Annotated in this window: 45 protein-coding genes, 1 tRNA gene and 2 riboswitches (1 of these 48 running past the window's edge); of the genes, 28 read left to right on the top strand and 18 right to left on the bottom strand. The window is 72.9% G+C overall.

The genetic code is table 11. From position 1 onward, the window contains the following. Both IEX22_RS07860 and IEX22_RS07855 read right to left on the bottom strand, forming a co-directional pair. Positions 1 to 1,657 carry the 5' portion of a helicase-associated domain-containing protein gene (locus IEX22_RS07860; RefSeq protein ID WP_188667788.1) on the bottom strand. 671 nt of this gene lie to the left of the window's left edge, so 1,657 of the gene's 2,328 nt are visible here — the first part of the coding sequence; its start codon is at positions 1,655 to 1,657; the stop codon falls past the left edge of the window. Further along, positions 1,654 to 1,944: a hypothetical protein gene (locus IEX22_RS07855; protein WP_188667787.1), complete on the bottom strand. Its 291-nt coding sequence runs from the start codon at positions 1,942 to 1,944 to the stop codon at positions 1,654 to 1,656. Before IEX22_RS07855 ends, IEX22_RS07860 begins: the two co-directional genes overlap by 4 nt. 241 nt (positions 1,945 to 2,185) lie before the next feature. Between IEX22_RS07855 and IEX22_RS07850 the strand changes: the two genes are divergently transcribed. The 3 genes from IEX22_RS07850 to IEX22_RS07840 are packed head-to-tail and all read left to right on the top strand — an operon-like array spanning position 2,186 to position 4,672. Further along, positions 2,186 to 2,569, top strand: a complete 384-nt coding sequence (locus IEX22_RS07850) for a cold-shock protein (protein ID WP_188667786.1) — start codon at positions 2,186 to 2,188, stop codon at positions 2,567 to 2,569. Beyond that, positions 2,562 to 3,422 carry a DUF3027 domain-containing protein gene (locus IEX22_RS07845; protein WP_188667785.1) on the top strand — a complete coding sequence of 287 codons (861 nt, stop codon included), beginning with the start codon at positions 2,562 to 2,564 and terminating at the stop codon, positions 3,420 to 3,422. The genes IEX22_RS07850 and IEX22_RS07845 overlap by 8 nt, the downstream gene beginning before the upstream one ends. Then, positions 3,419 to 4,672 carry an MFS transporter gene (locus IEX22_RS07840; RefSeq protein ID WP_188667784.1) on the top strand — a complete coding sequence of 418 codons (1,254 nt, stop codon included), beginning with the start codon at positions 3,419 to 3,421 and terminating at the stop codon, positions 4,670 to 4,672. The genes IEX22_RS07845 and IEX22_RS07840 overlap by 4 nt, the downstream gene beginning before the upstream one ends. Before the next feature lie 48 nt (positions 4,673 to 4,720). Here IEX22_RS07840 and serC read toward each other — a convergent pair whose 3' ends face one another. After that, positions 4,721 to 5,845, bottom strand: coding sequence for a phosphoserine transaminase (serC, locus tag IEX22_RS07835; protein ID WP_188667783.1), 1,125 nt, complete (start codon positions 5,843 to 5,845; stop codon positions 4,721 to 4,723). Between the two features lie 305 nt (positions 5,846 to 6,150). Here serC and IEX22_RS07830 point away from each other — a divergent pair, with 305 nt between their 5' ends. From IEX22_RS07830 to rraA, 8 genes are all read left to right on the top strand, one after another. Next, positions 6,151 to 6,885, top strand: coding sequence for an iron-dependent transcriptional repressor DtxR (locus IEX22_RS07830; RefSeq protein ID WP_188667782.1), 735 nt, complete (start codon positions 6,151 to 6,153; stop codon positions 6,883 to 6,885). Between the two features lie 529 nt (positions 6,886 to 7,414). Further along, entirely contained in the window at positions 7,415 to 8,260 is an 846-nt protein-coding gene (locus IEX22_RS07825) for a M23 family metallopeptidase (protein ID WP_188667781.1), read from the top strand. A gap of 106 nt (positions 8,261 to 8,366) precedes the next feature. Then, positions 8,367 to 8,508: riboswitch (cyclic di-AMP (ydaO/yuaA leader) on the top strand. Positions 8,509 to 8,546: 38 nt separating this feature from the next. Beyond that, positions 8,547 to 9,311, top strand: a complete 765-nt coding sequence (locus IEX22_RS07820; protein WP_188667780.1) for a C40 family peptidase — start codon at positions 8,547 to 8,549, stop codon at positions 9,309 to 9,311. A 124-nt stretch (positions 9,312 to 9,435) separates the two neighbouring features. Continuing rightward, positions 9,436 to 10,464, top strand: coding sequence for an NlpC/P60 family protein (locus tag IEX22_RS07815; RefSeq protein WP_229659860.1), 1,029 nt, complete (start codon positions 9,436 to 9,438; stop codon positions 10,462 to 10,464). A gap of 160 nt (positions 10,465 to 10,624) precedes the next feature. Next, entirely contained in the window at positions 10,625 to 11,887 is a 1,263-nt protein-coding gene (locus IEX22_RS07810) for a molybdopterin-binding protein (RefSeq protein ID WP_188667779.1), read from the top strand. A gap of 42 nt (positions 11,888 to 11,929) precedes the next feature. Next, positions 11,930 to 15,076, top strand: coding sequence for an alpha-mannosidase (locus tag IEX22_RS15820; protein WP_229659859.1), 3,147 nt, complete (start codon positions 11,930 to 11,932; stop codon positions 15,074 to 15,076). A gap of 120 nt (positions 15,077 to 15,196) precedes the next feature. Further along, positions 15,197 to 17,134 carry an ABC transporter ATP-binding protein gene (locus IEX22_RS07795; protein ID WP_188667778.1) on the top strand — a complete coding sequence of 646 codons (1,938 nt, stop codon included), beginning with the start codon at positions 15,197 to 15,199 and terminating at the stop codon, positions 17,132 to 17,134. Between the two features lie 26 nt (positions 17,135 to 17,160). After that, a complete protein-coding gene (gene rraA / locus IEX22_RS07790; RefSeq protein WP_188667777.1) occupies positions 17,161 to 17,676 on the top strand; it encodes a ribonuclease E activity regulator RraA in 516 nt (171 codons plus the stop codon). 84 nt (positions 17,677 to 17,760) lie between these two features. Here rraA and IEX22_RS07785 read toward each other — a convergent pair whose 3' ends face one another. Further along, positions 17,761 to 17,988, bottom strand: coding sequence for a hypothetical protein (locus IEX22_RS07785; RefSeq protein ID WP_188667776.1), 228 nt, complete (start codon positions 17,986 to 17,988; stop codon positions 17,761 to 17,763). 161 nt (positions 17,989 to 18,149) lie between these two features. Here IEX22_RS07785 and IEX22_RS07780 point away from each other — a divergent pair. From IEX22_RS07780 to IEX22_RS07755, 6 genes are all read left to right on the top strand, one after another. Further along, positions 18,150 to 18,226 (top strand) — tRNA-Arg (locus IEX22_RS07780). 96 nt (positions 18,227 to 18,322) lie between these two features. Then, positions 18,323 to 20,866 carry a DNA helicase PcrA gene (pcrA, locus tag IEX22_RS07775; RefSeq protein WP_188667775.1) on the top strand — a complete coding sequence of 848 codons (2,544 nt, stop codon included), beginning with the start codon at positions 18,323 to 18,325 and terminating at the stop codon, positions 20,864 to 20,866. A 214-nt stretch (positions 20,867 to 21,080) separates the two neighbouring features. Further along, complete coding sequence (gene sucC, locus IEX22_RS07770) at positions 21,081 to 22,244, top strand: ADP-forming succinate--CoA ligase subunit beta (RefSeq protein WP_188667774.1); 1,164 nt, start codon at positions 21,081 to 21,083, stop codon at positions 22,242 to 22,244. An 18-nt stretch (positions 22,245 to 22,262) separates the two neighbouring features. Then, on the top strand, positions 22,263 to 23,177 hold the full coding sequence (gene sucD, locus IEX22_RS07765; RefSeq protein WP_188667773.1) for a succinate--CoA ligase subunit alpha: 915 nt from the start codon (positions 22,263 to 22,265) through the stop codon (positions 23,175 to 23,177). A gap of 159 nt (positions 23,178 to 23,336) precedes the next feature. Further along, a riboswitch (SAM riboswitch) is annotated at positions 23,337 to 23,453 on the top strand. Positions 23,454 to 23,488: 35 nt separating this feature from the next. Continuing rightward, the gene (locus IEX22_RS07760) at positions 23,489 to 24,865 is read left to right on the top strand and encodes an MFS transporter (RefSeq protein ID WP_188667772.1); all 1,377 of its coding nucleotides are present in this window, start codon (positions 23,489 to 23,491) and stop codon (positions 24,863 to 24,865) included. Positions 24,866 to 24,911: 46 nt separating this feature from the next. Then, a complete protein-coding gene (locus IEX22_RS07755; RefSeq protein ID WP_188667844.1) occupies positions 24,912 to 26,246 on the top strand; it encodes an LLM class flavin-dependent oxidoreductase in 1,335 nt (444 codons plus the stop codon). 102 nt (positions 26,247 to 26,348) lie between these two features. Here IEX22_RS07755 and IEX22_RS07750 read toward each other — a convergent pair whose 3' ends face one another. Next, on the bottom strand, positions 26,349 to 28,262 hold the full coding sequence (locus tag IEX22_RS07750) for a BCCT family transporter (protein ID WP_188667771.1): 1,914 nt from the start codon (positions 28,260 to 28,262) through the stop codon (positions 26,349 to 26,351). 92 nt (positions 28,263 to 28,354) lie between these two features. Next, positions 28,355 to 28,693: a bifunctional 3-phenylpropionate/cinnamic acid dioxygenase ferredoxin subunit gene (locus IEX22_RS07745; protein ID WP_229659857.1), complete on the bottom strand. Its 339-nt coding sequence runs from the start codon at positions 28,691 to 28,693 to the stop codon at positions 28,355 to 28,357. Between the two features lie 254 nt (positions 28,694 to 28,947). Here IEX22_RS07745 and IEX22_RS07740 point away from each other — a divergent pair, with 254 nt between their 5' ends. The 3 genes from IEX22_RS07740 to IEX22_RS07730 all read left to right on the top strand — a co-directional run bounded on the left by IEX22_RS07740 (position 28,948) and on the right by IEX22_RS07730 (position 34,002). Then, positions 28,948 to 30,243 (top strand): NAD(P)/FAD-dependent oxidoreductase, encoded by a 1,296-nt coding sequence (locus IEX22_RS07740; RefSeq protein WP_188667770.1) that lies wholly within the window; start codon positions 28,948 to 28,950, stop codon positions 30,241 to 30,243. A 100-nt stretch (positions 30,244 to 30,343) separates the two neighbouring features. Then, positions 30,344 to 31,492 carry an aromatic ring-hydroxylating oxygenase subunit alpha gene (locus tag IEX22_RS07735; protein WP_188667842.1) on the top strand — a complete coding sequence of 383 codons (1,149 nt, stop codon included), beginning with the start codon at positions 30,344 to 30,346 and terminating at the stop codon, positions 31,490 to 31,492. Next, on the top strand, positions 31,489 to 34,002 hold the full coding sequence (locus IEX22_RS07730; RefSeq protein WP_188667769.1) for a GcvT family protein: 2,514 nt from the start codon (positions 31,489 to 31,491) through the stop codon (positions 34,000 to 34,002). Before IEX22_RS07735 ends, IEX22_RS07730 begins: the two co-directional genes overlap by 4 nt. 12 nt (positions 34,003 to 34,014) lie before the next feature. Here the strand turns inward: IEX22_RS07730 and IEX22_RS07725 are convergent, their stop codons facing one another. After that, complete coding sequence (locus tag IEX22_RS07725) at positions 34,015 to 34,659, bottom strand: GntR family transcriptional regulator (protein WP_188667768.1); 645 nt, start codon at positions 34,657 to 34,659, stop codon at positions 34,015 to 34,017. A 334-nt stretch (positions 34,660 to 34,993) separates the two neighbouring features. Beyond that, positions 34,994 to 36,130 carry a VIT1/CCC1 transporter family protein gene (locus IEX22_RS07720; RefSeq protein ID WP_188667767.1) on the bottom strand — a complete coding sequence of 379 codons (1,137 nt, stop codon included), beginning with the start codon at positions 36,128 to 36,130 and terminating at the stop codon, positions 34,994 to 34,996. A gap of 161 nt (positions 36,131 to 36,291) precedes the next feature. Between IEX22_RS07720 and IEX22_RS07715 the strand changes: the two genes are divergently transcribed. After that, positions 36,292 to 36,864, top strand: a complete 573-nt coding sequence (locus IEX22_RS07715) for a helix-turn-helix domain-containing protein (RefSeq protein ID WP_188667766.1) — start codon at positions 36,292 to 36,294, stop codon at positions 36,862 to 36,864. Between the two features lie 103 nt (positions 36,865 to 36,967). Here IEX22_RS07715 and IEX22_RS07710 read toward each other — a convergent pair whose 3' ends face one another. Further along, positions 36,968 to 38,542 (bottom strand): sodium:solute symporter family protein, encoded by a 1,575-nt coding sequence (locus IEX22_RS07710; RefSeq protein ID WP_188667765.1) that lies wholly within the window; start codon positions 38,540 to 38,542, stop codon positions 36,968 to 36,970. A 251-nt stretch (positions 38,543 to 38,793) separates the two neighbouring features. Between IEX22_RS07710 and speB the strand changes: the two genes are divergently transcribed. Both speB and IEX22_RS07700 read left to right on the top strand, forming a co-directional pair. After that, positions 38,794 to 39,822 carry an agmatinase gene (gene speB, locus IEX22_RS07705; protein ID WP_188667764.1) on the top strand — a complete coding sequence of 343 codons (1,029 nt, stop codon included), beginning with the start codon at positions 38,794 to 38,796 and terminating at the stop codon, positions 39,820 to 39,822. Then, positions 39,812 to 41,476, top strand: a complete 1,665-nt coding sequence (locus IEX22_RS07700) for a thiamine pyrophosphate-binding protein (protein WP_188667763.1) — start codon at positions 39,812 to 39,814, stop codon at positions 41,474 to 41,476. The genes speB and IEX22_RS07700 overlap by 11 nt, the downstream gene beginning before the upstream one ends. A 13-nt stretch (positions 41,477 to 41,489) precedes the next feature. Here the strand turns inward: IEX22_RS07700 and IEX22_RS07695 are convergent, their stop codons facing one another. Continuing rightward, a complete protein-coding gene (locus IEX22_RS07695) occupies positions 41,490 to 42,200 on the bottom strand; it encodes an ABC transporter ATP-binding protein (RefSeq protein ID WP_188667762.1) in 711 nt (236 codons plus the stop codon). Then, on the bottom strand, positions 42,197 to 43,258 hold the full coding sequence (locus IEX22_RS07690; RefSeq protein WP_188667761.1) for an ABC transporter permease: 1,062 nt from the start codon (positions 43,256 to 43,258) through the stop codon (positions 42,197 to 42,199). The genes IEX22_RS07695 and IEX22_RS07690 overlap by 4 nt, the downstream gene beginning before the upstream one ends. Positions 43,259 to 43,452: 194 nt before the next feature. On the opposite strand from IEX22_RS07690, the gene IEX22_RS07685 reads away from it, so the two are divergent. The 3 genes from IEX22_RS07685 to IEX22_RS07675 are packed head-to-tail and all read left to right on the top strand — an operon-like array spanning position 43,453 to position 46,181. Further along, entirely contained in the window at positions 43,453 to 44,784 is a 1,332-nt protein-coding gene (locus tag IEX22_RS07685; protein ID WP_188667760.1) for a sensor histidine kinase, read from the top strand. After that, positions 44,781 to 45,410 (top strand): response regulator, encoded by a 630-nt coding sequence (locus IEX22_RS07680; protein WP_188667759.1) that lies wholly within the window; start codon positions 44,781 to 44,783, stop codon positions 45,408 to 45,410. The genes IEX22_RS07685 and IEX22_RS07680 overlap by 4 nt, the downstream gene beginning before the upstream one ends. Positions 45,411 to 45,470: 60 nt before the next feature. Beyond that, a complete protein-coding gene (locus IEX22_RS07675) occupies positions 45,471 to 46,181 on the top strand; it encodes a hypothetical protein (RefSeq protein ID WP_188667758.1) in 711 nt (236 codons plus the stop codon). A gap of 310 nt (positions 46,182 to 46,491) precedes the next feature. On the opposite strand, the gene IEX22_RS07670 is transcribed toward IEX22_RS07675, so the two are convergent. After that, positions 46,492 to 47,286: an IclR family transcriptional regulator gene (locus tag IEX22_RS07670; RefSeq protein ID WP_188667757.1), complete on the bottom strand. Its 795-nt coding sequence runs from the start codon at positions 47,284 to 47,286 to the stop codon at positions 46,492 to 46,494. A gap of 61 nt (positions 47,287 to 47,347) precedes the next feature. Between IEX22_RS07670 and IEX22_RS07665 the strand changes: the two genes are divergently transcribed. Then, positions 47,348 to 48,955, top strand: a complete 1,608-nt coding sequence (locus IEX22_RS07665) for a phospholipase D family protein (RefSeq protein ID WP_188667756.1) — start codon at positions 47,348 to 47,350, stop codon at positions 48,953 to 48,955. Between the two features lie 27 nt (positions 48,956 to 48,982). Here the strand turns inward: IEX22_RS07665 and gdhA are convergent, their stop codons facing one another. From gdhA to IEX22_RS07635, 6 genes are all read right to left on the bottom strand, one after another. Beyond that, complete coding sequence (gene gdhA / locus IEX22_RS07660; RefSeq protein WP_188667755.1) at positions 48,983 to 50,323, bottom strand: NADP-specific glutamate dehydrogenase; 1,341 nt, start codon at positions 50,321 to 50,323, stop codon at positions 48,983 to 48,985. Positions 50,324 to 50,436: 113 nt separating this feature from the next. Beyond that, positions 50,437 to 51,702 (bottom strand): aminopeptidase P family protein, encoded by a 1,266-nt coding sequence (locus IEX22_RS07655; RefSeq protein WP_188667754.1) that lies wholly within the window; start codon positions 51,700 to 51,702, stop codon positions 50,437 to 50,439. Next, positions 51,699 to 52,682, bottom strand: a complete 984-nt coding sequence (locus IEX22_RS07650) for a polysaccharide deacetylase family protein (protein WP_188667753.1) — start codon at positions 52,680 to 52,682, stop codon at positions 51,699 to 51,701. Before IEX22_RS07650 ends, IEX22_RS07655 begins: the two co-directional genes overlap by 4 nt. Continuing rightward, positions 52,663 to 54,255, bottom strand: a complete 1,593-nt coding sequence (locus tag IEX22_RS07645) for a purine-cytosine permease family protein (RefSeq protein ID WP_188667752.1) — start codon at positions 54,253 to 54,255, stop codon at positions 52,663 to 52,665. Before IEX22_RS07645 ends, IEX22_RS07650 begins: the two co-directional genes overlap by 20 nt. Before the next feature lie 69 nt (positions 54,256 to 54,324). Further along, complete coding sequence (locus IEX22_RS07640) at positions 54,325 to 55,605, bottom strand: MFS transporter (protein WP_229659869.1); 1,281 nt, start codon at positions 55,603 to 55,605, stop codon at positions 54,325 to 54,327. A gap of 208 nt (positions 55,606 to 55,813) precedes the next feature. Beyond that, on the bottom strand, positions 55,814 to 56,179 hold the full coding sequence (locus IEX22_RS07635; RefSeq protein ID WP_188667750.1) for a hypothetical protein: 366 nt from the start codon (positions 56,177 to 56,179) through the stop codon (positions 55,814 to 55,816). Positions 56,180 to 56,567: 388 nt separating this feature from the next. Here IEX22_RS07635 and IEX22_RS07630 point away from each other — a divergent pair. Then, the coding region (locus IEX22_RS07630; protein ID WP_188667749.1) for a DUF222 domain-containing protein at positions 56,568 to 57,671 on the top strand (1,104 nt) is incomplete at its 3' end.

The raw sequence follows: 57,671 nt of genomic DNA, 5'->3' as shown, positions 1-57,671 counted from the left end.
GTGCGGGCGCGTCCTGCCCGCCGTCGAGCGCCCGTTGCACCGACGCGGCGGAGAACCGGTACTGCTCGGCGGGGCCGCGGCCTTCGCGGTCCGCCATGCTCGCCAGCGTCCGCGCGGCCTCCCGGCTCAACGGTCCCGGCGCGACGGCGGTCAGGTCCGCCTGGAGCAGGACCGTCTCGACCGGTGGCGGCAGGACGGCCCCGAGCCGGGCGGTCGCCCCGGCGTCGTCACCGACGGCAATCCGTTCCCCGGCGCCGGTCAACGCGGACGCGCCCGTCAGACCCAGCATCCGCGCCTCGGTCAGGACGGCAGGCACCAGGGGCAGCAGGCGGGCGGAGGACCGCGGCCACCGCCACGCCACGCGCTCCCGGAGGACGTCGTCGGTGAGTGCCGCCCCGGGCCGCTCCGTGGCGAGGTCGGCCAGGGTGGTCAGCAGCCGCTCACGCGCCGCGGCCGCGTCCGGTCGACCCGCCTCGGCGGACAGCGGGGCGACGGTGGCGCCGTCCGGGCGGGTGGTGCCGGCGAGGGCGGGCACCCGGCGCGACGCGCGCCAGGCCGCGGCCAGCAGGGTCCACTGCTCGGCCCGGGGCGCGTCCAGCCAGGCCGGGGCGGTCACGGCGCGGTGCTCGGGGTGGCTCTCGTCCGGCACGAGCAGGCCGATGACGGCGGCGAGCTCGATCAGCACGCCGGCCGCGGCCTCGTCGACACCGAGTGTCCGCGCGACCCGCCGCAGCTCGCGCACCCCGACACCGCCGGCACGCAGCGTGGCCAGGGGCCGTCGGTCGGTCTCCTCGTGCAGGACGGTGAGCAGACGCAGGCACTCGCCGATCGCGGCGAGGGCGGCGTTGTCGCGCACGGCGTCCGGCACCCGGGCACCGTCGGCGGACGGAGGGTCCAGGGGCAGCCGCGGATGGACCGCACCGTGGCGCGCCGCCAGTCCGGCCTCCCGGGGCAGCTCGACGTGGTCCCCGCCGATCGGCACGAGGATCCCGTGATGCAGCAGCCAGGCGACCGGGTCGCTCGGGTCGGTGTCGGCCGGCCCGGGCGGTCGGGTGGCGTTCCGCAGTTCGGCCACCGGGGTGGACCGGAAGCGGTCGAGCAGCTCGGCGGTGCCGGCGGGGGCGGTGGCGAGCAGGGCACGCAGGTCGGCGACGGCGGTGGGGCCGCCGGCGACGCGGGCGGCCGGGACCCGCTGCCGGATGGCGGTGGCCGCGGGGGAGCCGGCGACGAGGCGAGCGAGGCTGCGGCCGAGGCCCGCCGGGTGCAGGCCGAGGGCGTCGGTGAGGGCGCTCGCGGGGCGGACCGCGGCGGAGCCGGCACCGGTGGTGCTCAGCAGGCGGAGGGCGGAGAGGTCGGCGATCAGGGCGGTGAGGACGGCGGTGGGCACGCCGGGCAGTGCCGCGGCGAGGGTCTCGCTGGTGACGGGGGCGCCGTCGCCCAGCTCCGCGAGCACGACGGTGGCCTCGAGTACGCCCAGGTGCGGCCGGTCGAGCGTCTCGAGGGCGCGCTGCAGCGAGAGCCGGGACAGGGCGCGTGCGGCCAGGGCCGCGATGTCCGACGCGCCGGCCAGCAGATCGGGCCTGGCCTCGAGCAGCCGGATCAGGTCCGGGTCGGAGGACGCCGCGAGGTCGGCGGCGAGGTCGGTGACCTCGCTCACGGGCGGCCGCGCCTCCCGGCGGTGCTGCGACGGCCGCGGATCGCGTCGATCACGAGGCCCACGGCGGCCAGGAAGGCGAGCGGCATGCCGATCATCGCGATCCCCACCAGGCCGGCCCACGGGCGGGCGCCGACCATGGTGGTGAGCAGAACGGCGAGCAGGGCCGCGACGGAGACGAGCGCGATGACGGCCGCGGCGATCGCCAGGCCGTGGCGGGCTCGTCGGGGCGGTGCCGCCGTGGCGGTCGGGGTCGGCGTCGTCCCGCGCGCCGGGGTACGCGAGGACATGCCCGTAACGCTACCAGCGGACGGCTGCGGCGCTGTCGGCGGCAGCGGCTAACCTAGGGGGAACAGACTTTCCGGCGGGCCGTCCGCCGGCGGGCCGGCTCGGGGACGCATCCCCGGCCGGCCGCGGACCATGACCGGTTCGCGGACCCGCCGCCTCGCGGCCGCCCGGGTCGGGGCGCGCGGCGTCCCGGTGGTGACGATCGGGCGTGCGGGGGACGCGCGCCGAAGGAGTGAGGTAGACGTGCCGTTCGGCAAGGTGAAGTGGTTCGATGCGGACCGCGGTTTCGGGTTCCTGTCCACCGATGACGGGCGGGAGGTGTTCCTGCACGCCTCGGCCCTGCCGGCGGACCACAAGGAGGTCAAGCCGGGCACCCGGATGGAGTTCGGCATCGCCGACGGCAAGCGCGGGGCGCAGGCCCTGTCGGTCCGGGTCGTGGACGCCCCGCCGTCGGTGGCCCGGGCCGCACGCAAGCCGGCCGAGGACATGGCCGCGATCACCGAGGACCTGATCAAGGTGCTGGACCAGGTGTCCAACGGGCTGCGCCGCGGCCGGTACCCCGAGAAGGGGTCCGCCACCAAGGTCGCTTCCCTCCTGCGCCGCGTCGCTGACGATCTCGATGCCTGAGTCCTCGACGACCGAGCCCACCGAGCCGGAGACGGCCGGGGCCGCGACCACCGAGTCCACCGAACCCGTCGAGCCGGAGACGACCCTGCCGGAGGATGCCCCGGTGGAGGATGCCCCGGTGGACGGTGCCGGCACGGACGTGCCCGCCGCACGACCGGTGCGACGCCGTGCCGCGCGTCCCGACGCCGTCCTGATCGCAGCGCGGGACGTCGCCCGCGCCGCGCTGGCGGACATCGCCCGGGACGAGCAGCTCGGCGAACACGCCGGGACGACCGTCGACGGTGAACGCCTCGTCACCCACTCCTTCGCCTCCGTGCTGCCCGGCTACCAGGGCTGGAACTGGTTCGTCGTGCTCGCCCGTGTCCCGCGTTCCCGCGCCGTGACGGTGTGCGAGATCGGGCTCGCGCCGGGGCAGGGAGCCCTGCTGGCGCCCCCGTGGATCCCGTGGGCGGACCGGTTGCGCCCCGAGGACCACGAGGTCGAGGGGCAGCAGCCCGACGACACCGATGCCACGGCGGCCCAGCAGCCCGACGACGCCGCGGCCAGCGACGCCGCCGCCGACACCTCCGCCGCGCAGCCCCCGGTCGAGGAGGGCCCGTCCGAGGAGACCCGGTCCGAAGGCACCCCGACGCCGGACGGGGAGGCGGACGCCGCGATCGCCGCGGACGACGCCGAGATCGTCGACGACGACGCCACCCTGCTCTCCCGGCCCGAGGCGGACGGCCGGGAGCTGCCGGGCGAGGAGGACGACGAGCCGGAACCGGACTTGTCCGCCGAGGCCGAGGGCGTCCGCACCGAGGAGGACACCGAGGACGCCGTCGCCGACGGGGCCGAGGAGGCCACCGAAGCGTGAGGTCCACGTTCCGATCGCTCCAGTTCCTCAACTTCCGGCTCTGGTGCATCGGCGCGCTCGTCTCCAACATCGGCACCTGGATGCAGCGGACCGCCCAGGACTGGCTGGTCTACAACGAGCTGACCCACCAGGACGCCACCGCCATGGGCATCGTGATGGCGCTGCAGTTCGGCCCGCAGCTGCTGCTCGCCCCCGTCTCGGGCGTGCTCGCGGATCGGATGAACCGCCGCCACCTGCTGATCGGCACGCAGGCGGCCATGGCCGTGCTCGCCGTCGGTCTGGGAACCATGGTCATCACCGGCACGGCCGACCTCTGGCACGTATACGCCTTCGCGCTCGGCCTCGGCATCGTCGCCACGCTGGACGGGCCCGCCCGGCAGACGGTCGTCTCCGAACTGGTCCGTGACGAGTTCGTGCCGAACGCCGTCGCGCTGAACAGCATGTCTTTCAACGTCGCGCGGATGATCGGGCCCGCCGTCGCCGGCCTGCTGGTCGCCGCCATCGGTTCCGGCTGGGTGTTCCTGCTCAACGCCATCAGCTTCGCCGTCATGATCGGCGCGATCCTGGCGCTGCGGACGGACCAGCTGCGGGTGCTGCCACGGGCGAAGGCCGGGCGCGGCCTGATCCGGGAAGGCTTCCGCTACGTGCGGGGCCGCGGCGACATCATCGCCGTCCTGACCGCCATCTTCCTCATCGGCACGTTCGGGCTGAACTTCGCCGTCTTCATCGCCGGCATGGCGCGCACCCAGTTCGGGCTGCAGGCCGACGGGTTCGGCGTCCTCTCCTCCGTGATGGCGATCGGCTCGGTGGTGGGCACGCTCGCCTCCGCCCGGCGCGAACGACCGCGCCTGCGCTTCATCTTCGGTGCCGGCGGCCTGTTCGGGGTGGCGTGCGTGCTGGCCGCGCTCGCGCCGAACCCGGTGCTGTTCGGCGGCGCCCTCATCCTCTGCGGGTTGACGGCCCTGACGGTGATGACGTCGGCCAACGCCTACGTGCAGACGACCACCGAACCGGCCCTGCGCGGCCGGGTGATGGCCCTCTACTTCGCCATCTTCATGGGCGGCACCCCGCTGGGGGCGCCGGTCGTCGGGTGGATCTCCGACAGCTTCGGGCCCCCGTGGGCCCTGGTCGCCGGTGCCGCCTCCGGGGTCGGCGCCGCCGTCGTGGGGCTGGTCTGGTACTGGCGCAGCCAGCACCTGCGGCTCGCGTTCGACCGCACGTCCCGGTTCCACGTGACCATCCACGGCTGACCCGCCCCCGGAAGACCTGGCGCAGGGGGAGTGGGGGTGACGGGGCGGTCAGTCGGCCAGGTGGCCGAGCACCCAGTCGATGCAGCGGATCAGCGCGGAGACGTCCTCGGGGTCGATGGCGACGAAGGTGGCCACGCGCAACTGGTTGCGCCCGAGCTTGCGATAGGGCTCCACGTCGACGACCCCGTTGGCGCGCAGGACGGCGGCGATCCGCGCCGCGTCCACCGACTCGTCGATGTCGATGGTGACGATGACGGTGGACCGGTCCTCCGGGCGCTGGACGTACGGCTGCGCGACGTCGCTCGCCTCGGCCCAGCGGTAGAGCCGCGACGCGGAGTCCGCCGTCCGCTCGGCCGCCCAGGCCAGCCCGCCCTGGCCGAGCATCCACTGCACCTGGGCGTCCATGCTGACCAGCGTCATCAGGGCCGGGGTGTTGTACGTCTGGTTCTTCCGGGAGTTGTCGATCGCCGTCGGCAGCGAGAAGAAGTCGGGGATCCAGCGGTCCGACGCCGCGATCCGCTCGGCCCGCTCCAGCGCGGCGGGGGAGAAGAGGCCGAACCACAGGCCGCCGTCGGACGCGAAGTTCTTCTGCGGGGAGAAGTAGTAGACGTCGCTCTGCGCGACGTCGACGGCGAGCCCGCCCGCCGCCGACGTGCCGTCGATGAGCACGAGCGACCCCGGGTCCGCTCCCGCCACGCGCTGCACGGGCGCGGCGACGCCGGTGGAGGTCTCGTTGTGGGCCCACGCGTAGACGTCGACGCCGGCCTCGGCGGTCGGCTCCGGGCGGGTCCCGGTGGGCGCGGTGACGATGGAGGACGCGGCCAGGAACGGGGCCCGGTCCGTCGCGGCGGCGAACTTGGCGCTGAACTCGCCGAAGCTGAGGTGTTGCGCGCGGGAGTCGACGAGGCCGAACGCCGCGATGTCCCAGAACGCCGTGGCGCCGCCCAGGCCGAGCACCACCTCGTAGCCCTCCGGCAGCGAGAAGAGATCGGCCAGCCCCTCGCGCAGCCGCCCCACGAGGTCCTTGACCGGGGCCTGGCGGTGGGACGTGCCGAGCACGCGGGGCGAGGCCGCGGCGACCGCCGCGAGCTGCTCGGGCCGGACCTTGGACGGGCCGGCGCCGAAGCGTCCGTCGGCGGGCAGGAGGTCGGCGGGGATGGTCGGCTCAGTCACGGGGCAGGCTCATTTCGCGTCGGGGAACGGACGGGACGGCGTGCGCCCATTGTTCCCCAGGGGAGGGGCCGCGCCCCAGCCGGGCGCCGTCACACACCGCCCCGCAGCCGTCGCGGCCACGGCCGGGCAGACCCCGCCGCCGGTCCCGCTCGCCCGGTCCGGCGCCGGCCGCTGTGTCTAGAATGGCAAGCGTCCTTCCGGAGGCCCCGGGCCCGTGCCGTGCCTGGCGCATGGCCGCGCGGCCACCTCGCACCGAGAGGGACGGGACCGATACCGACGACCGGGGCCGAGCAGGAAGGCGGGCGATGACCGACCTCATCGACACCACCGAGATGTACCTGCGCACGATCCTGGAGCTCGAGGAGGAGGGCATCGTCCCCATGCGGGCGCGGATCGCCGAGCGCCTCAACCACTCCGGGCCGACCGTCTCCCAGACGGTGGCGCGGATGGAGCGGGACGGCCTGGTCCACGTGACCGAGGAACGCCGGCTCGATCTGAGCGACTCCGGGCGCCGTCGGGCGACCGGCGTGATGCGCAAGCACCGCCTCGCCGAACGCCTTCTCCACGACGTCATCGGGCTGGACTGGGCCTACGTCCACGAGGAAGCGTGCCGCTGGGAGCACGTGATGAGCGAGCGGGTGGAACGCCGCCTGCTCGGGCTGCTGCACCAGCCGACCGAGTCCCCGTACGGCAACCCGATCCCCGGACTGGTCGAGATCGGCGGACCCGATGCCGGCAGCTTCACCGACGGGGTCACCGCGTTGACCACCCGGGTGGCCCGGGCGGGTCGCGAGGTCGCGGGCGGTGAGGCCGGCGGTGAGAGCGGACCGGGGGAGGTCACCGTGCAGATCGCCCGCCTGGCCGAGCCCGTGCAGTTCGACCCCGACCTGCTGGCCCAGCTCGACGAGTACGGGATCCGTCCCGGGGCCCGTGTGCGCGTCAGTGCGGCGGGGGGTTACGTCCGCTGCGCGACCGATGACCACGGGGTGCTCGAGCTCGCCGACGACGTGGCCGCCCACATCTTCGTCGCCGACCACTGACGGCGCCGCCGGTCCGTCGCGTTCCTCGCGGACCCGGTCACGCGCCGGACTCGGGCGGATCCGTGAACTCGTGGGCCGCGTGATTCTGATAACGAATCGGTGACATCCGGTGGCCCCGTCCGGTACTGTCGAGACTCATCCGACACATTCCCGGGAACCGCTCAGCCGAGCCGGTTCCCGGCGTACCGGGCCGCGCGTCGGTCGACCACCCGCAGGGTGCCCCGTCGTCGCCGGCCGCGTCCCGGACCCGCACGTTCGTTGCAGTCCAGCTGATGCACGATCTGGCCCGGGACCGCCGTCACCCCTGATCGGGAGGCCGCCGCGTCCGGCGACGGTCGTTCCTGCGGCACATCCACGGCTCCGCCGTCCCCCGTGCCACCTCGCCTCGGCGCTTACCCGCGTCGGTGCCCGTGCTCGCCCGAGTCCTCCCGTGCCCGTTCCGGCCGTCGCCCGGACGCGGCCGTCCACGGAAGCCCGCGCGTCGCCGACCCTGCTGGCCTGCCCCCTCGACAGGACAGGAAGCCCCCCGATGTCTGCCCCCCGTGACACCACCGCCCGCCATCGCGCGCCGAGTAGCCGCCCCACCGGTACCCCGCCCGCGTCCCGCCCCGGCGGTGTCGAGGGCCGCCACCGCGCCCCCACCGCCGGCACGCCGGCCCTGCGCCGCACCGGGCTCGCCGTCGCCTGCGCCGGTGCCGCGCTCGCGCTGATCATCCCGACCACCTCCGCCGCCCTGCCGGAGGCGAGCCAGACCGCCGTCTCGGTCCTGGCCGGTGCCGGTCGGACCGCCGAGGCCGGTGGCGTCGGGGCGGTCGGGTCCGCGCCGGCGCGCCCGCAGAGCGCCGCCCGGAAGACGGCCGCGGCCTCCGCCGCGTCGAACACGGCGGCGGAGAAGGCGAAGCAGGCCGCCCGGAAGAAGCAGGCGGCGGATCGCGCGCGGGCCGCCCGGACGCCGCAGCAGCGCGCCGGACTGCAGGCGCCGCTCAGTGCCTCGACCATGACGTCGCCCTTCGGCCAGCGGGTGAGTCCCATCACGGGCCAGCTCGACGAGATGCACACCGGGCAGGACTTCGGCGCCCCGGCCGGCGCCCCCGTCAAGGCGGCGGGCTCCGGCACCGTGAAGGAGGCCGGCTGGCACGCCTACGGTGGCGGCAACCGCGTCGTCATCGACCACGGCAACGGGCTGAAGACCAGCTACAACCACATGTCGGCCATCGACGTGCACGTGGGACAGCGGATCGCGCAGGGCCAGCTCGTGGGCGCGGTCGGCAGCACCGGCGCCTCCACCGGCCCTCACCTGCATTTCGAGGTGTTCGTGCAGGGCAAGCTCGTCGATCCGCTCCCGTGGTTGCCGGGAGTTGCCCACCGGTCGTGATCGGAATGTGACATTTCGGTTGCAGTACGGTACGGTCGTCATCGTGCCTGACCCACTCTGGGGCGCGCACCCCGTCCCGGCTGTTCAACCCTGCCTCTGGGACCGGTCCGTTCAAACGCTTCACAGGCAGGGGCGGGGGAACCACTTGTGGCCTCCTTCGAGGCCTTGGGGTCAAGTGTCCGATCCGGACGCCGGATGCCTCCCATCCGAACCCGACAGCTCACCCCGTAGACACCTAGGGAGAGGGAAACCCATGTCGTCATCGACTGCTCGTCACCGCGCCCCCATGACCGGTCGCGCCCACCTGACCAACGCCTCGAAGGCCGCCGCCGAGAACCGCGGCGTCGTCCGGGGCGGCGCCGTCGCCGCTGCCGCCGCGGGCCTGCTCATGGTCTCCGTCGCGCCGGCCAACGCCAACGCCACGTTCGACACCGCCGGCACCCCGGCTCCGGCTCAGGCCTCCACCGCCGGTTACACCGCCAGCGGTACTCCGGGCAACTACACCTGGACCACCAACGGCATCACCTACACCTGGACCGGCGCCAACGTCGCCGACGGGTACCGCTACTTCGGCCTGACCGGCAACGGTGCGGCCGCGGCCAACCCGGCCCCGGCCGGCGACGGCAGCGCGCCGACCGCCAGCTACAGCGGCGCCGGCAACGCCCCGGCGACCCCCGCCGCCGGTGTCAACCCGGCAGCGAACACCCCGAAGTCCACCGGTGGCAACCAGTCCATCGTCGCCGCCGCCTACTCCGGCATCGGCCACGCCTACGTCTGGGGCGGCACCAGCCCGGCCGGCTGGGACTGCTCCGGCTTCGTGCAGTGGGCCTACGCCCAGGCCGGCCAGAGCATCCCCCGCACCTACCAGTGGACCGCCATGACGCCGACCTCGGCGCCGAAGCCGGGCGACCTGGTCGTGCACAACGGTGGCTCGCACGTGGGCATCTACGTCGGCAACGGCATGGAGATCGGCGCGCTGAACCCGGGCCAGGGCACCATCCTGCACCCGGTCAACGCGATGGGCGTCGACGGGTACTACACCCTCGGCTGAACCGCTTCCGCACAGCCCTCCGGTGAGCCCACCGGGGGGTTTGTGCTGTCCATGTCGACGACGCGGCAGTGACGCCGGGTGCCTTGGCGCCCTGGTCGGACCCGCGACACTGAAAGAGAGAAGCATGTCCACTCCCTCCACCGGTCGCCACCGTTCGGCGGCCCCGCGGGTGGCCACGGCACTGGCGCAGGCGATCACGCTGCAGTCCGGCAAGGTCGGTCGCCGGGCCGCGGTCGTGGCCGCCGCCTCGGGCCTGGTCCTGGTGTCCGGCGTCGCCGCTCACGCCGACACCGCGCAGCAGCCGGCTGCCGCGCAGCCGGCCAGCCAGGCCGTCGCCGCCGGGAAGGTCGGTGCGGTCACCGCACCGGCCACGGCGAAGGCCGACTTCACCCGCACCCCGGTCGCCTCCAAGCCGGCGCCGAAGGCCAAGCCGGCCGTCGCGGCGCAGGAGGCGCAGCGGGCCGCCGCCCAGCAGGCTGCCGTGCAGCGCGCGGCCGCCGTGCAGCAGCAGGCGGCGCAGCAGGAAGCTGCCCAACAGCAGGCGACTCAGCAGCAGGCGGCGCAGGAAGCTGCCCAGCAGCGGGCGGCCGAGCAGGCCGCCGCGCAGCAGGCGCAGGCCGAACGGGTCGCCACCCAGCAGCAGGCTGTCCAGCAGCAGGCCGCGCAGCAGCAGCGTGAGGCTGCCGCCGTGCAGCCCGCGGCGGCCCCGCCCCAGCCGGCGCAGCAGGCGACCGCGCAGCGGGCCACTCCGCAGCCGGCCACGGCGCAGCAGCCTGCTGCGGCTCAGCCGGCAGCGGCTCCGGCCCAGCCCGCGGCGTCCGCCTCGGGCAAGGGTGCCGCGGTCGCCAACGCCGCGCTCGCCCAGCTGGGTGTCACGCAGGACTGCACGATGCTGGTGACCAACGCGCTCAAGGCCGTGGGCATCAACTTCCACGGCTGGCCGGCCGACTACCTGTCCCTGGGCTCGACGGTCTCCGCGGCGCAGGCGCAGCCGGGCGACCTGCTGTACTACGCGGACGGCGGCGGAGGGCAGGCCCACATCGCCGTGTACCTCGGCAACGGCCAGGCCGTGCACGGTGGCTTCAACGGCAACGAGACCGTGAAGTTCAGCGCCAACGTGGGCTCCGGCCCGGTGTACATCCGGCTCCGCTGATCACCGCACCGACGACGACGACCCCTCGCCTCTCGGCGGGGGGTCGTCGTCGTCGGTGACACCGGTCCCCGGGCTGCCCGGGTGCCGTCGGATCCCTGCGTTAGGGTCGGAGCCAGGACGGACGGTCCGGACGACGCCGACTTCGATGACGGAGGGTGCAGTGCCCTACACGAGCCTGACCTGGCATCGCGCCCACGACCTGGCCTACCGGAGCGGCCACCCCCTCGCGGCCGAGACGGTGCCGGTGGACCGGGCGATCGGCAGAGTGCTGGCCGGCGACGTCACCGCCGTCGCCCCGGTGCCTCCCGTCGACTCCGCCGTGATGGACGGCTGGGCCGTCGCCGGACCGGGCCCGTGGACGGTGCTCGAGGTCGACGCCGGGCCCGAACGATCCCGTCCCGAGCGGACCCGCGAGGACGCGGTGCTGCACCGGATGCGCTGGGTCCGCGGCCTCACGCTCGCCGACGGCCAGGCCGTCCGCGTGCGCGCCGGCGCCCTGCTGCCGGCGCGAACGGCCGGAGTCCTCGTGCTCGACCGCGGCCGCGTCGACGAGACGGGCCGCCTCACGCGCGCACCCCACGCGCAGCAGGACGAGCCGGCCCCCGGCGACCACGTCCGCCGCACGGGCGAGGAGGCGACGACGGGGGAGACCGTCCTGACGGGCGGGACCACGCTCACCCCCGCGCACGTGGCGTGGGCCGCGTCGTGCGGCCTCGACATGGTCGCCGTCCTGCGCCGGCCGCGCGTCACGCTCGTCATCACGGGGGCCGGCCTGGCCGCGCACGGCGTGCCCGAGCCAGGAACGGTGCGGGACGTGTTCGGCCCGCAGCTGGGCGCCTACGTCGCGGCGCTCGGGGGAACCGTCATCGGCATGCACCACGTCGGCCTGGACGACCGGGCGCTGCTCGCCCAGCTCGGCACCGACGCCGCCGACGAACGGCAGATCCGGGAGGCCACCGGTGACGTCGTGATCACCACCGGGGGGACCGGCGGGTCGACCAGGCACGAGGTGCGGGGCGCCCTGGCGGCGGCCGGCGCCGAGATCCTCATCGACGGGGTCGCCGTCCAGCCCGGGCACCCGCTGCTGCTCGCCCGGCTCGCCGACGGCCGCATGCTGGTCGCGTTGCCCGGGCACCCGCTCGCCGCGATGACCGGCATGCTCACCCTCGTTGCGCCGCTGCTGGCGGGGCTCGCCGGGGCGGCCGTGCCCCGCCCGGGTCACGTGCGGCTCGGCGCCGACGTTCCCGCGGGCATGCGCACGCGGCTGATTCCGTACACCCTCGACGGCGGTGTCGCCCTGCCCAGCCGCTGGCGTGCCGCCGGGATGCTGCGGGGCTTCGCCGAGGCCGACGGCGTGCTGATCTGTCCCCGCGACGGCGGGGAGACCGGTGAGGTGCTCGAGGAGATCACGCTGCCATGGTGATCCGGCGGACCGGGTGGCGAACGAGACGAGGAGCGTGAGGCCGTGCACGACGACCGGGAGATCACCGAACGACGGCTGTACCGTTTCCTGCGCCAGCGCATCGAGCCCGCCGTGCACGGGCAGCGCTGGCCCGTGGCGGTGACCGGCTGGGACGTCCCGGGCGAGCCGGTTCCCGCCGCCGAGGCGATCGCCGCGACCGCCGCCTACACCGAACGCACCCCCGGCACCCCGTGGGGGACGCCGTGGTCGACGACCTGGCTGCACCTGACCGCGGACCTGCCCGACGGCGAGCCGCTCGACGACCTGGCCCTCGTCGTCGACCTCGGCTTCACGGGCGACGGGCCCGGCTTCCAGTGCGAGGCACTGGCGTGGCGCCCGGACGGCACCGTCCTGACCGGCGTCAGCCCCCGCGGCAACGTGATCCCGGGCCGGCTGCTCGACCCGGGTGGCACCGGTGCCGGGGTGGACCTGTACATCGAGGCGGCCGCCAACCCGGACCTGACCCAGGGCTGGACGTTCCAGCCGACCCCGCTGGGCGACCCCGCCACCGCACCGGCGACCCCGCGGTACGTGCTCGGCGACGTCGCCCTCGTCCGGGTGCACCACGAGGTCGAGGAGCTCTACCGGGACTGCTGGGTGCTCAACGGGCTGATGGCCGAGCTGCCGGTCGAGTCGCCCCGCCGGCACGAGATCCTGCGCGCCACCGAGGCCATGATGGACGCGATGGACCCGGACGACGTCCCCGGCACCGCGGCCGAGGGGCGCGCGACGCTGCGGGACGTGCTGGCCAGGCCGGCGTCCGCCTCGGCCCACCACCTCGTCGCCACCGGGCACGCCCACATCGACTCGGCGTGGCTGTGGCCGGTGCGGGAGACGGTCCGCAAGTGCGCGCGGACGTTCGCCAACGCCCTGACCCTGATGGACGAGGATCCGGACTTCGTGTTCGTCGCCTCCTCCGCCCAGCAGTACGCGTGGATCAAGGAGCACTACCCGGACCTGTTCGAGCGGATCCGGGTGCGGGTGGCGGAGGGCCGCTTCGTCCCCGTGGGCGGCATGTGGGTCGAGGCGGACTCCACCATGCCCGGCGGGGAGGCGATGGCCCGTCAGTTCATCGAGGGCAAGCGGTTCTTCCTCGACGAGTTCGGCGTCGACGGGCAGGAGGCCTGGCTGCCGGACTCGTTCGGCTACTCCGCGGCGATGCCGCAGATCGTCGCGGCCGCCGGGATGCGCTGGTTCCTCACCCAGAAGATCTCCTGGAACCAGACCAACGCCTTCCCGCACCACTCCTTCCTCTGGGAGGGTCTCGACGGGACCCGCCTGTTCACCCACTTCCCGCCCGTCGACATGTACAACGCGCAGCTGCTCGCCTCGGAGGTGACCCACGCCGAGCGGAACTTCCGGGACAAGGGCCGGGCCACCGTCTCCCTCGTCCCCTTCGGGTACGGCGACGGCGGCGGCGGGCCGAACCGGCTGATGCTCGCCGCGGCGCACCGCTGGCGCTCCCTCGAGGGGGCGCCGAGCCTGGAGATCGGCACGCCGGCGTCGTTCTTCACCCGTGCGGAGGCGGAGTACGCGAGCCCGCCGGTGTGGGTCGGGGAGCTGTACCTGGAGAAGCACCGGGCGACGTTCACCTCCCAGCACCGCACGAAGCAGGGCAACCGGCGCTGCGAGGGGCTGCTGCACGAGGCGGAGCTGTGGAGCGCGACGGCGACCGTGCGCACCGGGGCGCCGTACCCGGGGCCGGAGCTGGACCGGCTGTGGCGGATGGTGCTGCTGCTGCAGTTCCACGACATCCTGCCCGGCAGCTCGATCGCCTGGGTGCACCAGGACGCGGAGCGCAACCACGACGCCGTCGCCGCGGCCTGCGAGGAGCTGATCGCCACCGCCCTCGCCGCCCTGGCCCCTCATCCCCCTCCGGCCCGTCCTGCCAGGTCGTCAATAGATGCACACGATGGGCCCGGATCGGGCCCGGATCGTGCATCTATTGACGACCTGGCGGAGGGAAGGGGAACGACGGCGGGGGGCGGGGGGATGTGGTTCAACGCGACCGGGTTCCCCGTCCGCGGCATCGCCCCGTTCGCGGCGGGCACGCCCGGACCGGCGGGTCCGGCGGCGACGGCCACCGCGCAGGACGGCGGCGCCGTCCTGGACAACGGTCTGCTGCGCGCCGTGGTCGACGCCCGGGGGCTCGTCGTCTCCCTCAGGGACGCGGCGACCGGGCGGGAGGCCATCGCCCCGGGCGGACGCGGCAACCTGCTCAGCCTGCACCGCGACACCCCGAACGAGTGGGACGCCTGGGACCTGGACGGCTTCTACCGCAACACCGTGCGGGAGCTGACGGACGCCGACGCCGTCACGGTGGAGGCCGACGGCACCGGCCCCGCCGCGGTCGTCGTCGACCGCACGGTCGGGGCGACGCGGATCCGGCAGCGGCTCGTGCTGGAGCCGGGCGAGCCGTTCCTGCGGATCGAGCACGACATCGACTGGCAGGAGCACGAGAAGCTGCTCAAGCTCGGCTTCGACCTCGACCTGCGCGCCGACGTCTCCAGCGCCGAGACCCAGTTCGGTCACGTGCAGCGGCCCACCCACACCAACACGTCCTGGGACGCGGCCCGGTTCGAGATCTGCGCACACCGCTGGCTGCACGTCGGGGAGCCCGGCTACGGCGTCGCGATCGGCAACGATTCCAGTTACGGGCACGACGTCACCCGCACGGTCCGGCCCGACGGTGGGACGACGACCGTGCCCCGGGTCTCCCTGCTCACCTCCGCGGTCTTCCCCGACCCGTTCGCCGACCGCGGCCGCCAGCGGCTCACGGTCACGGTGGCGCCCGGCGCCGGGATCCCCGCGGCGGTGCGGCTGGGCCAGGCGACGGCGGGCCTGGTCCGCCCCGGCCCGGCCGGTGCCGCCGTCGAGCCGCTGGTCGCGCTCGACGGCGACGGGGTGGTGATCGACGCCGTCAAGCTCGCCCTCGACGGCAGCGGCGACGTGATCGTGCGGTTGCACGAGGCCCACGGCGCCCGGTCCACCGGGGTGCTCCGGCCCGGCTTCGCGTGCACCGCCGTGGAGGCGACCGACCTGCTCGAGCGCCCCGTGGCGCCCCGGCGTGGCGTGACGGTCGAGGGCACCACCGTCACGGTCATCGCCGATCCGTTCACCCTGGTGACCCTGCGCTTCCGTCGCGCCTGACGCCGCGCGGGGGGCCGGATCGTTGCGCGGCCGGCCGGTGGGTGCCGACCGGGGGAACAGCCGTCGGTGCACGGTGGTTGACTGGAGGCAGCACGCGTCGCCGAGAGGAAGCTGAGCACGATGAGCATGGAAGGGGCCGCCCATTCGTCCCTGTGGCGGATGGTGTCCGACACGGGGGAGCGGCGCGCGTTCTCCCCGGCGACGTTCCGCCGGATCATGGCGTTCGCCGCGCCGCACCGGACGCGACTGATCGTCTTCGTCGTGCTCTCGGTCGCCTCCGCCGTGCTCGCGGTGCTGACGCCGATCCTCGCCGGCGAGGTGGTCGACGCCATCACCGGCCGCGGCTCCGTCGGCACCGTGACCTGGCTGGCCGTGCTGATCGCGGTGGCCGCGCTCGCCGACGCCGGCCTGGGCCTGCTGACCCGCTGGTTCTCCTCCCGGATCGGGGAGGGGCTCATCCTCGACCTGCGTCGCGCCGTTTACGACCACGTGCAGCGGATGCCCGTCGCCTTCTTCAACCGCACCCGCACCGGGGCGCTGGTCAGCCGCCTGAACTCGGACGTGCTCGGGGCGCAGCGCGCGTTCAGCGGCACCCTGTCCGGTGTCGTCAGCAACGTCGTCGCCCTGGTCCTGACCGTTGCCGTGATGGTCAGCATCTCCTGGCAGATCACCCTGCTGGCGCTGGTGCTGCTGCCCCTGTTCCTCATCCCCGCCCGCCGGATGGGCGGTCGGCTGGCGTCCCTGCAGCGGGAGGCGGCGAACCTCAACGCGGCGATGAGCACCCAGATGACGGAGCGGTTCTCCGCCCCGGGCGCCACGTTGATCAAGCTGTTCGGCCAGCCCGAGGCCGAGTCCGCCGAGTTCGCGCTGCGCGCCGGCCGGGTGCGGGACATCGGCGTCAAGACGGCGATGCTGCAGACGGTGTTCGTCACCGCCCTCACCCTCGTCTCCGCGCTCGCCCTGGCCCTCGTGTACGGGCTCGGCGGCTTCCTCGCCATCGTCGGCACCCTCAACCCCGGCGACGTCGTGACCCTGGCACTGCTGTTGACCCGGCTGTACGTGCCGCTGACGGCCCTCGCCAGTGCGCGCGTGGAGATCATGAGCGCCCTGGTCAGCTTCGAGCGAGTGTTCGAGGTCCTCGACCTGACGCCGCTGATCGTCGAGAAGGAGGATCCCGCGCCGCTGCCGCCCGGACCGATCGGCGTGACCCTGGACCACGTGTCCTTCGCCTACCCGGCGGCGAAGGACGTCTCGCTCGCCTCCCTCGAGGAGGTCGCCACCCTGGACACCCGGGGCGGGGAGGAGGTGCTGCACGACGTCTCCGTCAGCATCGAGCCCGGGCAGACCGTCGCGCTGGTGGGCTCCTCCGGCGCCGGCAAGTCGACGATCGCGCAACTGGTGGCCCGCCTGTACGACGTGACCGACGGCGCCATCACCTACGGCGGGGTGGACGTGCGGGACGTGTCCTTCGCGTCCCTGCGGGACACCCTCGGGATGGTGACCCAGGACGGGCACCTGTTCCACGAGACCGTGCGCGCGAACCTCGCGCTCGCCCGGCCGGACGCCAGCGACGTGCAGATCTGGGACGCCCTGCGGCGGGCCCGGCTCGAGGCCGTGATCCGTGCTCTGCCCGACGGGCTGAGCACCGTCGTGGGGGAGCGCGGCTACCGGCTCTCCGGCGGCGAACGGCAACGCATGACCATCGCCCGGCTGCTGTTGGCGCACCCGCGCGTGGTGATCCTGGACGAGGCGACCTCCGCCCTGGACTCCACGAACGAGGCCGCGGTGCAGGCCGCCCTCGGGGAGGCCCTGGCGGGGCGCACCGCGCTCGTGATCGCCCACCGGCTCTCGACCATCCGCGCGGCGGACGCGATCCTCGTGATCGAGGGTGGCCGGGTCGTCGAGCGCGGCACCCACACCGAGCTGCTCGCCGCCGGCGGCCGTTACGCCGAACTCCACGCGACCCAGTTCGCGCACCAGGACACCGCTCAGGAGGCCGACGGGGACCGCCGAGCCACGAGCCGGGACGCCGGCCAGGCACCCGCGCTGGCCACCTGACACCCGCACCGACGAGAGGCGCCGCCATGACCCCGACCGATCCCGCCGGTACCGACCGCACCGCCGCCGACCCCACCGCGCGGGCGACCGCCGACCTGTGGGACGAGCGGGGCGAGGACCTGCAGTCCGTGGACGTGCCGTTCCTCGACCTGGGCGGCCGCACCCGGTTCAGCGGACCCGTCCGCACGGTGCGGTGTCGCCACGACAACGCGCTGGTCAAGTCGGTGCTGGCCGGTCCCGGCGACGGCGCGGTGCTCGTGGTGGACGGCGGCGGCTTGATGCACACGGCACTGATGGGCGATCTGATCGCCGCGTCCGCGGTGCAGAACGGCTGGGCCGGGGTCATCATCCACGGGCCCGTCCGGGACCGGGCCGCGCTCGCGACGCTGCCGCTGGGCGTCAAGGCACTCGGCAGCAACCCCCGCAAGAGCGCCAAGGAGGGGACCGGGGAGCGGGACGTGCCGGTCACCTTCGGCGACGTGACCTTCCGGCCCGGGGCCACGGTGTGGGCCGACGAGGACGGCATCGTCGTCGAACGCTGACCGGCGGCACTGACCGGCGCGAACCCTGACCGGCGCGAACACTGTCCGCGCGAACGGTGCGCCGGTCAGCCAGGGCTCGTGCGGTCAGCCGCGCGTGCCGGTCCCGAGGCCGGGCACGGTGGTGACCTCGAACACCGGGTCCTGGTCGCGCCGGTTGGTCAGGATGGCGTCGAGTTCGGCACCGACCGCGGCGCACACCGCGGCGGCCTGTTCGTCCTGCGGTCCCGCGAGCACCGCCGCGTCACGCAGTTGACGCGCCAGCTCCGCCACGTCGCCGAGCTTGTCGCCCGTCGTCTGTCGGATCACGTACATCGTGGAATCACCCCCGTGGTTCCGTCGGCCCCGGCAGACACGCTAGTGCGTGAGTCTGACCGCGACCAGAGTCCGGCCCGGGAAGTCGCCGTCCGGGCCGCACCGGGTCGAGGACCCGCCCCGCGGCGAACGGCTAGACTGGAATCCGCCCATCCGGGCGCGCCTCTGTAGCTCAGTAGGATAGAGCGGCCCTCTCCTAAAGGGCAGGCCGTCGGTTCGATTCCGGCCAGGGGCACCACCGGCGTCAGCCGACGATGTTCATCCCCACCGATGAGGACACCACGCCGTGGTGCGGACCGGTCCTGTCGGTGCCCGCGCCTAAGCTGGAGAGGCGATGGACTACCTTTTCGACAGCTTCACCCCCGGCACGCACCGCGACGCCGCCGCCGAGCGCGGCGGCACGACCGTCGCCGGCTCGCGCGGCGGCCGACCCCGCAGCGGCGGCCATGACGACGGCACTGCCGGCGACCGGTATCACGACGACCACGGACCCGCGGTGCTGCGACCCGACGCCGACCCCGGGCGGTCCGGTGCCCGCGACCCACGCGACTCGCCCCGCGCCCGCGCCCTGCTGGAGGGACTGAACCCCCAGCAGGAGGAGGCGGTCACTCACGCCGGCAGTCCGCTGCTCATCGTCGCGGGCGCCGGCTCCGGCAAGACCCGGGTGCTCACCCACCGGATCGCCTACCTGCTGGCCACCCACCGGGCGCACCCCGGCGAGATCCTCGCCATCACCTTCACCAACAAGGCCGCCGCCGAGATGCGGGACCGGGTCGAGGAGCTGGTCGGTGGCCGGGCGAAGATGATGGGGATCTCCACGTTCCACTCCTCCTGTGTGCGGATCCTGCGCCGGGAGGCCGCGTCCGTCGGGCTGAACTCGAACTTCTCGATCTACGACGCCGCGGACTCGCTGCGGCTGATCACGCTCGTCGCCCGCAACCTCGACCTGGACCCCAAGCGGTTCCCGCCGCGTTCCATCCAGCACCGCATCTCCGCGCTGAAGAACGAGCTGGTCGACGACGAGGAGTTCGCCGGCCGGGCCGACACGACCAACCCCATGGAGTCCGCCGTCGCCGAGGTCTACCGCGGCTACACGCAGCGGCTGCGCCAGGCGAACGCGATGGACTTCGACGACCTGATCGCCCAGACGGTGTACCTGCTGCGCGCGTTCCCGGCGGTCGCGCAGTCCTACCGGCGCCGCTTCCGGCACATCCTCATCGACGAGTACCAGGACACCAACCACGCCCAGTACGCGCTGGTGCGCGAACTCGTGGGGGAGGGCGACGAGGCGGGGGAGCTGACCGTCGTCGGCGACTCCGACCAGTCCATCTACGCCTTCCGCGGCGCCGACGTGCGGAACATCGTCGACTTCGAGCAGGACTACCCGCAGGCGCGCACCATCCTGCTGGAGCAGAACTACCGCTCGACCCAGACGATCCTCTCGGCCGCGAACGCCGTGATCGCCCGCAACCCGGACCGGCCGGAGAAGCGGCTGTGGACCGCCGAGGGCGCCGGCCCCCGGATCATCGGCTACGCCGGCGAGAACGAGCACGAGGAGGCCCGCTTCATCGCCACCGAGATCGACCGCCTCCAGGACGAGGAAGGCCTCCGGCCCGGCGACGTCGCGATCTTCTACCGCACCAACGCCCAGTCCCGCTCGATCGAGGAGATCCTCATGCGGGTGGGCCTGCCGTACAAGGTGGTCGGCGGCACCCGGTTCTACGAGCGCAAGGAGATCAAGGACGCCCTCGCGTACCTGCGCGTGCTCGTCAACCCGGATGACGACGTCAACCTCCGCCGCATCCTCAACGAGCCCAAGCGGGGCATCGGTGACCGGGCCGAGGGCGCCGTGGCGGCCCTGGCCGAACGGGAGCGGATCTCCTTCATGGCCGCCCTGCGCCGGGCCGACGAGGCCCCGGCCATGGCCACCCGCGGGGCGAAGCTCGTCGCCGAGTTCGTCCAGCTGCTCGACGACCTGAGCGAGGTCGCCGCCACGGCCGGGGCGTCCGCGGCGCTGGAGGCGATCTTGGAGCAGACCGGGTACCTCGAGTCGCTGCGCCGCAGCCAGGACCCGCAGGACGAGTCCCGGGTGGAGAACCTGGCCGAGCTGCTCGCCGTCGTGCGCGAGTACGAGCAGGAGAACCCCGAGGGCACGCTCGCCCAGTTCCTCGAGCAGGTCTCCCTCGTCGCCGACGCGGACCAGATCCCCTCCTCCCCGGACTCGGTGGAGGCCGAGGTCGCCGAGGCCAAGCGGCTCGGCGTCGTCACCCTGATGACCCTGCACACCGCCAAGGGCCTCGAGTTCCCCGTCGTGTTCCTCACCGGGCTGGAGCACGGCGTGTTCCCGCACCAGCGGTCCATGACCGACCCCGCCGAGCTGGCCGAGGAGCGCCGGCTCGCCTACGTGGGGCTCACCCGCGCCCGGCGGCGGCTGTACCTCACCCGCGCCGAGTACCGCAGCCTGTGGGGCCAGACCCAGTACTTCCCGGCCAGCCAGTTCCTCGAGGAGGTGCCCGCCGACCTGATCGACTGGAAGCGGCAGGGCTCCACCACGAACGCGCAGCGGCTGGCCGCGACCACGTGGGACGGCGCCGAGAAGGCCGGGTCCTGGTGGGGCGCCGGCACGTCCCGCGGGGGTGCTTCCCGGTCCGCCGCCGGGGGTGTCGGGACCCCGCGCGCCGTCGCCGTCGGCCGCGTGCAGCCCGCCAAGGAGGTCCCGCACCTGACCCCGGGGGACCGGGTGCAGCACACCACGTTCGGGGCGGGCACCGTCGTCAGCGTCGAGGGTGCCGGGGACAAGAGCGTTGCGAAGGTCGCCTTCAGCATGGGGGAGAAGCGGCTGCTCCTGCGCTACGCCCCGCTGACCAAGGTGGGGTGAGTCCGGCGGACGACGGCGTCGACGCCGGCGTGTGAGTCGGATCACGGCGCCTCGTCATCGAGCGGGGCCGTCCCTGCCCGGGCGATACACTGACCGACGGAGCACCCGAGCTCGACCGCTCCACCGCCCCGGTCGCCGGGGGCGCATTCCGCCCAGCTTCGTGCAGGTGACCGGTCCGGACCGCAGACGACTTCGACGTAGAAGGACACTTTCCGTGGACCTGTTTGAATACCAGGCGCGCGATCTCTTCGAGGCACACGGGGTTCCCGTGCTGGCCGGGATCGTGGCGCAGACCGCAGACGAGGCTCAGGCGGCCGCAGAGAAGATCGGCGGGGTCACCGTCGTCAAGGCGCAGGTGAAGGTGGGTGGCCGCGGCAAGGCCGGCGGCGTCAAGGTCGCCAAGACCGCCGACGAGGCCCGGTCCTACGCGGAGCAGATCCTCGGCATGGACATCAAGGGCCACGAGGTCAAGCGGGTCATGATCGCGCAGGGCGCCGACATCGCCGAGGAGTTCTACTTCTCCGTGCTGCTGGACCGCGCGAACCGCAACTACCTGGCCATGTGCTCCGTCGAGGGCGGCATGGAGATCGAGCAGCTCGCCGTGGAGCGGCCCGAGGCCCTCGCCCGCATCGCCGTGGACCCCGCGGTCGGCATCGACGACGCCAAGGCCGCCGAGATCGTCGACGCCGCCGGTTTCGCCGCCGACATCCGCGACCAGGTGATCGCCACCATCACCACGCTGTGGACCGTCTTCACCGAGGAGGACGCGACCCTCGTCGAGGTGAACCCGCTGGTCAAGACCGGCGACGGCAAGATCCTGGCCCTGGACGGCAAGGTCTCCCTCGACGAGAACGCCTCCTTCCGCCACCCGGAGCACGAGGCCCTCGAGGACAAGGCCGCCGCGGACCCGCTGGAGGCCAAGGCCAAGGCCGCCGACCTGAACTACGTCAAGCTCGACGGCGAGGTCGGCATCATCGGCAACGGCGCCGGTCTGGTCATGTCCACCCTCGACGTCGTCGCCTACGCCGGCGAGAAGCACGCGGGCGTCAAGCCGGCCAACTTCCTCGACATCGGCGGCGGCGCCTCGGCCGAGGTGATGGCCGCGGGCCTGGACGTCATCCTGGGTGACCCGCAGGTCAAGAGCGTGTTCGTCAACGTCTTCGGCGGCATCACCGCGTGCGACGCCGTGGCCAACGGCATCGTCAAGGCGCTGCAGATCCTCGGCGACGAGGCCACCAAGCCGCTCGTCGTCCGCCTGGACGGCAACAAGGTCGACGAGGGCCGGAAGATCCTCGACGACGCCGCCCACCCGATGGTCACCCAGGCCGCCACCATGGACGAGGGCGCCGACAAGGCCGCCGAGCTCGCAGCGAAGTAAGGGACGAGAACAACCACCATGTCGATCTTTCTGAACTCCGATTCCACGGTCATCGTCCAGGGCATCACCGGCGGCGAGGGCACCAAGCACACCGCGCTGATGCTCAAGGCCGGCACCAACGTCGTCGGCGGGGTCAACGCCCGCAAGGCCGGCACCACCGTCAGCCACACCGACAAGGACGGCAACGCCGTCGAGCTGCCCGTCTTCGGCTCCGTCGCCGAGGCCATGGAGAAGACCGGGGCCAACACGTCGGTCCTCTTCGTCCCGCCCGCCTTCACCAAGGACGCCGTCATGGAGGCCATCGACGCCGGCATCGGCCTCGCGGTGGTCATCACCGAGGGCGTGCCCGTGCAGGACTCCGCCGAGTTCTGGGCGCACGCCCAGGCCACGACGGACGAGAACGGCCAGCAGCGCACCCGGATCATCGGGCCGAACTGCCCCGGCATCATCACCCCGGGTGAGGCGCTGGCCGGCATCACCCCGGCGAACATCACCGGCAAGGGCGGCGTCGGGCTGGTCTCCAAGTCCGGCACCCTGACCTACCAGATGATGTACGAGCTGCGTGACCTCGGCTTCTCCACCGCCATCGGCATCGGCGGCGACCCGATCGTGGGCACCACCCACATCGACGCCCTCGCCGCGTTCGAGGCGGACCCGGAGACCAGGGCCATCGTGATGATCGGCGAGATCGGCGGCGACGCCGAGGAGCGGGCCGCCGAGTACATCAAGGCCAACGTGACCAAGCCGGTCGTCGGGTACGTCGCCGGCTTCACCGCCCCCGAGGGCAAGACGATGGGTCACGCCGGCGCCATCGTCTCGGGCTCCGCGGGCACCGCCCAGGCGAAGAAGGAGGCCCTCGAGGCGGCCGGCGTCAAGGTCGGGAAGACCCCGTCCGAGACCGCCGCGCTGCTGCGCGAGGTCTACCCCGGCTGATCCGCCGTCTCGAGCGACACCGCACGGCCCGTCCCCGGTTCTGCCGGGGGCGGGCCGTCGTCGTTCCCGGGGGCACTGTCGCGCACCTCCGGGCGGATGACGAAACGTGAACCCGAGCGCTCGCGGGCAGGCCCGGTGCCCGTCTAGCGTGGTCCGAAGAATCATGAGTTCCAGCCCCGTGGCCCTGGCCGGCTGGACGGCAACCCTCGCCGCTGTCGCGGGGTGCCCCAGGTGACGATTCGGCCCGCGCGCCATTGCCGTGGGCAAGGACGGCGGCCCTCGGGTGCGCCCGGATCCCCGAGGGGGAACCCATGTTCCAGGCCAGCAGGAGCGCGCTCACCCGCAAGCGCGTGCTCGGTTCGGCATTCGTCGGCACCACCATCGAGTGGTACGACTTCTATCTCTACGGCACGGCCGCGGCGCTGATCTTCAGCACCCAGTTCTTCCCCCAGGGCTCGTCCCTGGGCGGCATCCTCGCCTCCTTCGCGACCTTCGCGATCGCCTTCGTCGCCCGGCCGCTCGGGGGAATCGTCGCCGGGCACCTGGGCGACCGGATCGGCCGCAAGTCCCTGCTGGTCATCTCGCTGCTGACCATGGGCGTCGCCACCACCGGCATCGGGCTGCTGCCCACGTTCTCCGTCGGCGGCTGGTTCTCGGTGGTCGCCCTGGTCGTCCTGCGCCTGGCCCAGGGCCTGTCCGCCGGTGCCGAGTGGGGCGGCTCCGCCCTGCTTTCGGTCGAGCACGCGCCGGCGGCCCACCGCGGCTTCTTCGGCAGCTTCACCCAGATCGGCTCCGCCGCCGGGATGCTGCTGGCGACGTCGGCGTTCGCCGGTGCGCGCGCCGGCCTCGGCGAGGAGGCGTTCCTCGCGTGGGGCTGGCGGCTGCCGTTCCTCGCCAGCGCGCTGCTGGTCGGCATCGGCCTGTGGATCCGGCTGGGCGTGCGCGACGCCGCCGAGTTCACCCGGCTGCGCGAGACCGAGCAGACGGCCCACGCCCCGGTCCGAGAGGTGCTGCGCCACCACCCCCGGGGCGTGCTCGTCACCATCGGCCAGCGCCTCGTGCAGCCGGCGATCTACTCGATCCTCACCGTCTACACGCTGACCTACGTGACCGCGAAGCGCGGCGACCCCGGCAGCGTGCTCGCCGCGGTGCTGATCTGCTCGGCGCTGGGCCTGCTCTCGGGGCCGTTCTGGGGCTGGCTGTCGGACCGCTGGGGACGACGCCGCATCAGCCTGGTCTCCGCCGTCCTGGCCGGCGTGCTGGTGTGGCCCTACTTCGTGTTCCTGGACGGCGGGCCGCTCGCCCTGCTGCCGCTGGTGTACGTCCTGCTGATGAACGGCCTGCACGACGCGATCTACGGCCCGCAGGCGGCCTGGTTCGCCGAGCAGTTCCCCGTCCACGTGCGCTACAGCGGCGTCAGCCTCGGCTACCAGGTCGGCACCATCCTCTCCGGCGGGCTGACGCCCTTCATCGCGGCGGGACTGCTGGCCCTCGGCGGCAATGCCCCCTGGCTGATCTGCGTGTACATCACCGTACTGGCCGTGGCCAGCGTGATCTCGGCGGCCGCCGCCGCGGACCCGGTCGGCGACGCCCGCCGCGCCGGGACGGCGCCGGACGCCGACGCTCCGACCGACGCGGCGGCCGTCCCGGCGGCCGCCTCCGAGACGAAGGGATACAGCCGTGTCTGATCCGACCAGGGGCGCGCGCCGCCCGATCCTGCTCAGCGCCTTCGACATGCCGACCCCGGTGCACCAGAGCCCCGGCCTGTGGCGCCACCCGGAGGACCGCAGCGCCGAATACACCGACATCGACTACTGGGTGCAGCTGGCCCGGACCCTGGAGCAGGGCGGCTTCCACAACCTGTTCTTCGCCGACGTGCTCGGTCAGTACGACGTGTACCGGGACAGCGCCGAGGAGGCCGTCCGCGGGGGCGTGCAGTTCCCGCTGCTCGACCCGACCGTGCTGGTACCCGCTCTCGCCCAGGCCACCACGCGGCTCGGCTTCGGCGTCACCGCGTCGACCGGCTATGAGCATCCGTACCTGCTGGCGCGGCGCCTGAGCACCCTGGACCACGTGACCCGCGGCCGGCTGGCCTGGAACATCGTCACCTCCTACCAGGACTCGGCGGCCCGGAACCTGGGGCTGGACCGGCAGCTGGGTCACGACGCGCGGTACGAGCGGGCCGAGGAGTACCTCGACGTGCTCTACCGGCTGTGGGAGGGCAGCTTCGACGACGGCGCGATTCGCCGCGACCGCGAGGCCGGGGTCTACACCGACCCGGCGGGCGTGCACGGCGCCGGACACCACGGCGAGGCGTTCACGGTCCCGGGACCGGCGCTGGTGGAGCCCTCACCGCAGCGCACGCCGTTCCTCTTCCAGGCCGGGGCCTCCCGCGGGCAGCGGTTCGCCGCGCGGCACGCGGAGGCGATCTTCCTCATCGGGCACACCCCGGAGGTGGTGGCCCGGTGGGTGCGCACCATCCGGCGGGAGGTCGCCGACGCGGGCCGGGATCCCCGCGCGGTGAAGATCCTCGCCGGCGTCACCGTGGTGGCCGACCGCACCGACGAGGCCGCCCGGGAGCGGCTGGAGAGCTACCGGCCCTGGGTGGACGTCGACGCCGCGCTGGCGCTCTTCGCCGGCTGGACCGGGGTCGACCTGTCGACGGCCGACCCGGACGCCCCGCTGACGCATGCCGTCACCGACGCCAACCAGTCCGCGCTCGCCGCCTTCACGACGCTGGACGAGGGCGCCCGCTGGACCCCGCGCCGGCTCGCCGAGTTCGTCGGGATCGGTGGCCGCGGCCCGGTTCTCACCGGGTCCGGCGCCACGGTGGCCGACGAACTGGAGCGGTGGGTCGCGGAGGCCGACGTCGACGGGTTCAACGTCATCTCGGCGGTCCGGCCCGCGGACACGGAATCCTTCGTGCGCCGGGTCAGCCCGGAGCTGTTCCGCCGCGGCCTGCTGGAGCCGGCGCGTGCCGGGGCGACGCTGCGCGAGACGCTCTCCGGCGCCGGTCCCGCGCTGCCCGCCGACCACCACGGGGCCGGCTTCCGGCGCGCGCGGGTCTGAGGCGGCGCCGTCCCGACGACGGAGGGCGGTCACCCCGCGGGGTGACCGCCCTCCGTCGTCGGGACAAGACAGTCGTCGCGCCAGGACAGCAGGGCCGCGCGCTCAGTCCCGCTGCCAGGGGAACCGGAACCGCCGCCCGTTGCCGGCGGCATAGATCGGCTCGCCCCCGGCGGTGGCGTCGACCGCCGGGATCGACCCCGTGTCCGGCGAATCCGACCGGCGGGTCACCAGGTCGAACTTCTGGTGTCCGTGCTCCTCGACCGCATCGCGGATCGTCCGCCGCATGATCGACTCGGAGAGCTGCCGGCGCAGCCAGATCGGGTCCTTCTGCAGATCCTTCACCAACGCCACGCAGAGCAGGATCATCACGATCACGAAGGGCAACGAGGACACGATCGTGATGTTCTGCAGACCGGTCAGGGCCTCGTCGGGCTTGTCCCCGCCGGCCAGCAGCATGACCGCCGCGACGGCGCCCATCAGCACGCCCCAGAACACGACGAGCGGCTTCTTCGGTTCCATGGTGCCGTTGGAGGACAGCGACCCCATGACGATCGACGCGGAATCCGCACCCGTGACGAAGAAGATCGCGGTCAGGATCATCGCGAGGACCACCAGGGCCCCGAGCAGCCAGGGCTGCAGGTTGAGGTTCTGGAACATCACGTAGATCGTCGAACTGGAATCGCTGATCGCCTCGGCCAGACCGCCGTCGGGGTTCTGCTGCAGCTGGAAGATCGCCGTTCCGCCGAAGATCGCGAACCAGATCACCGAGATCACCGACGGCACGAGCAGCACCCCGGTGACGAACTGCCGGATGGTGCGGCCCCGGCTGATGCGGGCGATGAACAGCCCGACGAAGGGCGTCCACGAGATCCACCACGCCCAGTAGAAGATGGTCCAGCCCGAGAGCCAGGCGGCCATCCCGTCGCCCCCGGTGGCGGAGGTCCGCGACGCCATCTCGGCCAGATCCCTGAAGTAGTCGCCGACCGCCGCGGGGATGAGGTTGAGGATGAACATCGTCGGGCCCACCACGAAGATGAAGACCGCCAGGATGACGGCCAGCACCGAGTTGGTGTTGGCCAGCCACTGGATGCCGCGCTCGATGCCGGACACCGCGGACGCCACGAAGGCGGCGGTCAGCAGGGCGATGATGAGCACGAGCACCGGGGTGGCGCTCTCGCCGATCACGCCGTTGAACTGCAGGCCGGCACCGATCTGCAGGGCGCCCAGGCCCAGGGAGGCGGCCGACCCGAACAGGGTCGCGAAGATCGCGAGCATGTTGATGACCTTGCCGCCCCAGCCGTCGACGCCGCGGCGGCCGAACAGCGGCACGAAGGCCTCCGAGAGCAGGTTCTTCCGGCCGAGCCGGAACGTGCTGTACGCGATGGCGATGCCGACGACGGCGTAGATCGCCCACGGGTGCAGCGTCCAGTGGAACAGGGACGTGGCCATTGCGGTCTGGATCGCTTCGGGGGTCTGCCCGTCGACGGTGCCCGGCGGGGGCGTGACGAAGTGGGTCAGCGGCTCGGCCACGCCGAAGAACATCAGGCCGATGCCCATGCCGCAGGCGAACATCATGGAGATCCAGGACCCGGTCCGGAACTCCGGCGCCTCGCCGTCCCGGCCCAGCGGGATCCGGCCGTACCGGCCCAGTGCCAGCCACAGGACGAAGACGACGAACAGGGAGGCCACCAGCACATAAAGCCAGCCGGCCGAGTCGAGCACCCAGGTCAGCGCGCCCGAGGCGACGGTGGACAGGCTCGTCGGGCTCAGGAAGCCCCAGACGACCAGCCCGAGGACGATGGCGCCGACGATCCCGATGATCCACGGATCGAGCCGGCCCACCTCCTCCCCGTTGGCGAAGCCGCGGCGCGCGTCGCGGCGCGTCTGCCGCAGGGAGTCGAGCAGATCCGTCTCCTGCTCGGCGCCCGCCTCGGAACTGTCCTGCAGAACCGGGGGGATGTCGTCCGGCGGGGCGTCACCGGGCGGTGACGTCGTCTTGTCGTGGTCGATACTCATGGAGGTTTCCTCTCCGGGGCGGGGCCTGCGACACCGACCTCACCCGTGCTTCTCGGTTTCGTGACGTCGTTCGACGTTACGCCCCGGGGGTCTCAGCGGCTCAATCCGGGGGGAAGATTGGGTGCCTCCGCTGACTCCTCGACCATCACGACGCCGTCCACCACCTCGACGCGGTGGGTGCGGACGGGGCGTTTCGCGGGAGGCGCGTCGACCTCACCGGTGCGCAGATCGAACCGGGACGCGTGCAGCGGGCACTCGACCTCGCATCCCTCCAGCCAGCCGTCCGCCAGCGACGCGTCCTGGTGGGTGCAGGTGTCGTCGATGGCGAAGACCTCGCCGTCGTCGGTCCGGAACACGGCGATGGGTGGGTCGGTCTCCAGCCGCAGCGACTCGCCCGGGGGAAGGTCGTCCAGTGGGCAGGCACGGTGCACGATGACTCCCTTTCCCCGGCGCGGACGGACGCCCGGTGGTCCGTCCAGCATCCGCGCCCGGGGAAGGCACCGTCAACCCCTGCCGTGTAAGGGCGAGATGACAGATATACAAGATCGCGGAAACATCAATTTTACTTGTCCCGAATGCTTGACACCCTCCGGCGCTCACCGGCACGCTGGACCGCATCGGCAGCCGGCGACCTCGACGGTCGTTCTCGTCGATTCCGGTCACCAGCGGCGCGAAGGTAGGGCGTTTGCACTCGATCATCATCGTGGGAGCCTCCCTGGCGGGCCTGAGCGCCGCCCGCGCCCTGCGGGCCGGGGGGTTCGCCGGGGACCTGACCGTCGTCGGGGCGGAGCAGCACCGACCGTACGACCGGCCCCCGCTGACGAAGGACTATCTGCGGGGGAGCTGCTCGACGGCGGACCTCGCCCTCGAGACGGACGACGACCTGGACGCGCGGTGGCTGCTCGGCGCCCCGGCCACCTCCCTCGATGCCCGGTCCCGCCGGGTGGGGCTGGCCGACGGGCGCACGATCGCCGCCGACGGCGTGGTCCTGGCGACCGGAGCCGATGCCGTGCCGCACCCGCTCGTGCCGGTCGGGCCCACCGTGCACACTCTGCGCACCGTGACCGACGCCGAGCGGCTGCGCGCGGACCTGGGCCCCGGCCGCCGGCTCGTGATCGTCGGGGCCGGGTTCATCGGCACGGAGATCGCCGCGAGCGCGGTCGCCCTCGGCGCCGACGTCACGCTCCTCGCCCAGGACGCGGTGCCGTTGCGGCGGCAGCTCGGGGCGCCGATCGGGGACTTCCTCGCCGCGGAGCACCGTGCGCACGGGGTGCGGGTGATCGCGCCGACGCGCGTCGTGGACGTCGACCGGGACGCCGGAGGCACGACCGCCACCGCGCTCCGGCTCGCCGACGGCACCGTGCTGCCCGCCGACGTGGTCGTCGTCGGCATCGGGTCGCGGGCGGCCACCGGGTGGCTGGCGGGCTCGGGGCTGCGGCTCGCGGCGGACGGCGGTGTGCTCTGCGACGCGACCGGCCGGGCTCTGCACGGGCGCGGTGGTGGCGCCGTCGCCGGCGCCCGAGACGAGATGGAGGCCGGCGTCGCGCCCGGCGTCGTCGCCGTGGGCGACTGCGCCGCCTGGTGGGACGGGTACCGCGGCGTCCACCACCGGCTGGAGCACTGGACCGGCGCCGTCGAGCGGGCCGGCGTCGTCGCCGACGTGCTGCTCGCCGCGCCCGGCCGCAGCGCGCGGGCCCCCTACTTCTGGTCCGATCAGTACGATCTGCGGCTGCAGGTCGCCGGCGTCGTCGCCGGGCACGACGAGCTGCGCATCGAGGAGGGCGGTCTCGCCGACCGCTCCTTCCTCGCCCGGTACTACCGCGCCGGCGAACCCGTGGCCGTGCTCGGGGTCAATCAGCCCAAGCTGTTCACCCGGGCTCGACGCGCCCTCGGCGCCGGTCCCACCGCCGACCCGGCGAGCCGGGCCGCCGCGACCACCAGCAACGTCGTCGCCGGCACGGGCACCGCGCTCGCCTCCTGAGCCCGCCCACCGCCGGCTCCGGCGTCCGTTCCGCCCGGCGCCCGCGACCGTGTCCCTTCCCCGCCACCCCATCCCCACCCTCACCCCCGTGGAGGACCGCATGAACCCCCTGGCCCGGATCTCCGAGAGCCTCATCCCCACGCTGCCGGGCCACACGTACGTGGATCCGGCCGTCTTCGCCGCGGAGCAGGACCGCATCCTCGAACGGATGTGGTTCTGCGCCGTCCGCGCCGACGACCTGGACAAGCCGGGCGCCTGGCGGACCGTGACCATCGGCCGGGAGTCCGTCATCGTCACCCGCAACCGGAGGATGGAGCTGCGGGCGTACTACAACATCTGCCGGCACCGCGGGGTCAAGCTCTGTATGGAGGAGTCCGGTGAGACGACCCGGGCGTTCCAGTGCCCGTATCACGCGTGGACCTACGACCTGGACGGCAAGCTGATCGCCGCGCCGAACCTGACGAAGATGCCCGACATCGACCGGCAGGTGTACGGGCTGGTGCACGTGGCCGTCCGGGAATACCTCGGGTACGTGTGGCTCTGCCTGGCCGAGGAGCCGCCGTCGTTCGAGGAGGACGTCGTCGGCGCCATCGAGGAGCGGCTCGGCGACGCGCACGCCATCGACGGCTACGACATCGCGCACCTGAGCCTGGGCCGGCGCATCGTCTACGACGTGGCGGCCAACTGGAAGCTCATCATCGAGAACTTCATGGAGTGCTACCACTGCGCCACCATCCACCCGGAGCTGACCGAGGTGCTCCCGGAGTTCGCCGACGGGCTGGCCGCGCAGTACTTCGTCGGCCACGGCGCCGAGTTCGGCGGCGACGTGCAGGGGTTCACCATCGACGGGTCGGCGGGCGTCGACAAGCTGCCCGGGGTCGACGACGACCACGACCGGCGGTACTACGCCGTCACCATCAAGCCGACGGTGTTCGTCAACCTCGTGCCCGACCACGTCATCATCCACCGGATGTTCCCGCTCGCCGTCGACCACACCGTCGTCGAGTGCGACTGGCTGTACCTCCCGTCGGTCGTCGAGTCCGGGAAGGACCTGGCCGCCTCCGTCGAGCTGTTCCACCGGGTCAACCAGCAGGACTTCGACGCGTGCGAGCGCTGTCAGCCGGCGATGGGCTCGCGGATCTACGCGCAGGGCGGGGTCCTCGTGCCGAGCGAGCACCACATCGGCGCCTTCCACGACTGGGTCCTGGAGCGGCTCGCCGGTCTCGATCCGGTGGAGGGATCGCGATGAGTCCGGGCGGCGCCCCCGCGCGCGGGAAGCGGGTCGTCATCATCGGCGCGGGCATCGTCGGGGCCAACCTGGCCGACGAGCTGGCCGCCCGCGGCTGGACCGACGTGACCGTCGTCGACCAGGGGCCGCTGCCACTGACGGGCGGGTCCACCTCGCACGCCCCGGGCCTCGTCTTCCAGATCAACACGTCGCGGACCATGACGAAGCTCGCCGCCTACACCGTGGAGAAACTGACCGAGCTGGACGCGTTCACCCCGGTCGGCGGCATCGAGGTCGCCACCACGCCCGAGCGGCTGGCCGAGCTGCACCGCAAGCTCGGCTGGAGCCGGTCCTGGGGCATCGAGGCCGCCCTCGTGGACCCGGCGGAGGCCGCGCGCCGGTTCCCCCTGCTCGACGCGGACCGGGTGCTCGGCGCCCTGCACATCCCCTCGGACGGGCTCGCGTCGGCGGTGCGGGCGGTCGACGCCCTGATCACCCGGGCCGGCGCCCGCGGCGTCCGGTTCGTCGGCGGGACCCGGGTGACCGGCGTCGACGTGCGGGACGGCCGGGTGCGCGGCGTACGGGTGTCATCCCGTGAGGCGGGGCCCGGAGCCGCCGAGGACACCCTCGGCGCCGACGTGGTCGTCTCCTGCGCCGGCTTCTGGGGACCGCAGGTCGGCGACCTCGCCGGCGTCGACGTCCCGCTGCTGCCCATGGCGCACCAGTACGCCACCACGACGGCGTTGCCGGAACTGGCCGCGGTGGCGCGGCCCACCGGCGTGGACGCCGCGCTGCCGATGCTGCGGCACCAGGACCGCGACCTCTACTACCGGCAGCTCGGGGATCGCCTCGGCATCGGCAGCTACGCGCACCGGCCGATGCCCGTGGACCCGGCGGACATCGCCCGCACCGACCCCGCCGCCGTCACCCCCCGGGCGATGCCGTCCCGGCTGGACTTCACCCCCGAGGACTTCGAGCCGTCGTGGAAGGAGAGCGTGCAGCTGCTGCCCGCCCTGGGCGGGGCCGAGGTGGCGGACGGGTTCAACGGCATCTTCTCGTTCACGCCCGACGGAGGGTCGCTGGTGGGGGAGTCGGCGCAGGTGCGCGGCTTCTGGGTGGCCGAGGCCGTGTGGGTGACCCACTCGGCCGGCGTCGCCCGCTCGGTCGCGCAGCTGCTCGTCGACGAGCACCCGGAGATCGACCTGCACGAACTGGACCTCGCCCGGTTCGAGTCGGTTCAGCGGGACCCCGCGTACGTGCGGGAGACCTCGGCGCAGAACTTCGTCGAGGTGTACGACATCATCCACCCCCTGCAGCCCCGGCTCTCCCCGCGCGACCTGCGCCTGTCCCCGTTCCACCCCCGCCAGGTGGAGCTCGGCGCTTTCTTCCTCGAGGCGGGCGGCTGGGAACGGCCGCACTGGTACGAGGCCAACGCCCCCCTCGTCGACGCCCTCCCGGCGGCGTGGGCGCCGCGGGCGCGGGACCCGTGGGCGGCGCGCTTCCACTCGCCGATCGCCGCGGCGGAGGCCCACGCGACCCGCACGTCGCTCGCGATGTACGACATGACCCCCCTGAAGCGGGTCGAGGTGGCCGGGCCGGGCGCGCTGCCCCTGCTGCAGCACCTGACCAGCGGCAAGCTGGACAAGCCCGTCGGCGCGGTCACCTACTGCCTGGCGCTCGACGTCGCCGGCGGCATCCGCTCCGACCTGACCGTCGCCCGGATCGAGGACGAGCTGTTCCAGGTGGGCGCCAACGGCGGCATCGACGTCGACCTGCTGGTCAAGGCCGCGGCCGAAGCCCTGGCCGCCGGCGGTGCGCCGGTGACGGTCACCGACACCACCGACACGACCTGCTGCATCGGCTTCTGGGGTCCGAACGCCCGCGCGGCGCTGTCCCGTCTGACCGACGCCGATCTGACGAACGAGGGCATGCGGTACTTCCGCGGCGCGACCATCGAGATCGCCGGTATCCGGGTCCGGGCACTGCGCCTGTCCTACGTCGGGGAGCTCGGGTGGGAGCTGTACGCGGCGGCCGAGGACGGGCCGGCCCTGTGGGACGCGCTGTGGGAGGCGGGCCGGCCGTACGGCGTCGTCGCCGCCGGCCGCGCGGCGTTCAACGCGCTGCGCCTGGAAAAGGGGTACCGCTCGTGGGGCACGGACATGACCACCGAGCACGGCCCGGAGGCGGCCGGTCTCGGTTTCGCGCTCAGTCCCACCACGACGGTGGACTACGTGGGCCGGGCGGCCGCAGCGCATCGGTCCGACCCGTGCCGGCTCACGTGCCTGACGGTCGACGACGGGCTGAGCGTGCCGCTGGGGAAGGAGCCCGTGCTGGTCGGGGACCGGCCGGCCGGGTACGTGACCAGCGCCGCGTTCGGCTTCACCGTCGGGCGGCCGGTGGCCTACGCCTGGCTGCCGGCCGGGCTGGACGTGGGCGACCCGGTGACCATCGAGTACTTCGGGCGGCCCGTGGCCGCGACCGTCGCCGCGGAGCCGCTCGTGGACCCGGCGGGGGAGCGGGTGCGCGGCTGAGGGCAGGCCCTTTCAGAGCGAGGCGCGCACCAGGGTCTCGAAGTGCGTGACGTGCTCCTCGGCGAGCCGGCCGGCGGTCTCGCCGTCGCCGTCGAGGATGGCGTGCAGCAGGTCCGCGTGCTCGGCGACGTTCGCGTGCATCGGCGGGATCCGGTCCAGGACGTAGTTCCAGAGCCGCAGGGCGACGTCGAAGTAGTGGCCGAGGGTGTCCTCGAGGTAGGGGTTGCGCATCACGGCCCAGATCACCTGGTGCACCTCCCGGTCGAACGCCATCGCCTGCGCGGGCGGCACCTGCGCCGCGGCGGGGATCCGCTCGAGCAGGTCGGCGAAGCGCGCCCGGTCGGCCTCCCCGAGGCGACCGGCCGCGGTACGGGCGGCGTAGGCCTCCATCACCCGGCGGGCGTCGGAGATGGCGCGCAGGTCGAGCAGGCTGACCTCGGTGACGATGGTGCCGCGGCGCGGGTAGACCTGCACCATCCGCTCGGCCTCGAGACGCTTGACCGCCTCCCGCATCGGGGTCCGGCCGACGCCGAGTTCGCCCCGGAGGCCGTCCTCGTCGAGGGCGGTCCCGGGCGGCAGGCGCAGGTCGATGATGCGGGCGCGCAGTTCACGGTACGCGTGCTCGGCCATGGATCCGGCCGACGGCGACGAGGGCATCCGGACTCCGCTCGGACTCGACGGGCATCGATACAGAAGTCCACCGTACGCTGATATGTCTGTCCGCCGGTCCGCTGCCGGACGGCACTGCGGCTGTGGGGCCGCGATGGCGGCGACCCGCATGCGTCGAGTGGGCGGTGGGTGCGGCCGTGGGGTGGTCGGTGACGCAGCGTTCGTCCACTCGGCGAGGGTGTCGCGTCGAGTGGGCGGTAGGTGCGGCGGTGGGGTGGTCGGTGACGCAGCGTCCGTCCACTCGGCGAGGAATCGACCGGACCGGCGAGGCTGGGCGAACAGGGGCGACCCGCGAACGCGCCGCCGGACCGGCGCAGCGGCCTCAGACGCCGGCGGCGCCGAAGAGCAGGCCCAGCAGGTACGTCACCAGGGCCGCGCCGTAGCCGATGCCCAGCTGCCGCAGTCCCCGCAGCAGGGGCGAGGCCCCGGAGAGCAGGCCGGTGATGCTCCCGGTGACCAGCAGCGCCAGGCCGACGAGCACCGCCGAGACGACCAGGGCGGTCAGCCCCGAGAGGCCGGCGAGGTAGGGCAGGATCGGGATCAGCGCGCCGGTGCCGAACAGGAAGAACGACGACGTGGCCGCGGACCACGCGGAACCGAGAGCCTGCAGGTCCTCCGTCGGCAGGTGTGCCGGGTGGGCGGACCGCGAGGGGTCGCAGTCGCAGGCGTGCGCACCGAGCCGCTCGGCGGCGCGGTGCCGCGCGTCCTCGGCGCTCATCCCGCGGGCACGGTAGACCAGCTCGAGCTCGTTGGCGTCGATGTCGAGGTACGGGGCGGCCTCGAGGGTGATCTGGGTCGGCCGGGACGCCAGCAGCAGCTCCCGCTGCGACTTGACGGACACGTACTCGCCCGCGGCCATGGACAGCGCTCCAGCGAGCAGGCCGGCGACGCCGGTGGCGAGGATCACGCCGTTGCCGACGCCCGTCGCACCGATGCCCATGATCAGCGCGAGGTTGGACACCAGGCCGTCGTTCATCCCGAAGACGGCGGCGCGGAAGGAACCGGAGAGCTTGGCGCGACCGCGCGTGGCCAGCGCCCGGACCACCTCGCCGTGGACCTTCTCGTCGGCGGCCATGGTGTCGGTGGCGTGCTTGTCCGACTCGTAGGGGGACCGCGCCTCGGCGTTCTGCACGAGCGCGAGGACGAAGACCAGCCCGAGGTGGCGGGCGAGGAAGCCGAGCAGCCGGGACCGCAGCGACGGCCGCACCCGGTGTCCCGCCCGGTCGCCCAGCAGGGTGGCCCAGTGGTCGGCGTGCCGCTGCTCCGCGCTGGAGAGGCCGAGCAGGATGGCGCGTTCCTCGCCCTGCCGGCGAGCGGCCAGGTCCCGGTACAGCGCACCCTCGGCCCGCTCCTCGGCCAGATACCGGCGCCAGCGCCGGACGTCGCGCGCGGTGGCCTGCTCGGTCGGGAGCCGATCGCTGCGGGAGGCGGCGGACGGGCGGGGAGCGGGTTTCGGCACCGCAGAATTCTACGCGCGCGCTCCCGTCCGCGGCCGGTGTTGTGGCCGACGTCATGCCGGGCGCGTGGCTGGGAGGTTCGGCGGCCGCCGTGTACCTTGAGGCCATCCCGGCTCCGACCGGGCCCCAGCATGCCGATGGGCGCGTCGAAGGGTTGGACGAGATGAAGAAACTGCCGGTGGCGCCGAGCAGCGCGCCCGTGCTCATCGGGGCACGGTTGCGGGCGGTGCGGCAGCGGCAGCGGCTGACGATCGAGGAGGTGGCGGCGGCGACGGGTCTGACCAAGGGCTTCCTCAGCCGGGTGGAACGGGATCTCACCTCGCCGAGCGTCAGCTCCCTGGTGACGGTCTGCCAGGTGCTCTCCATCCCGGTCGGCGATCTGTTCACGACGCCGCGCACCCACCACGTGCGCCTCGCCGACGCCCCCCGCATCTCCCTCGGCGGCGAGGGCATCGCCGAGGTGCTGCTCACCGACCGGGCCGAGCGCCGGGTGCAGATCCTGCACGCGACCATCGTCGGGCACGGCCGCGGTGAGGCGGAGCTCTACGCGGTGGACTGCGACCTTGACGTCATCCACGTGATCCGTGGGCGATTGGTCCTCGTGCTGACGGATCGGCAGGTCGAGCTGGCCGAGGGGGACACCTACTCGTTCCCGGGCCGGGAACCGCACAGCTGGTACAACCCGGACGAGGCCGAGGCGGTCGTCACCTTCACCCTGGTTCCCGCCGCCACCTGAGCGGGCCGCTCCCGGCCGGCTCACGGTTGCGCCGGGCGCGACGAGGCCCCGCCGGATCCGCGGCAGGAGCCGCGGTCCCGACGGGGCCGGAGGAGCGTCGGAGCTACCGAGCCCGGTGCTCGCCGTCCACGGCGGTCGTGACGCTCGCACCCGCGCCGGCGGGCACCGTCGTCCGCAGCGTCGCGGTGCGCGGGTCGGCCTCGGCGTCGAAGTACCCCCGCCCGGCCCGCCGCTCGTCCCACGTCGCGAGGATGGCGTCCGGGGTGCGCGGGGTCACCAGCGAGACCACCACGTAACTGAGCGCCGAGGCGATCAGGCCGTAGTAGATCGGCTCGTTCGCGTAGACACCGTCCAGCGGCGCCGCGGCGTTGATCTCGAGCACGATCATCGTGCCCAGGGTGACCGCGGTGCCGACGACCATCGAGACGGCCGCGCCGGTGCCGGTGCCGCGACGGAACACGAGGCCGCCGAGGATCGCCACGAGCAGGCCGCCGACGAGGATGTCGTAGGCGATGGTCAACGCCGCGACGACCTCGGTCACGACGATCGCGAGCACGATCGCGACGACGCCGAGGATGAGCACCCAGGCGCGGTTGCCGCGCACGTCGTGCTCCGGATCGGCGGTCGTGTCCACGTCGACGCGCTTGCCGAACCAGCTGGCCACGAAGGGGACGACGTCGGTGCGGGCCACCGTCGCGGCGGCGATCAGGGCGCCGGACGCGGTGGACATCATCGCGGCAACGGCCGCGGCGAGCACGATGCCGCCGATGCCGATCGGCAGGATGTTCTGCGCCACCTCGGCGTACACGTCGTCGCGGACCTTGATCTCGCCGAGGGCCACCTTGGCGGCCATGCCGATCAGGGCGCCGGCGACGCCGTAGAGCACGCAGTAGATGCCGGCGGTGGTGCCGCCCCAGCGGGCGACGCCCGGGGTGCGGGCGGTGAAGACGCGCTGCCAGATGTCCTGACCGATCAGCAGGCCGAACGTGTAGACGACGAACTGGGTGATGATCCACTGCACGCCCGCGCCGTCCCAGGCGAAGAACGAGGCCTCCAGCCGGGCCGACATGTCGCTGAAGCCGCCCGCGGCGTTGAGGGCGAAGGGCAGCATGAGGAAGAAGACGCCGATGGTCTTGATGACGAACTGGACCTGGTCGGCCAGGGTGATGGACCACATGCCGCCGATCGTCGAGTAGATCAGCACGACGACGCCGCCGACGGCGATGGCCAGCCAGCGGTCCCAGCCGAAGAGGACGACGAAGATGGTGGCGTACGCGCTGGTGGAGGTGGCGCAGAGCATCACCGTGTAGGCGAGCATGACGATCGAGGAGGTCTGCGTGGCGATCCGGGAGCCGTACCGCAGCTCGAGCATCTGCGAGACGGTGTAGACGCGCAGCCGCTGGATCGCCGGGGCGAACAGGAGGCTGAGCAGGATCACGCCGGTGCCGATGGCGACGACGAGCCACATGCCCGAGATGCCGTACTTGTAGCCCAGGCCCACGCCGCCGACGGTCGACGCGCCGCCGAGGACGACGGCGGCCATGGTGCCGGTGTAGAGGAACGGACCGAGGCGCCGGCCGGCGACGAGGAAGTCCGAGCTGGTGCGGGTACGGCGGCGGCCCCAGAACCCGAACGCCAGCATGGCGACCAGGTAGAGGATGACGATGGCGATGTTCATGAGGGCTCCGGATGAGGGGCGGGCCGAACGGTGGCCCGGGGTGGATCGGACGGATGGGACGGATCGGGCGGTGCCCTGATCGTGCGTCCCCACGATGACACTCCGGTGTTTCCGGCGGGTATCACTCGCGCGAATTCGCTCTAGATGCAACGATTGTTACGCATGACACAACTTCTCGTCCAGTGGCACCCCCGAACGACGGTCCGGCGGCCACCACGACACGACGGGACGACCGGCCAGGAGGCACCAGCATGAACCCCGAACGCGTGATCGAGAACGGCAACGTCGGGCCCGTGAACGCGGCCCTCGTGCCGCGCTACGCGGGACCCGCGACCTTCGCGCGGCTACCGCGGCTGGACGAGCTGCTCGGCGGCACCGGCAGCGCCGACATCGTCGTCGCCGGCGTCCCCTTCGACACCGGCGTGTCCTACCGGCCCGGCGCCCGCTTCGGCGCCAACCACGTGCGTGAGTCCTCCCGGCTGCTGCGGCCGTTCAACCCGGCGCAGGACGTCTCGCCGTTCGCCGCCGCGCAGGTCGCCGACGCCGGGGACCTCGCCGTCAACCCGTTCGACATCGAGGCGGCGCTGCAGACGGTGGACGAGGGCATCACGGCGCTGATGGCTGACGGTGCTCGCGTCGTCACCATCGGCGGGGACCACACCATCGCCCTGCCGCTGCTGCGGGCGAACGCCCGGCGGCACGGCCCCGTCGCCCTGCTGCACTTCGACGCCCACCTCGACACCTGGGACACCTACTTCGGCGCGGCCTACACCCACGGCACGCCGTTCCGGCGCGCGTTCGAGGAAGGCATCATCGACACCGACGCGCTCTGCCACGTGGGCACCCGCGGCCCGCTCTACGGCACGGCGGACCTGGATGACGACGCCCGCTTCGGCTTCGGCATCGTCACCAGCGCCGACGTGTTCCGGCTCGGGGTCGACGCCGTCGTCGCGCTGCTGCGCGAGCGCGTCGGCGACCGGCCGCTGTACGTGTCCGTGGACATCGACGTCCTCGACCCCGCGCACGCCCCGGGCACCGGCACCCCCGAGGCCGGCGGCATGACCAGCCTCGAGCTGCTCGAGATCCTGCGCGGGCTGCGCGGACTGAACCTCGTCGGCGCCGACGTCGTCGAGGTCAGCCCGCCCTACGACCACGCGGAACTCACCGGCGTTGCCGCCGCGCACGTCGTCTACGACCTGATCAGCGTGATGGCCCTCGGTGCCGGTGCGGCACCCGGCGGCCCGGCCTACGGAGAGGCGAGCACCACCTATGGCAACTGAATCGGTGACCCCGACCTCGGCCCCGGCGGCGCGCCGCAACGGCGGAGACCTCGTCGTCGAGACGCTCACGGCGCTCGGCGCGCGCACCGTGTTCGGCATCCCGGGCCAGCACGCGCTGGGCCTGTTCGACGCGCTCAGCCGCTCCACCCTGGACTTCGTCTCCTCCCGGGTGGAGAACAACGCCGCCTTCGCCGCGGACGGGTACGCCCGGGCCACGGACGAGGTGGGCGTCCTGTTCCTCTCCACCGGCCCGGGCGCACTGACAGCGCTCGCCGGGCTGCAGGAGGCGTACGCGACCGGCGTGCCCATGATCGTGATCGCGAGCCAGATCCCGCTCGAGGGGCTCGGCGCCCGCCGCAAGGGGATGCTGCACCAGCTCGACGACCAGAAGGCCTCGGCCGCGAACGTCACGAAGAGCCAGCGCACCGTGCACCACGCCTCGGGCATCCCCTCGGCGATCCAGGACGCGTTCAGCGACGCGCTGACCGTGCCGCACGGGCCGGTGTGGGTCGAGATCCCGCAGGACGTGCTGCTCAACGAGGTGTTCGTCCCGCCGGTGCACGACGCCCTCGCCGAGGTGCTCGAGCAGCCGGCCCGGGCCGAACTGGTCGACGAGGCCGTGCACTGGCTCGCGGACGCGAAGCGGCCGGTGATCGTCGCCGGCGGCGGCGTGCGCCGGGCCGGGGCGGAGGCCGAGCTGCTGACCGTGGCCGAGGCGCTGCGTGCCCCGGTGGTCTGTTCGCCCGGCGGCAAGGGAGCGTTCCCGTGGGAGCACCCCCTGTCCCTGCAGTCCTGGGTGGAGGACCGGTACGTCACCGAGGTGCTCGAGGACGCCGACGTGCTGCTCGTGGTCGGTTCCTCCCTCGGCGAGGTGACCAGCAACTACTTCACCCTCGAACCCCGCGGCAGGCTGATCCAGGTCGACGCCGAACCACGGGTGCTCGAGTCGAACCGGCCGGCCCTGGGCGTGCGGGCCGACGCCCGTCTCGCGCTCGCCCAGCTGGCCGAGCGGCTGCCCGCCCGGGAGCCGGACGGGCGGGCGGAGGAGACGGTGCGGCGCACCCTCGCCGCCGTGCGCGAGCGGCTGGACGGTCAGGACCTGGACCTCGAGCGGGGGTTCATGGCCGCGATCCGCGACGCCGTGCCCGATGACGCACAGACGTTCTGGGACATGACGATCGCCGCGTACTGGGGCTGGTCGTGCTGGGACGCGCGGACCGGCCAGTTCCACTCCGCGCAGGGTGCCGGCGGGCTCGGCTACGGGTTCCCGGCCGGCCTCGGCGGGGCGCTGGGCACGGGGCGGCGGGTGCTCGCCGTCTCGGGCGACGGGTCCGCCATGTACTCGATCGCCGAGCTCGCCACCGCGGTCCAGCACGCCGCGCCGGTCACCTGGCTGATCGTCGACGACGGCGGCTACGGGATCCTGCGCGAGTACATGCAGGACACGTTCGGCCAGGCGACCGCCACCGAGCTGGCCCGGCCCGACTTCGTCGCGCTCGCCGGCGCCTTCGGGGTGCCCGCCGAGCGGGTGGCACCCGAGCAGGTCGGCGACGCCCTGCGCCGGGCCTGGCAGGCCGAGGGCCCGAACGTGGTGGTCGTCGAGACCCTGCTGCGCATGTTCGCCCCGACCCACCTGAGCGAGGACATCGACTGATCCTCCCCGGTCCTCAGGCGACGGCGGCCAGCTCGTCCGCCGTCATCGCGCTGAGGCGCCCGTCGACCATGGTCCACGCCGTGTCCAGGCGCGGCAGGATCCGCGTCTCGTGCGTCACGAGCAGTGTCGCGGTGGAGAACCGGTCCGTCAGCTCGAGGATGAGGTCGATGATCTGGGCGCTGCGCTCCCGGTCGAGGGCGCTCGTCGGTTCGTCCACGACCAGGACGGCCGGGTCGTTCATCAGCGCCCGGGCGACGTTCACCCGCTGGCGCTGCCCGCCGGAGAGCTGCGCGGGCCGCTTGTCGGCCTGACCGGAGAGGCCGACGGCGTCCAGCAGCTCGTGGGCCCGCTCGGTGACGGCGGCCCGGGCGGAGCGTCGGCGCCGGTCCGTGCTCAGCTCGTTCATCACGCGCAACTGGTCGACGGCGGTCAGGGCGGGCAGCAGGTTGGCCTGCTGGAACACCAGGCCGACGCGGGTGCGGCGCAGCGCGGTCCGCTCGGCGAGGCCCAGCCCGGTGACGTCGACGCCGTCGATGTGCACGGTGCCGGCCTGGGGGCGGATCAGGGTCGAGGCGACGGCGAGCAGGCTGGACTTGCCGGAGCCGGAGGGGCCGGTGATCCCGGCGGTGGTGCCGGCCGGGACGCTCAGGCTGACGTCGTCGACGGCGGTGACGGTGCTCTGCCCGTCGGGAAAGGTCAGGGTGACGTGGGACAGGTCGATCATCGGGCACTCCCCAGGGCGATCAGCGGGTCGGTTCGGGTGACGGAACGGGTGGCGACGGCGGCGCCGGCGAGGCCGAGCACGGTCATCGCCACCGCGGGCAGCAGGGTGGTCACCGGGCTGAGCAGGAACGGCAGGGCGTCGCCGGCCGCGGTCGCGGCGAGCACGGTGATGCCGAGGCCGACGCCGATGCTGAGCACCAGGACGAGCAGGGCCTGACCGAGCGCGTCGACGACGAGCATGCGCGTGGTCGCCCCCAGGGCGGTGAGCACGGCGACGTCCCCGCGCCGCTGGATGGACCACACGGTGAAGAAGGCCCCGACGACGAGGGCGGAGATGCCGAACAGCAGCGCCACCATGAGCAGCAGGGAGCCGACCTCGGAGCGGAAGGTCTCGAGGGCGGTCAGGGAGGCGAGGACAGTGTTCGACGTCGTGCCGGCCGCGGCGTCCGCGGCGGTCCAGTCGACGTCCTGCCCGCTCACCAGCAGCACCGTGCCGAACGGGGCGCCGGCACCGGGGGGCGCCAGTTGACGCCAGTCGGTGACGGTGACGTCGGCGACGGGCAGGTGGGAGTACCAGCGGTCGGGCCCGATCCGATCCACGGTCAGGGTGTGGCCGGCGACGGTGACCCGATCTCCGCTGCGGACCCCGAGGTCGTCGGCGGTGGTCTCCGGCAGCACGATGCGGCCGGGGGCCGGTGCGCTCGTCCCCGCCGCCGGGCCGCCGCCGAACAAGGTGATCGTCTGCTGCCGGTCGCCCGCCTGGATGCGGCCCTGCGTGATGCCGAGCGGGTCGACGGTGCGCACCCCGGGCCGGGACAGCCACGCGTCGGCCTGGGCGCGGGTCACCGTGGAGTCCGCATACCCGGCCTTGCCGTCCTGGTCGGGGGTGAAGACCACCCGGTCGGTGGTCAGGCCGGTGATGGCGGAGATGTTCTGGGTCACCAGGCCACCGGTGAGGCCGCTGAGGAAGGTGACGAGCACGGTGATCAGCGTGACCACCGCCCCGATCAGCAGGAACCGTCCCCGGGCGGCCTTGAGGTCGCGCCACGCGACGAACATGGGAGTCCTTTCGTTCAGATCCGCGGCGATGACCGCCGATGTATCCAGCCTCCCGCGGGCGCCTCGCGCGCACATCGTGAACCCGGACCGTTCTCCGCCGCCACCGGGACGACGCACCGCTCCACCTTTCGGACGATGCCGGCGACGGCGCCGCGCGGTAGGTTTCCCGGGATGGACGTCTCCCGGACCGATCGATGAGCTCGCGCGCCCATGCGGGGTCGCCGCTGACCGGTGTGCCCGTCGCCCTCGCCGTCGCGCTGCACGTGCTCGTGCTGGCCCTCGGCGCCGTGGTGGTGGTCAACGCCCCGGCGGACGGTTTCCCGGCCGCGCTGCTCACGCTCGGCCTGACCGTGGTGTTCCTGGGGGTCTGGTTCGCCGGGGCGGTGGTGGCCCGCGCCTGGACCGGCGCCGAGCGGTCCGACCCCGAGCCGGCCGTCGAACCCCGCCCCGGCCGTGTGCGGCGCGCCGGCGGCGTCGGCGCGGTCGTCTGGCTGCTGGTGCTGTGCGCCGTGTGGCTCGCGCTGATCCTGACCAGCGACGAGGCGATCTATCTCGTCTTCCCGCTCTTCTTCGTGCTGATGCACGTGCTGCCCGGGCTGCGGGGTGTGCTCGCCGTGGCGGCGGCCACCGCCGTCGCCATCGTCGCCTTCGCGCTCCACCGCCCCGACGCCGGTTTCGCCGGAGTGCTCGGTCCGGTGCTCGGTGCCGCGGTCGCCGTCGTCATCGCCCGCGCGTACCGTGCCCTGATGGTCGAACTGCGGGAACGTCAGCGGCTGATCGAGGATCTCACCGCGACCCGGTCGGCGCTCGCCGAGGCCGAGCGGGCCGCCGGCGTGGAGGCGGAGCGCGCCCGGCTGGCGCGGGAGATCCACGACACCGTCTCCCAGTCCCTCTCGAGCATCATCATGCTGCTGCACGCCGCCGACCGGGCGCCGGAGCCGCAGCGGGGCGAACGCATCGGGCAGGCCAGGCAGGCGGCGCAGGACGCGCTCGCCGAGACCCGGCAGTTCATCCGCGAGCTGCAGCCGGCCGCCCTGCACGGGCGCGGTATCGCCGCCGCGCTCGCCCGGCTGGCGGAGACGGCGCGGACCCAGAGCGGTATCGCGGTCGAGCTGCACCTGCCCGCGGACCTCGCCGACCTCGCCGCGGTGCCCACGCCGGTGGAGGTCGGGCTGCTGCGGGTGGCCCAGAACGCCGTCGCCAACGTCCAGCAGCACGCGCATGCCCACCGCCTGGACATCACACTCAGCCGGCTCGGTCGGCAGGTCGTCCTCGACGTGGTCGACGACGGGGTGGGCTTCGACGTCGACGCGGTGCTGGAGCCCCCGCCCGGCGCGCCGACGCGCCCCGGTGGCAGGATGTCGTTCGGGTTGCGGGGCGTGCGGGAGCGGGTCGCGGCGCTGGGCGGCGACCTGATGGTGGAGAGCAACCGGGACGAGGGGACCAGCGTGGTGGCGGTGTTCGACCTGGACGCGGCGGGCGACACGTCCGCCGTCGGCGACGGCTCGATCGGGGACCGCCGATGACCGTGCGGGTGCTGATCGCTGACGACCACCCGGTGATGCGGGCGGGCCTGAGCGCCCTGTTCGACACCGAGGCGGACATCGACGTCGTCGCGACCGCGGGCACCACGGCCGCGGCCGTGGCATCGGCCCGCGAGCGACGGCCCGACGTCGTCATCATGGACCTGCAGTTCGACCGGCGGTTCGAGGGGGCCGACGCGACGCGAACGCTGCGGGCGCTGCCGGAGCCGCCCGCGGTGCTCGTCCTCACCAATTTCGACACGGACGGCGACATCGTCTCGGCGATCGAGGCCGGTGCCGCCGGATACCTGCTCAAGGACGCGCCGCCGGACGAGATCATCGCCGCCGTCCGCGCCGCCGCGGTCGGCCAGACCGCCCTCGCGCCCGCGGTGGCCTCCCGGCTGCTGACCCGGATGCGCGACACCCGGACGGCGCTGAGCGCGCGGGAACTCGAGGTGCTCGACCTCGTCGCACGGGGCCGCAGCAACACCGAGATCGCCCGGGAGCTGCACGTGAGCGAGACGACGGTCAAGTCGCACCTGGCGCACATCTATCCGAAGCTCGGCGTCAGTTCCCGCACGGCGGCGGTCGCCGCCGCCCGGGAGGCGGGCTACCTCCGGCGGGGCTGACGGCGCATTGCCAGTCGCGCCCTCTGGTGGGCGCGGCTCCGGCGTAGCAGCATGGTCGGCATGGAGCATTGGGCGACCTTCCCCTGGTGGCTGATCTTCCCCGTGTGGGCGCTCGCCGGCAGCGGGTTCGCCGCGCGACGCCGGCGTCGGCTCCGGCTGCCCCCGCTCGAGCCTCCGGTCGGGGTGCCGCCCACCGCGTCGCGCCGGACGGACGCCCGTGCCGAGCAGCGCGCGCAGCGGGAACGTCAGCTGGCAGCGGCGCGGCAGCTGATCGCGGATCACGACGCCGTCAACGGTCGCTGGCTCGCCTACGAGCTCGACGTCGCCAAGCTCATCGACTTCCCGATGATGACGGACGTGCGCCAGCCGCTCACCGTGGACTTCATCCGGGCCAAGCGCACCGCGGACGGGCTGCGACCGGCCGGGGCGGAGGCGCTGCTGGCCGACGACGGGGTCGCGGAGTACCGGGACGCGGTGCGCCGGTACGAGGTGGCCTTCGACCTGGCCGAGCGCGAGGCCGTGCGCGTGCGCGACTCCCAGTACGCGCAGGAGGAACGCCGCCGGCTCGCCCACGCCCGGCAGCTGCTGCGCGTGGCCGTGGACCCTGCGGCGACCGCCAACGAACGGCAGGTGGCCTACGGCCGGGTCCGGCGTGAGCTCGAGGGCATCATCGTGCTGCCCGCCGAGGCGGTCGCCGCGCTGGAGCGGCGTGTCCTGCTCGGCCTGCCGCCCGGCACCGACCAGCCCCGCCCGGCCGACGGCGCCGCCTGACCCGTCGGGACCCTCCGACGCTTCCGGCGGCGCTCGGTCCTACGACGGCGTCCCCCGGAGCCGGCGTCACCAACGTCGCCCGCACCGGGTCCCACGACACACCAGGAATTGTCGGGATATGGCGTCATATCCCCGTCGGCGCCGGCGTGTCGTGGGACCGGGTTCCGCGGGCGACGTCAAATCCCCGTCGAGGCCGGCGTGTCGTGGGACCGGGTTCCGCGGGCGACGTCACATCCCCGTCGAGGCCGGCGTGTCGCGGGACCGGCTCGGCGAAGCCCGCGCCGCCCGGCCGCCGTCCGGTGTCGGGCTCCTACCCGCGCCAGGGGCGGCCGCCCAGCCGCCCGGAGACGGCGTCGGCGGCCTCACGGCACGCGGTGCCCAGCGCCGGGACGTCCTCCAGCGGAGTCCGGTAGCGGGGCGCGGACACGAGCACCGCCGCCACCACCGCGCCGCGGTGGTCCTGCACCGCGGATGCGATTCCCACCTCGTCGTCCGAGGTCAGGCCGTAGTTGACGGCGTAGCCCTCCGCCCGCACCGCGGCGAGGCGGTCCATCAGCTCCGCCAGGGCCTCGTCGTCGTGCTGCGGCCCGATCACCGACCCGCTGCGCAGCAGGGCGCGGACGTCGTCGTCCGCCATCGCCGCCAGGAACACCAGGACGCTCGCGCTCTGGGTGGTCGTGTACCGGCTGCCCAGCGCCGCGGTGTGCTTGATCAGCCGCGTGCTGGGGATCTGCTCCACGGAGACCGCGCCGTGACCGTCCCACACCATCAGCGCCGCCGTCTCCCGGGTCCGCTCCGCCAGCCCGTTCAACACCGGGTAGGCGACCCGCCGCACCTCCAATCGCGCCAACAGCGGACCCGCGACGGCGATGATGCCGACCCCCAGGCGGAACCGGCGGGTCACCGGGTCCCGCTCCACCAGGTCCTCGGCCTCGAGATTGGCCAGGACGCGGGACACCGTGCTCTTGTGCACCCCGATCCTCGCGGCGATCTCCGTGACCCCGAGACTGGGCTCATCCACGGTGAAGCACCGCAGGATGGCCACGGCGTTGGTGATGGCGGAGGGCCCACGGCCACCCAGATCGTCGTCACTGCCCATGCTCATCTGCCCATTCTGCTGTCCCGGCGAGCCGGAACCGCCGGTGACGCGGGCATAGCATGGTGCCGTGTCGACGTCCTGGTACCTGCGCAAGTACGAACGGGACAACCGTCACACCAGGCTGGACGACCCGCATCCGGGTCAGCAGGCCCACTCGTCGGGCAATGTCGTCCGTCCCCTCATCCACGGCGCGGTCTACTTCGCGGAGCTGTACGAGCGCATCGAGGCGATGCGTTCCGGGGATCTGCTGCTGTTCACCGACTGGCGAGGCGACCCGGACGAGCGGATGACCGGTGAACCGGGCAGCGAGGTCTCCCGGGTGCTCGGCCGGGCGGACGAGCGCGGGGTCGACGTGCGCGGCCTGGTGTGGCGCTCCCACTGGGACAAGCTGCACTTCTCCGCCGAGCAGAACCGGCACCTCATCCAGGCGTTGCAGGACCACGGCGCGGAGACGCTGCTGGACATGCGCGTGCGCACCATGGGCTCCCACCACCAGAAGTTCGTCGTGCTGCGGCACCGGAACCGGCCCGAGGACGACATCGCCTACGTGGGCGGCATCGACCTGTGCCACTCCCGCCGGGACGACGCCCGGCACGGCGGCGACCCCCAGCCCCAGGCCATGGCCGACGAGTACGGGGACACTCCGCCCTGGCACGACGTGCAGCTGGCCATCCAGGGCCCGGCGGTCCACGACGTCGAGACCGTGTTCCGCGAGCGCTGGGAGGACCCGACCCCGCTGACCCGGTCCCCGTGGCGACGGCTGCGCGACGCGCTGGCCCGCGACGACACCACCCCGGACCCCCTGCCCGAGCGCACCCCGGCCCCCGCGCCGGTCGACGGCGCCACCCACCACGTGCAGCTGCTGCGGACCTACCCGGACCTGCGGTGGGGGATGGACTACCCCTTCGCCGTCGGCGGGGAGCGCTCGGTGGCCCGCGGCTACACCAAGGCCCTGGACCACGCGCGGCGGATGGTCTACATCGAGGATCAGTACCTGTGGTCCACCGACGTCGCCGACCGCTTCGACCACGCCCTGCGCACCAGCGACGGCCTGCACGTGCTCGGGGTGCTGCCCCGCTTCACCGACCAGGGCGGCGCGACCGGCCGGATCCCGCAGCTGGTGGGCCGCGAGCGGGCGCTCCGGCTGATCACCGCGTCCGCCCCGGAGCGGGTGGCGTTCTACGGCCTGGAGAACCGGGCCGGGCAACCGGTGTACGTGCACGCCAAGGTGTGCATCATGGACGACACCTGGGCCTCGGTCGGCTCGGACAACTTCAACCGCCGTTCGTGGACCCACGACTCGGAGCTCTCCGCCGCGGTGATCGACGACGCCGGCGAGGGCCATTCGGCCTACGCCCGGCGGCTGCGGCTGCGGCTGGCGGCCGAGCACCTGGACCGCGAACTGCCGGACGGCGTCGACGACGACGGGCTCGCGCAGATCATGGCCGACTGCCTCGACGAGGCGGACATGTTCGGCGCCTACGCCGCCGCCGTCGAGGCGCTCGAGCACTGGTACGACGGCGGCCGGCGGGGTCCACGTCCGCCCGGCCGGCTCCGCCGCCTGCAGACCCCGGACCTCTCGCCGCTGACCCGGGCGTGGGCCGAGGTGCTCTACCGCACGCTGCACGACCCGGACGGCCGCCCGCGCGGGCTGAAGCGCCGCGACCGGTTCTGACCCGGCCCGGCGCACCGGGATCGCGGCCTAGATGACGCCGAGCGCGACCATCGCGTCGGCCACCCGCAGGAACCCGGCGATGTTCGCGCCGACGACGTAGTCGCCCGGCGAGCCGTACTCGTCCGCCGTCTCGGCGCACCGGTCGTGGATGTCCCGCATGATCTGGGCGAGCCGGCGTTCGGTGTGCTCGAACGTCCACGAGTCGCGCGAGGCGTTCTGCTGCATCTCCAGGGCGCTGGTCGCCACGCCGCCGGCGTTGGCGGCCTTGCCCGGGGCGAACGCCACGCCGGCCTCCGTGAGCAGGTGCATCGCCTCGGGCGTGGTCGGCATGTTCGCCCCCTCGGCGACGTACCGGCAACCGTTGGCGATGAGAGCGGCCGCGCCGGACTCGGGCAGCTCGTTCTGCGTGGCGGAGGGAAGGGCCACGTCGCACGGGACGTCCCAGATGGAGCCGTTCGTGACCAGCCGGCCGCGGTGGTCGGCGTACGCGCTGACCCGCTCCCGGCGCACCTCCTTGATCTCCTTGAGCAGCTCGAGGTCGATGCCGTCCTCGTCCACGAGGTAGCCGCTGGAGTCGGAACACGCCACGACCGTGCCGCCGAGCTGGTGCACCTTCTCGATCGCGTAGATCGCGACGTTGCCGGAACCGGACACGACGACACGCTTGCCGTCGAAGGACTCGCCGCGGGTGCGCAGCATCTCGTCGGCGAAGAACACCGTCCCGTACCCGGTGGCCTCGGTCCGCACCAGGGACCCACCCCAGGTCAGACCCTTGCCGGTGATCGCGCCGGACTCGTACCGGTTCGACAGCCGCTTGTACTGCCCGAACAGGTACCCGATCTCCCGGCCGCCGACGCCGATGTCGCCCGCGGGCACGTCCACCTCCTCGCCGATGTGACGGTGCAGTTCCGTCATGAACGACTGGCAGAAGCGCATCACCTCGCGGTCGGATCGGCCCTTGGGGTCGAAGTCGGAGCCGCCCTTGCCGCCGCCGATGGGCATGCCGGTGAGCGAGTTCTTGAAGATCTGCTCGAAACCGAGGAACTTCACGATGCCGAGGTTGACGCTGGGGTGGAAGCGCAGCCCGCCCTTGTACGGGCCGAGCGCCGAGTTGAACTGCACCCGGAAGCCGCGGTTGAGCCGGACCCGGCCGTCGTCGTCGATCCAGGGCACGCGGAAGATGATCTGCCGTTCGGGCTCGCAGATGCGCTGCACGATCGCCGCGTCGGCGTACTGGGGGTGCTTGGCGACCACGGGCCCCAGCGATTCCAGCACCTCGCGCACCGCCTGGTGGAACTCCGGCTCGGCCGGGTTGCGGTCGAGCAGTTCCTGGTGGACGGCCTGCAGATGGGGATCGGTGATGGACACGGGGGCTCCTCGGATCGAACGGGCGGTTTCCTCCACCGTAACGACGACGCCCCGGGCAGCAGGGCCCGGGGCGTCGATGTGACGCGACGACGCGTCACCGGCGGAACCGGTGATCAGGCGTCGACGATGTTGTGGTCCGGGCCGTAGCCGAACTTCGTGATGTTCTCGGCGCCGTCCTCGCCGACGACGAGGATGTCGTGCTCGCGGTAGCCGCCCGCGCCCGGCTCGCCGTCGGCGACGGTGATCATCGGCTCCATCGAGACGACCATGCCCGGTTCGAGCACGGTGTCGATGTCCTCGCGCAGCTCCAGGCCGGCCTCGCGGCCGTAGTAGTGCGAGAGGACGCCGAAGGAGTGGCCGTAGCCGAAGGTGCGGTTGGGCAGCAGGCCGTAGCCCGTGTAGATCTTGTTCAGCTCGGCGGCGATGTCCTTGCAGACGGCGCCGGGCTTGATCAGCTCGAGGCCGGCCTCGTGCACCTCGACGTTGATCTTCCACAGCTCCAGCGACTTCGGATCCGGCTGCCCGAGGAACATCGTCCGCTCCAGCGCGGTGTAGTAGCCGCTGGTCATGGGGAAGCAGTTCAGCGAGAGGATGTCGCCGCGCTGGAGCTTCCGGGTGGTGTTCCAGTTGTGGGCGCCGTCGGTGTTGATCCCGGACTGGAACCACACCCAGGTGTCCCGGATCTCCGAGTCGGGGAAGGTGCGGGCGATCTCGTGCGTCATCGCCTCCACGCCGATCAGGGCCACCTCGTACTCGCTGATGCCCTCGCGCAACGCCGCCTTGATCGCCTCGCCACCGAGGTCGCCGATGCGGGCGCCGTGCTTGATCACCTCGATCTCCTCGGCGGACTTGATCATCCGCTGCCGCATGGCGGCCTGGGAGATGTCGACCAGCTCCGCGTCGGCGAACGCGTCCTGCAGCCGCTGGCGGTGCAGCACGGGCAGCGTGTCGTCCTCGACGCCGAGCCGGCGGGCGCTGATGCCGCGGGTGCGCAGCACCTCCTGCAGGGCGAACTGGAAGTTGTCCCGCCGCCAGTCGGTGTAGACGACGTTCTCGCCGTAGCTGCGCCGCCACGGCATGCCCGCGTCGATGTTCGCGGTCACCGTCACCTGGTCGTCCGGGGTCACGACGAGCGCGTAGGACCGGCCGAAGTAGGTGAACAGGAAGTCGCTGTAGTACTTGATGCCCTGGTAGCTGTTGAGGATGACGGCGTCGAGGTCCTTCTCCGCCATGATCCGCCGCAGCCCGGCGAGCCGGCGCTCGAACTCGGCGTCGGAGAAGGTCAGCGGCTCCTTGGTGCCGTTGTGCAGGACCTTGAGGCGCTCCAGCTCGCTGACGTCGCTGATGGTGCTGGTTCCGGCGTTCGTGGTGGTGCTCATTGCTCTCCTGTCATGGTGCTGACATACCGGGGGTCGTTGTCGGTGTCCGGCAGCTCCTGCGCTGCCGGCGCGACCGTGCCGGTGGTGCTGCCGGGCTGGCCCGGCAGCGGTCCTGGGTCGGGCAGTCGCTGGTGCCGGTGCACGTCCGTGAGGACCGTGCGCGCGTGCTCGGCGATCTGCTCGAGGGTGGTGATCCACACGCCGTCCAGGCTCTTGACCCGCTCGACGAGCGACTCCAGGGCGGTCAGGCGGGAGGGGCGGCCCGAGATGAACGGGTGGTTGGTGAGGACGAAGGCGCCGCCGGCGACGTTGGAGGCCTGCGCCTCCAGTGTCCACAGCTCGAGCGCCTTGGCGGGCGACTCGATCACGCCGGACCCGGTCCAACCCGGGTAGAAGGCGTACTGCTCCCAGTCGTCCAGGGCCCAGTCGATCGGCACCTCGACGAGGGCCTCACCGTCCGTCATGCCCTCGCCGGCGTAGAGGTACGGGGCGTCGCCGTCGAGCAGGCTCGAGTCGTACCGGAATCCGCGCTCGGCCAGCAGCTTCGTGGTGTGCCAGTTGTACTCCCACCACGGCGCCCGGTACCCGACCGGACGGACGCCGGCGACGGCGTCGAGCGCGTCCAGGCCCCGGTCGATCATGTCCGCCTCGTCGGCCTCGGACATGCCCTTCGTGTTCTCGTGCAGGTACCCGTGGTGGCCGATCTCGTGCCCGTCGTCGATCAGCGCCTTGACGATGTCCGGGTGCAGCTCGGCGGTGTAGCCGGGGACGAAGAACGTGGCCTTGACGTCCTGCCGCCGCAGCATCGCGAGCAGCTTCGGCACCGCCACCGTGGGACCGTACTGCTGATGGGTCATCAGCGACATCCGGTCGACGGAGGTGTGGTCGAAGGCGATGGCCCCGGCCTCGGCGTCGACGTCGAACGTGAAGGCGGCGGCGCTGCGGTGGGCGCCGGGCCACTCAGGCGTGGACAGGGGCATTCCCGGTTCCCTCCGTGTCGGCGGCGGTCGCGGAGGCGGTCTCGCCGGCGGGGACCTGGTCCGGGCGGGGGATCACGGCGTTGCCGCGGGTGTTCAGGACCTCGCGGTCGGACAGGTCCTGCCGGATGCCCAGGGGCACGCCCGCGTGGATCCGCGACTTGAACCGGGGCCAACCGAGGGCCAGGTAGAGACCGGCGGCGACCACGGTGCCGGCGAGCCAGGAGAGGTCCACGCCGCCCATCGCGGTGGCGATCGGGCCCTGGAACGCCGGGATGGCGCCGTACATGAACAGCCAGGTCGCGATGATCCCGGCGAAGAAGGCGATGAACGCGATGGGGTTGAACGCCTTCAGGTGGGTGTCCGTGGGGGAGAGGAACAGGTAGTCGAAGTTCCGGTGATGCCGCTCGAACACGAAGTAGTGCACCGCCATGATGCCGCCCCAGGTGGCGACCCAGGCCACGATGCTGATCAGCCACGAGTCGAGCGTCTCGCCGAAGTCCGGGGTGAGGGTGAAGAGCCAGACGCCGACCATCGCCAGCACGCCGACGACGATGGAGAGGGCCTTGCGGGAGATCTTCACGTCCAGGGCCTGCACGGCCACGGAGAACGTGTACATGTTGATGATGTTCGTGGCGATGGGGCCGTGGATGACCAGCAGGATGACCGGGATCGCCATCACGCCGAAGTTGGAGACGATCAGCTCACCGGGGTCCGCCGCGCCGTTCTTGGTGGCCAGGCTCGCGCCGAGCAGGCCGAGCCAGACGACGGGAAGGAACTGGCCCAGGGCGCTGGTGGCGAACAGCTTCGCCGGTTTGACGGACGTGCTGACGAACCGGGAGTAGTCCGGGGCGTACGTGAACCAGCCGATGCCCCAGCCGATGCCGATGGCGGTCATGATGCCGGACATGGCCGCGAAGCGCTCGCCGCCGGTCAGCACGGCGCCGGCAGGCCCGGCGTAGCTCCAGTCGATGTCCAGCTGGGTCCAGGCGATGATCGACATGGCGACGAGGACGATCAGGGTGGGAGGCATCGTCCACCGCTCGAACCGCGCGATGGCCTTGTAGCCGCGGTAGCAGATGATGACCTGGATGGCCATGATGACGGCGGCCACGCCGAGGCGCCAGCCGAGGTTCTGCTGGGCGGGGTCGACCCAGCCGATCAGGCCGAACAGCGCCATCACCAGATCGAGGATGATCCAGGTGTTCACGGCGGCCCAGCCGATGGCGACGATGGCCTGGATGGCGGCGGGCAGGTAGCCGCCGCGGCGGCCGAACGCCCCGCGGGCGAGCAGCATGCCGGTGGCGCCGGTCTTCTGTCCCAGCAGGACGAAGAACCCGAACCCGGCCATGCCGATGAGGTTGCCGATGATGAGGACGGTCATCGTGTCGGCGAAACTCAGGCCCAGCTGGATGCCCAGCGCGCCGAGGATCCAGTTGATCGGGGCGACGTTGGCGCCCGCCCAGATCCAGAACTGCCCGGAGAGCTTCGTGGTGCGGGCGTGCTCGGGCACCGGTTGCAGGGTGTCCTCGACCTCCTGCGTGACGGTCTCCGAGCTGGAGGCTGCTTCTTTCATGATCGACCCTTCGTGACGTGGCGACGAACGCATGGTGGCTGGGGTGGGTGAACGGAACGGACGGGGGACTCAGGACTCGCGCAGCGGCGTGCGCGAGGTCTCGCGGGCGAAGAGCACCGCGACGAGGGAGATGACGGCGGCGGCCATCAGGTAGAAGCCCGGGGCCAGGTCGTTGTGGGTCTGGGCGATGAGCCAGGTGGCCACGAACGGGGCGGTGCCGCCGAAGAGGGCGTTGGACAGGTTGAAGCTGACCGCGAATCCGCTGTAGCGCACCGTCGTCGGGAACAGCTCGGCGAGGAAGCTCGGCAACGTGCCGTCGTTGAGCGTCAGCATCGCTCCGAGGAACACCTCGACGACGAGGATGGCCAGGAAGTTGCCGGTCCCGAGCAGCAGGAAGGCGGGCACGGTGAAGACCACGAAGCAGACGCTCGCCGCGACCAGCACCCGCTTGCGGCCGTAGTGGTCCGAGAGGGCGCCGGTGAGGAAGATGAAGCCGATATAGGTCAGCAGGGCGATGCTGGTCGCCAGGAACGACGCCGTCGCGTCCAGCCCGATCTCCTCGGCCAGATAGGTGGGCATGTAGCTGAGGATGACGTAGAAGCCGACCGCGTTCAGGAGCACGGCGCCCGCGGCGAGCAGCAGCGTGCGCCAGTGGTCGCGGAACATGGCCCGGGCCGGAGCCTTGACCGCGTGGTCCTTCTCGGCCAGGTGCCGGAAGGCGGGGGTGTCCTCCAGCCGGGTGCGGATGTAGCGGCCGATCAGGCCCATCGGGGCCGCCAGCAGGAACGGCAGGCGCCAGCCCCAGTCGGAGAGCTGTTGCGTGGAGAGCACCGCGGTGAGCAGGGCCGCCAGCAGCGAGCCGAGCAGCAGGCCGGCCGCGGTGGAGGCGGGCACGACGGCGGCGTAGAGGCCGCGCCGGTTCGCCGGGGCGTACTCCACCAGGAAGGCGGAGGCGCCGGCGTACTCGCCGGAGGCGGAGAAGCCCTGCACGACGCGCACCAGCAGCAGCAGGAGGGGGGCGAGCACCCCGACGAGTGCGTAGGTGGGCAGCAGGCCGATGCAGAACGTGGCCACGGACATGATCAGGATCGACCAGGAGAGGGCGGCGCGCCGGCCGATCTTGTCACCGATGCTGCCCCAGAAGAAGCCGCCCAGGGGCCGGATGATGAAGGAGATCGCGAAGATCGCGAAGGTCGAGAGGAGCTGGGTCTGCTTGTCCGACTCGGGGAAGAACACGGCGCCGATGACGGCGGCGAGATAGCCGTACACGGCGTAGTCGAACCACTCGACGAAGTTACCGATGAAGCTCGCTCCGACGACCCGGCGCCGGACGCCGGCGTCGACCGTGATGACGGCCGCCGTCTCGGGGCCGGGACCGAAGGAGGTCGTGACCGGGCTGTTCGGAGTGGTGGGGGAGGACTCCACGGACGACCGCCTTCCGCGTCGGGTGGGGATTAATTGTTGCGAGGAACGCAACAGTGATGCATCACACATTAGGCATATGCGGACGGGCGCGACAAGGGTTACCCGGCGGTTTTATCGAACTGATCGCCAGATTTCACCTCACTGATATGTCAGCCTGCTGTGGAAACTCGCCGGTAACACGACGCGGACCGCGGGCGCCGTCCGACGACGGGCATCCGTGGTCCGCCGGGCGGCTCTGCTGCCGGGGCGTCCCCGTGGCGGGCGGGGTGCCGCGGCGGGCAGCACGGGCGACGACCTTCGACAGCAGGACGGCGGAGAGGTCCAGCTTCACCACCTGGCCGAGGAACGTCGTCATGGAGGTGGAGAAGGGGAGCGCCGTCAGGGCGATGTCGGCGCCGATGGCCAGCATGGGCCGCCACTGGTCGGCGAACGTCGGCCGCTGCGGGGTTGCAGAGTGCGGCCGGAGAAATGTCGGTGGTGGCGGGTTGGATGGGGTCATGGAGGAGATTCCGCTCCCCGAGGGTCCGGTTCCGGCGGCGTTGCCGGGGCTGGCCGGCGGCGTGCCGCCGGGTGCTGGTTCGGGGCGATCCGGTGCCGGGCCTGGTCGGTCCTCCGCGCGGGTTGCGCCGGTCGATCCCGCCCGTGCGGTGCGGCCGCCGGCACCAGAACCGTCTGCAGCAGCGGCACCGACCGCTGCTGCAGACGCCTCGACCCTGCTGCCGTCCCCGGTCCCGGTGTCGCCGTCCCCGGTTCCGGTGCCGCCGTCCCCGGTTGGGGTGCCGTGCTCGGCTCCGGTCCCGGTGTCGCCGTCCCCGGTCCCGATGCCGCCGTCCCCGGTTGCGGACCCTGGTGCGGGAAATGTCGGTGGTGACGGGTTGGATGGGGTCATGGAGGAGATTCCGCTCCCCGAGGGTCCGGTTCCGGCGGCGTTGCCGGGGCTGGAGGACCTGCTGCCTCCGTTGCCCGACGCGTCCGGAATCACCGACGGTTCCCGCCCGGGCGAGCCGGCGTCCGGCGGCGTGGACCCGGTCGCGCTGGTGTCGCGGCTCGTCGAGCTCCGCGATGACGGTGGAACAGCATCCGCGGTGGATCTCGAGCGGGCCGTGACTGCGCTTGAGGGGATCCGGCGCCTGGAGGCATGGCTGTGGTGGGCGCGGCACTGGGTGGCCGAGACGACGGCGCGGGCGGCGGTTGCGGATCACGGTCGGTGGATCGAGACGCATCCGATGATGGTGGACGACGGAACCGAGGCAGCGGGTCTGTCACGGCGCGATCGCGTCGCGGTGGGCGAGCGGGACGGCGTCGCGCAGATCGCGTGCGCCCTGCAGGTCAGTGAGGGTGCTGCTCATGGTCTGCTGGAGCGAGCGGAACTCTTCACGGGTCACCTGCCGCGCACGGTGGCGGCGCTGGAAGCGGGAGTGATCGCGGGGACGGCTGCCCAGGTGATCGCCGAGGCAACGGCGGAGTACGCCGCAGACCTGCCCGCCTGTGTGGACTCCGAGTCCCAGGAAGGCCTGGAACGGGCGATCGCGGTGACCGAGGGAACGTTGCTGCGGGCGGCCGGGCGAGGGCAGACTCGCGCGCAGTTGCTGTCGAGGGCGCGTGTGGTGCGGGAGCGCTGTCATCCCCGGTCGTTCGCTCAGCGGTGTGCAGCGGCCCAGGCGAACCGGTTCGTGCGGGTCACGCCGGACCGGGACGGGATGGCCCGGTTGACGGCATTGTTGCCGGCCGCGGCGGCGTGGACCATCGACGCTCGCCTCTCGGCCCTGGCCCGGGAGACAACGGCCCAGGCCGATGGTCCCGGTTCGTCGTTCGGTCCCGGTTCGTCGTTCGGCCTGGGATCCTCGCCGGATTCCGGGCCTGGTGCGGTGCGGGCCCCGGTGGGTGAGGGGCCGGGGGGCACCGATGACGGTGGTGATCGGCGGACCCTGTCCCAGGTGCGGGTCGATGTGCTGGCGGATCTGCTCGCCGGCGTGGGGGAGGGACGTGGC

Origin of the sequence: Tersicoccus solisilvae (genome assembly GCF_014643255.1) — a bacterium.
Lineage (GTDB): Bacteria > Actinomycetota > Actinomycetes > Actinomycetales > Micrococcaceae > Tersicoccus > Tersicoccus solisilvae.
Note: the sequence above shows the minus strand (reverse complement) of the source record. Positions and strands in the feature narration are given on the sequence as shown.

Excerpts from the sequence above, each read along its gene's own strand:
- IEX22_RS07855 (WP_188667787.1), bottom strand. The coding sequence starts at position 1,944 with ATGTCCTCGCGTACCCCGGCGCGCGGGACGACGCCGACCCCGACCGCC.
- IEX22_RS07845 (WP_188667785.1), top strand. The coding sequence starts at position 2,562 with ATGCCTGAGTCCTCGACGACCGAGCCCACCGAGCCGGAGACGGCCGGG.
- IEX22_RS07830 (WP_188667782.1), top strand. The coding sequence starts at position 6,151 with ATGACCGACCTCATCGACACCACCGAGATGTACCTGCGCACGATCCTG.
- IEX22_RS07825 (WP_188667781.1), top strand. The coding sequence starts at position 7,415 with ATGTCTGCCCCCCGTGACACCACCGCCCGCCATCGCGCGCCGAGTAGC.
- IEX22_RS07820 (WP_188667780.1), top strand. The coding sequence starts at position 8,547 with ATGACCGGTCGCGCCCACCTGACCAACGCCTCGAAGGCCGCCGCCGAG.
- IEX22_RS07815 (WP_229659860.1), top strand. The coding sequence starts at position 9,436 with ATGTCCACTCCCTCCACCGGTCGCCACCGTTCGGCGGCCCCGCGGGTG.
- IEX22_RS07795 (WP_188667778.1), top strand. The coding sequence starts at position 15,197 with ATGAGCATGGAAGGGGCCGCCCATTCGTCCCTGTGGCGGATGGTGTCC.
- rraA (WP_188667777.1), top strand. The coding sequence starts at position 17,161 with ATGACCCCGACCGATCCCGCCGGTACCGACCGCACCGCCGCCGACCCC.
- IEX22_RS07785 (WP_188667776.1), bottom strand. The coding sequence starts at position 17,988 with ATGTACGTGATCCGACAGACGACGGGCGACAAGCTCGGCGACGTGGCG.
- pcrA (WP_188667775.1), top strand. The coding sequence starts at position 18,323 with ATGGACTACCTTTTCGACAGCTTCACCCCCGGCACGCACCGCGACGCC.
- sucD (WP_188667773.1), top strand. The coding sequence starts at position 22,263 with ATGTCGATCTTTCTGAACTCCGATTCCACGGTCATCGTCCAGGGCATC.
- IEX22_RS07760 (WP_188667772.1), top strand. The coding sequence starts at position 23,489 with ATGTTCCAGGCCAGCAGGAGCGCGCTCACCCGCAAGCGCGTGCTCGGT.
- IEX22_RS07755 (WP_188667844.1), top strand. The coding sequence starts at position 24,912 with ATGCCGACCCCGGTGCACCAGAGCCCCGGCCTGTGGCGCCACCCGGAG.
- IEX22_RS07750 (WP_188667771.1), bottom strand. The coding sequence starts at position 28,262 with ATGAGTATCGACCACGACAAGACGACGTCACCGCCCGGTGACGCCCCG.
- IEX22_RS07735 (WP_188667842.1), top strand. The coding sequence starts at position 30,344 with ATGAACCCCCTGGCCCGGATCTCCGAGAGCCTCATCCCCACGCTGCCG.
- IEX22_RS07730 (WP_188667769.1), top strand. The coding sequence starts at position 31,489 with ATGAGTCCGGGCGGCGCCCCCGCGCGCGGGAAGCGGGTCGTCATCATC.
- IEX22_RS07725 (WP_188667768.1), bottom strand. The coding sequence starts at position 34,659 with ATGCCCTCGTCGCCGTCGGCCGGATCCATGGCCGAGCACGCGTACCGT.
- IEX22_RS07715 (WP_188667766.1), top strand. The coding sequence starts at position 36,292 with ATGAAGAAACTGCCGGTGGCGCCGAGCAGCGCGCCCGTGCTCATCGGG.
- IEX22_RS07710 (WP_188667765.1), bottom strand. The coding sequence starts at position 38,542 with ATGAACATCGCCATCGTCATCCTCTACCTGGTCGCCATGCTGGCGTTC.
- speB (WP_188667764.1), top strand. The coding sequence starts at position 38,794 with ATGAACCCCGAACGCGTGATCGAGAACGGCAACGTCGGGCCCGTGAAC.
- IEX22_RS07700 (WP_188667763.1), top strand. The coding sequence starts at position 39,812 with ATGGCAACTGAATCGGTGACCCCGACCTCGGCCCCGGCGGCGCGCCGC.
- IEX22_RS07695 (WP_188667762.1), bottom strand. The coding sequence starts at position 42,200 with ATGATCGACCTGTCCCACGTCACCCTGACCTTTCCCGACGGGCAGAGC.
- IEX22_RS07690 (WP_188667761.1), bottom strand. The coding sequence starts at position 43,258 with ATGTTCGTCGCGTGGCGCGACCTCAAGGCCGCCCGGGGACGGTTCCTG.
- IEX22_RS07685 (WP_188667760.1), top strand. The coding sequence starts at position 43,453 with ATGAGCTCGCGCGCCCATGCGGGGTCGCCGCTGACCGGTGTGCCCGTC.
- IEX22_RS07680 (WP_188667759.1), top strand. The coding sequence starts at position 44,781 with ATGACCGTGCGGGTGCTGATCGCTGACGACCACCCGGTGATGCGGGCG.
- IEX22_RS07675 (WP_188667758.1), top strand. The coding sequence starts at position 45,471 with ATGGAGCATTGGGCGACCTTCCCCTGGTGGCTGATCTTCCCCGTGTGG.
- IEX22_RS07670 (WP_188667757.1), bottom strand. The coding sequence starts at position 47,286 with ATGAGCATGGGCAGTGACGACGATCTGGGTGGCCGTGGGCCCTCCGCC.
- IEX22_RS07655 (WP_188667754.1), bottom strand. The coding sequence starts at position 51,702 with ATGAGCACCACCACGAACGCCGGAACCAGCACCATCAGCGACGTCAGC.
- IEX22_RS07650 (WP_188667753.1), bottom strand. The coding sequence starts at position 52,682 with ATGCCCCTGTCCACGCCTGAGTGGCCCGGCGCCCACCGCAGCGCCGCC.
- IEX22_RS07645 (WP_188667752.1), bottom strand. The coding sequence starts at position 54,255 with ATGAAAGAAGCAGCCTCCAGCTCGGAGACCGTCACGCAGGAGGTCGAG.
- IEX22_RS07635 (WP_188667750.1), bottom strand. The coding sequence starts at position 56,179 with ATGACCCCATCCAACCCGCCACCACCGACATTTCTCCGGCCGCACTCT.